Below are 57671 nucleotides of genomic sequence, written 5' to 3'. Positions count from 1 at the left end.
CATCGCAAAGCTGATCAGAGACAGCTTTAAACTGCATTGCCGGCTGAACCATTTAAATGAAAAGGTAATAAAACTGGACTCTGGATTATTTAAAGTTCCACAAGCCCAGTTTAGCTTATTTTAAGCGTTTTTAAGAAAGAAAATCATCCGACTCGCGATAAGCCTGAATTACACGTAGTTCTCCCTCCTTACCCCCTTTAGAATTCCCGTGTTCCATTCCCATCACGCCTTTATATCCTTTGTTATATAAGTGCTTGAATAAATTCTTATAATTGATCTCTCCGGTAGTTGGTTCTTTCCTTCCCGGATTGTCGCCGATCTGGATATAGGCAATCTCGTCCCAGCAACGGTCCATATTTACGATCAGCTGCCCTTCGGTCTTCTGCATGTGGTAAATATCGTACAGAATCTTGCAGGAAGGGCTGTTTACGGCTTTACATACATTAAAGGTTTCATGCGTCTGCTGCAGGAAAAGCTCTGGTGTATCGCTCAATGTTTCCAACACCATAATCAGGCCATGCGGTTCAAAGATCTCTGCTCCTGCCCTCATCGCATCCACTACATTTGCCATTTGGTTTCCATAAGGAAGTTTACGTTCATAAAATCCCGGAACAACGGTCAGCCATTTGGCATTACATCTTTTTGCTGCTTCTACAGAACGCTTGCAGGTCTCCACAAACTTATCTTTAAATTCTTTTTTCCCTGTAGTGAGAGACGTTTTCCAGTTGTCGCCACCATCGACCACAAAAACGCCCATCCTCATGCCCAGTTTGGCCAGCAAATCACCAATTTTCTTTTGTTCTTCTATAGGCCTGCCGAGATAGCCATTGTCTTCAATAGAGCGGAAGCCCTGATCATACATATACTGAATCTGATCCAGGAAACTCTTTCCTGCATGATTGGCAAACATGCCCTCATGTGGTGCGTAATCCAGGTTAAAGGTCTTGCCTGCAAGTCCTGTTGCTGCTGTTGCGCTGCCTGAAGCAGGTGCCGCCGTTGCATTCAGAGAAGATCCGGCCAATGCCGCACCTGTGGCAATAAAGCTATTTCTTAAAAATTCTATTCTTTTCATAAATTATGCTTTGGTTGGTCTGGTTGTAAATCAATTGTTTATTTTAAAATCATTTTTCTGAAACCACTCGTCAGGGTATCGGCCACGCTTCCATCTTTACGGCGGTAAATCAGGTAAGCTTCCATACCTTTTTTAGCGCCCACAAAGGCAAGTGCTTCTTCTACCCCCATACCCATGACTGCATTGTCATAACCATCTGCCGTGATGGCATCTTTGGCGTAGATCGTTGCACTGATCAGCTGATTGTCTAAAGGATAGCCTGTTTTTGGATTAATCAGGTGGGCAATCTTCCCTTTACCTCTTTGCAGGTATTTCCGATAATTTCCGGAAGTGGTCACGGCACCGTTGCTGAAGCTTAAGATGTGCCTCATTTCCGGCTCCGATTGTGCAGATAAAGCCGGCCCTTCAATTCCGATCCTCATCACCGAGCCATCTGGTTTTGGCCCTGCAACCCGCAATTCTCCTCCGATCTCTACCACAAAAGAGCGAATGCCTTTCTTTAGCAGGTAATCTGCAACCACATCTACGCTATAACCCTGGGCAATACCATTCAGGTCGATCTTTACACCTGGCTTACTCTTTTTGAGGTAATCCCCATCGAGTTCCAGGTAATTCATCCCTACATTTTGCAGCAATTGTTTCACCGTTGCACTATCAGGAAAGCTTTCCACCAGCTTCGGCCCAAAGCCCCAGGCCTGAACCAGGGGAGCGACAGTCACATCAAATTTCCCCTGAGTATCTTTATAGATCTCAAAAGACTTTCTCATTACCCTCGCAAAATGAGCATCCAGCAATATTCCTTTCTCTGCTCTGTTGAACTGACTGATCAGCGAATAGGGCTTATAAAGGGACATAGAAGAATCGATCTTTAACAAGATGCTGTCTACCGCCCCTTTGGTTACAATGCTGTCTTCCGCAAAATATTTAATGGAATAATCTGTTCCCTGGGCATAGCCATAAATACTATACTGCTGCTGATCTTTCTTTTGTACAAAAAGAGAGATCAGCAGCGGTAACAGCAGGATTGCCGACTTAGGAACAATGGCCACAAGCAGAATCCCTGTTTAAATTATTTTTGATTTTCCCGGAGTAGGGATTGGATATAAGCCATTTTCATCAGGCATTAGTTTCGGATTTGCCGTCCAGCTCAATTGCTCTGGCATCAGACTGTTGTCTGCTTTTAAGGCCTCATCCCATTTAATCGTTTGTCCGGAATAAGTGGCATACCTACCCACAATTGCGGTGAAGCAACTTTTTGCACCACGCTCTGCATCAGCAAATTTATATTCACCTTTAGCGATTGCCGCAAAGAGCTCATCATGCTCTGTCTGGTATGGATTCGCATTTCCCTTAGTCGGGTGACTAAACATTTCTTTTCCTTTATGGTCCCAAAGTACACCATTGTTACCCGCAGAAAGATATACGCGGCCTTTTGTACCCTGGAAAGTTTCATCTACACGGTTGGCAATCCCTTCAAAATGGCGACACTGGCTATAAATTACCGACCCATCTGCATAAGTTAATTCTACCGCATGGTTGTCGTAAATCTCTCCATAGTCTTTACCCGTTCTCCAGGCACGGCTTCCCGTTCCCTGGATAGAAACCGGATATGCATTTTTAACCCAGTTGGCAATGTCGATATTGTGAACATGCTGCTCTACGATATGATCTCCGCATAACCAGTTGAAGTAATACCAGTTTCTCATTTGATACTCCATCTCCGTTTGTCCCGGCTGACGTTTTTTTACCCATACCCCACCACTGTTCCAGTACACCTGTCCGCTCACTACATCACCGATTGCACCGTCCTGAATGCGTTTTAAGGTTTCTCTATAGTTGGCCTGGTATCTGCGTTGCAGACCAACCACTACATTTAGTTTCTTTTGTTTCGCCAATTCTGCCGCAGCAAGTACTTTACGGACTCCAGGCGCATCTACTGCAACCGGTTTTTCCATAAATACATGTTTTCCCTGCTTAATGGCTTCTTCGAAGTGCGTTGGTCTGAATCCCGGAGGCGTTACCAACAAAACCACATCCGCCAGGGCGATTGCTTTTTGATAACCATCAAAACCTACAAATCTGCGGTCCTGAGGAACATCTACTTTATCTTTAAATTTATCTGAAAGTACTTTATAGCTATTGTCCAGTCTGTCCTGGAAAGCATCAGCCATAGCGACTAATTTAATATTCTGCTTGGTGCTCAATGCCTGAAAAGCAGCCCCGGTTCCGCGGTCACCGCATCCGATCAGTGCAATTTTAATGGTATCATCTGTGGAGGAATGACCACCGGCAAAGGCAAATTGATTTAACATTACGCCACCTGCCACTAATGCAGATGTCTTTAAAAATTCACGGCGCTTATCACGCAATTCTTCCTTGTTCATAGTTTTGTGGGTTGGTTTATATTAGGTTGTTTTGTGGGTTCTTTTTTAGTAATCTTTGATGACCGGTTTATCGTAATAGGCATCTATCGCTTCTTTTGATGGAGGTGTAACTGGTCTTACGAGTCGCATTCCAATGAAAGGGGCTTCAGGAAACCACCAGTTGCTTTTTGGAATCTGTGGATCGAGCTGTTTCCATACCGGATCTGAGGCCAACCTCGTTGCAGAACGTAAATCTTTGGGCACATCATCATAGGAGCCACCACGGATCACATGGGAATACAATTTATCAGGAACCGAAACGGGATTCTTCGCTTTTTCTCCTGTCAGCCCTTTATAAAAATCAGGAACATATTGGTCATAGGTCCATTCGCCTACATTACCATACATGTCATATAATCCCCATTGATTTGGCTTTTTCTGTCCTACCACATGGGTTTTTCCTTCGCTGTTTTCTTTAAACCAGGCATATTCTCCAAGTTTAGCGGCGTCCTTGCCAAAAGCATATTCTTCCGTGCTTCCGGCTCTGCTCGCATATTCCCATTCTGCTTCTGTAGGTAAACGGTAAAAAACACCTGTCCGGGCATATAACCATTTACAATACTGGATGGCATTGTAATGAGTCATTGCCAATGCGGGATGGTTTTCTTTTCCCATACCGAAAGTCATGTCGAGATAGGGTTTTGTGGGCCTGGTCACGGCATCTACATTGGCAGGAACCGGTCCGGTACTGTGTGTGGTTTCGTAATCTTTATACAGGAAAGGTTCGTAGATGTCCCAGATCACTTCATAGGTACTCATCCAGAAAGGATCGATGGTTACTTTATGGACAGGCTGCTCATCTGCTTTTCCTTTTTTACTCCCCATCTGGAATTCTCCACCGGGAATGGCCTTCATTTCAAAGCTTAATTTTGTGCCATCAATTTGTTGTTTGTAAGCGCTGTTTTTTTCCTGAGCGGAGGCGCAAAAAGCAGAGATAAAGAGTGGGATTGTTAATAATACTTTAACTTTCATTGATAAGATTTTGATTCAACTGATATTTTTACCTGACCTATTTAAACTCTAAAATAGAAGCATTTAGCCGAAATCCAAAATCTACAGACGCATTAATTAACAAAATGTGTTAAAAACACACTAAGTTGTTACCAATATTCACATTAGCAGTCCGGCAGAAGCCTTTTTTTGAAAGTATTTTTTTTCCAGACATAAATTAATACCTTGTATAATTCATCGCTAAAACGAACCACAAATGAAAACAACAGACCGTAGAAACTTCATCAGGGACCTGGGCATTTTATCTGCCGCCGCAGGACTTTCTTCTCTCCTTCCACTGGAAGGTTTTGCCGCAGATAAAAAAGACTTTTTTCAGATCTCTCTTGCCCAGTGGTCATTTCACAAAGCACTCTTCGCCGGAAAGATGACGAACCTGGATTTCCCGTTAAAAGCAAAAAATGATTTTGACATTCATATCGTAGAATATGTGAGCCCTTTCTTCAAAAAGAAAGAAACAGATAAAGCTTATTTAAAGGAGCTTAAAGACAGAACAGATAGCGAAGGCATCCAAAACCACCTGATCATGATCGATGGGGAAGGTAATTTGGGTGATTTAGACGATAAAGCAAGATTGATTGCAGTGGAAAACCATTACAAATGGGTGGATGCCGCTAAATTTCTGGGTTGTAAAACCATTCGCGTAAATGCTGCGGGAAAAGGAACAGCCGAAGAAATTAAGGCTTCCGCGATTGACGGATTAGGAAAACTTACGGAATATGGTAAGAAAAACAAGATCAATATCATTGTAGAAAACCATGGCGGATATTCTTCAGATGGGAACTGGTTATCTTCGGTGATCAAGGGCGTAAATAGTTCCTATTGCGGCACGCTACCTGATTTCGGAAACTTCAGGATCAGTGCAGAGCAGGAATATGACAAATATCAGGGCGTGAAAGACCTGATGCCCTACGCAAAAGGTGTGAGTGCCAAAACCCATAATTTTAAAGAAGACGGAGAGGAAACGGACATCGATTATACCCGTATGTTTGAGATCATTAAAGCCGCGAAATGGACTGGAATTGTTGGAATAGAATACGAAGGATCAATTTTATCCGAAGAAGAAGGCATCAGAAAAACAAAGGAATTACTGGAACGCGTGAGAAATAAGTTTTAGTAAGTCTATATATACAAAAACGGCTGCTTCCATTTCGGAGCAGCCGTTTTCTGTTTAAGGTAATTTAAACCAGTTTTTTATATTTCAAACGGTGTGGCGTTACATCTCCAAGACGTTTTTTACGGTTTTCCTCGTAATCGCTGTAGTTTCCTTCGAAGAAGTAAACCTGTGAATCACCTTCAAAAGCAAGAATATGCGTACAGATACGGTCTAAGAACCAACGATCGTGACTGATGACTACTGCACATCCACCAAAGTTTTCCAGTGCTTCTTCCAATGCCCTTAACGTGTTTACGTCAATATCATTGGTTGGCTCATCCAGTAACAATACGTTAGCACCTTTTTTCAAGGTGATGGCCAGATGGACCCTATTGCGCTCTCCACCGGAAAGTACACCTACCTTTTTCTGCTGGTCGCCTCCGTTAAAGTTAAACTTAGATACATATGCCCTTCCGCTTACTGCTTTATTACCCAGCTGAATGTTATCTAAACCATCCGTAATGTTTTCATAAACAGTTTTATTAGGATCAAGGTCATTGTGCATTTGATCCACATAACCTAAAGCAACAGTTTCCCCTACACGGAATGTTCCGGTATCAGGTGTTTCCTGCTCTGTGATCAAACGGAATAAAGTCGTTTTACCCGCACCGTTTGGACCGATGATCCCTACGATACCTGCCGGAGGTAAAGAGAAACTCAGGTTTTCAAACAAGAGCTTATCGCCATAAGCTTTAGTAATGTTATTTGCTTCAATCACCACATTTCCTAATCTCGGTCCTGCAGGGATAAACAGCTCCAGTTTGTCTTCTCTTTCTTTTGAATCTTCTGAAGCCAGCTTATCATAGTTTGATAAACGTGCTTTAGATTTGGCGTGTCTGGCTTTTGGTGCCATACGTACCCATTCCAACTCACGTTCCAGTGTTTTCTGACGTTTGCTTTCTGTTTTTTCTTCCTGTGCCAGGCGTTTTGCTTTCTGATCTAACCAGGAAGAATAATTTCCTTTCCATGGAATACCTTCACCTCTGTCTAATTCCAGGATCCAGCCCGCTACATTGTCAAGGAAATACCTATCGTGGGTTACTGCAATTACAGTTCCTTTATAGTCTTTCAGGAATTGCTCTAACCAGTCGATACTTTCTGCATCCAGGTGATTCGTAGGCTCATCCAGCAACAACACATCCGGTTCCTGTAACAACAAACGGCACATCGCTACGCGGCGACGCTCACCACCCGATAAAACGCCGATTTTAGTATCCGGATCCGGGCAACGAAGCGCATCCATGGCGCGTTCCAGCTTATTGTCCAGCTCCCATGCATTTGAGGCATCAATTTTATCTTGTAATTCGCCTTGTTTGGCCATCAGTTTATCCATTGCATCTGCATCTTCATAAACTTCAGGTAAGCCAAACTGCTCATTGATGGATTCGTATTCTTTAAGGATAGCGGTAATTTCAGCTACACCTTCTTCCACGACCTCTCTAACTGTTTTATTTTCATCCAGTTCAGGCTCCTGTGCCAGGTAACCAACGGTATATCCGGGAGAGAAAACCACTTCACCCTGGAAGGATTTATCTAAACCTGCGATGATTTTTAAAAGGGATGATTTACCAGATCCGTTTAAACCGATGACACCAATTTTGGCACCATAGAAAAAGGAAAGGTAGATGTTTTTTAAAACTTGCTTTTGGGGTGGATAAATCTTATTTACCCCCGCCATTGAAAAGATTATTTTTTCGTCTGACATATCTGCTTATTATATTTTATGCCTTTAGCAGGCTTTATAGAATTAAAATTAATGAAATAAGGTTAGGGGCACAAAGATAAGGATGTAATCCCCATTAAAAAATTGTTTAGCAGATATCACAATAATATTAATGGTCTGGTTCTTCAATATAAGTTTTGAACCGGTTTTCGGGTCCCTGCTGCAGCAATATCCTTCCGCAATTCTCACAATTAAAGACATCAGAAGTACAGGTTAATAGCTCGCGGGTTAGCAGGTCATGAATCAGGTCGGAATTGCGCAATTGCAATGCCCAGGCTTCCTTTGAGTAATTTTGTTCAATCCATTCCTCTTTCTTCCCCAACCCAACCGCATCTATCAGTGTATCAACAGACTTACAAAGCACATCGCTCAACCGTTCTATCGCCGTATCCGGAATATAATAGCCTTTGTATGGAATTTGATCCGTTTGGTCATAAATCACATGTCCGCATTTACATAAAAACTTCGCCATGGGCTAAAATAGGGTATGGTTGTTTAAAATGATGAAAATTCTGACCAGTAAGGACTTAGCATTCTGCTACAAAATAGGTACTGTTGTATGACATATTTGCCTGCTGACTTGTAAATATCACCAATAAAGTCAGAACTTAGTAAGATTTCTGAAATATCGGCAGTCCCGACATCCGTTTCCGCCGCTATGGCGTAATTGTTGATAAAATAATAAAATCAGGGGTGCCTTTTTATAAAACAATTTTTATAGTTTAGAGCATTCCCGATTTAGAAAGGTATATATGGAAGCTAAATTTTCTCCACAAGTAAAAGACGTGATATCTTTTAGCAGGGAAGAAGCCCTGAGATTAGGTCACGATTATATAGGCGCAGAACATCTTTTGTTGGGCCTAATTCGCGAAGGCGACGGTATGGCCATCAAGATATTAAAATCACTGGGTGTTGATACTTCAAAACTTCGTCGTTCGATAGAGGACTCTGTTAGAGGTACGTCTAGTGTTACGGTTAATCTGGGGAATATCCCGTTGACCAAGCAAGCCGAAAAGGTTTTAAAGATCACGTATCTGGAGGCCAAGATCTTCAAAAGCGATTTGATTGGAACAGAACACCTGTTGCTGTCGATCTTACGCGATGATGATAACATTGCTTCTCAAATCTTACTGCAGTACAGTATCAATTACGAGATTTTCAAACAGGAAGTTGAAGTGAATAAAAACGGTTTCAGAGATGAGACTCAAAATAGCGCATCAACTGGCGGTGACGATGATTATCGTGAGGAGGAAAGCTTCAGCAGCCCTAAAAAAGTATCGGACATCAAATCAAAAACTCCGGTTTTGGATAATTTTGGAAGAGACTTAACGAAAGCCGCAGAGGAAAACCGCCTGGATCCTATTGTAGGTCGTGAGAAAGAAATTGAGCGTGTGTCTCAGATCTTATCACGTCGTAAAAAGAACAATCCGATTCTGATCGGTGAACCGGGTGTAGGTAAATCTGCGATTGCAGAAGGACTGGCATTACGTATTGTTCAGCGCAAGGTTTCCAGAGTATTGTTCAACAAACGCGTAGTGACCTTAGATCTTGCCTCTTTAGTGGCGGGTACTAAATACCGCGGTCAGTTTGAAGAACGTATGAAAGCGGTGATGAATGAGCTGGAAAAATCTACAGATGTGATCTTGTTTATTGATGAGATTCATACCATTGTAGGTGCCGGTGGTGCTTCAGGTTCACTGGATGCATCAAATATGTTCAAACCGGCTTTGGCAAGGGGTGAAATTCAATGTATCGGTGCGACTACTTTAGATGAGTACCGTCAGTACATTGAGAAAGACGGTGCATTAGACCGTCGTTTCCAAAAGGTAATGATCGAGCCTGCTACACCGGATGAAACCATTGAGATCTTAAACCGTATCAAAGAAAAATACGAAGATCACCATGGGGTAACGTATACCGACGAAGCAATCAATGCCTGTGTGGCTTTGACTTCGAGGTATATTACCGACAGGTTCTTACCGGATAAAGCGATCGATGCTTTAGATGAGGCGGGTTCAAGGGTGCATTTAACAAACATCCACGTTCCTGAGAACATCATTGAGATTGAAAACAAGATTGAAGAGATCAAGCTTGAAAAGAATAAAGTGGTAAAAAGCCAGAAATACGAAGAGGCTGCGAAATTGAGGGATACTGAAAAGAATCTTTTAGAGGAGCTGGATCGTGCAAAGGCGGCATGGGAAGCAGAAACTAAAACCAAACGTTATACCGTAACGGAAGATAACGTGGCAGAAGTGGTTTCCATGATGACTGGTATTCCATTGCAACGTGTTGGACAAACCGATAGTGCGAAACTATTGAACATGTACGATACCGTGGCAACGAAAATTATCGGACAGGATGATGCCATTAAAAAGTTAACAAAAGCAATTCAACGTACCAGAGCCGGATTAAAAGATCCTAAGAAACCAATTGGTTCCTTTATCTTCTTAGGCCCTACAGGTGTTGGCAAAACAGAGTTGGCAAAAGAATTGGCCCGCTTCATGTTTGACAGTGATGATTCATTGATCCAGATCGACATGAGTGAGTACATGGAGAAATTTGCAGTTTCCCGTTTAGTGGGAGCGCCTCCGGGATACGTAGGTTATGAAGAAGGTGGACAGCTGACAGAAAAAGTTCGTCGCAAGCCTTATGCTGTAATTCTTTTGGATGAGATCGAAAAAGCACACCCTGATGTATTCAATATCCTGTTACAGGTTTTGGATGAAGGACAGCTGACTGATAGCTTAGGCCGTAAAGTAGATTTTAGAAATACCATCATCATCATGACTTCAAACATTGGCGCACGTCAGTTGAAAGATTTCGGACAAGGCGTTGGTTTCTCTACCACAGCTAAGACAAATCAGGTGGATGCACATTCAAGAGGTGTGATTGAAAACGCGTTAAAACGTGCTTTCGCTCCGGAATTCCTGAATCGTGTAGATGATGTAGTCGTCTTCAATACTTTAGGTAAAGAAGAGATCTTCAAAATCATTGACATTGAGTTGAAATCTTTATTCGGTCGTGTACATAACTTAGGTTATGAAGTAAAACTGACTGAAAGAGCTAAAGATTTCATCGCAGAGAAAGGTTTCGACATCAACTTTGGGGCAAGACCACTTAAACGTGCCATTCAGAAATACCTGGAAGATCCAATTGCTGAAGAAATCTTAAAAGGCGAGATCAATGATGGCGATACGCTGGAAATTGATTACGACAAAGAGAACGATCAAATTGTGGTAGAAAACAAAAGCCCGGGCAAGAAAAAGAAAAAAGAAGAAGGAAGTGTAGAATAACAATTCCGGAATAAGGCTAAAATCCCCTTTCAGTATAGCTGGAAGGGGATTTTTTTATTGATTGTTATTTTAAGGCTCCTGCTCCTAAACTGATGCTGATGAGTTTATATCCATCTTCTGTTCTCAAAAAAGAAAAATGATCCTGAACAAGATCCTTTCCTTTCTTATAGGAAATGACAATATTTTTTAGCGGATAGATCCATTCCTTTGCTGCCCCACAGTTATCGAAAAAGCGCCGATATTCCTCTGATTCAAAGATATAATTGTTCAGCCCATCGTCAAAGACCTGATATTTGCAATCTGGATGGTTTAGCTTCAGCAATTTCGCTTTTATGAGCTCGAAATTCCTGTTTATAAAACTATGCTTATCCTCCGTTTTCCAGCCATCCTCCTCCTTCCACAAAGGCGGTTCTTTCCAGAAAGTCAGCTCTTTATAGGTAGCTTCCAATAAACGCTCCTTTGTGAAATTTCCAAGTAATGACGTTTTTAGCCAGGTATCGAATTCTCTTCCAAAATCTATAAACGAATAGTATTTACCCTGGGTAGTTTTAAAATTCTGTCTTACCGGATCCCCGTTGGGCTTGTCGGAAACCAGTAGGGAGAAGAAATTTAATTTGCCTTCGTCCTTAAAGTCGTCAACAAGCACACGGTTCCGGGTATCAATTAACACTTCTTTCCCACCAATCCAGCTGAAATGATAATCTCCGGACTCCTTTCCCGATTCGCTCTTTTTCGCTCCCTGTAATCCGATAACCATTCCATTTCTAACGCTCGTTAAGGCGTTATAATCAGCTGGGATTACGATATCCCCATCGCTGTTAAACATGCCTATTTTGTCGGTCTTTTTATCGCGGAAACGGATAAAACCTTCACTTTCGCAATCTACGCTGTTATCATATATAAGCAGGCTATCTCTGCCAACAATTCTTCCTGATTTGGTGAGGTAATAGTTTAACCACTTTTTTTCATTTACCGGCTCGCTTACTCCAATAATTCCATCAAACTTATTGGCAATGATAAACCCGGTAAATTTGGGTTCAATCTTTACGGTATTCTTACTGTCCTTAAAACCGATTAGGGTAGTATCCTTGTTATGGAATGCAATCCATGGTTCTTTGTCTTGCCCAAGTGAGCTGAAACCAATCATAGTGAAGAGGCCAGCAAAAATATAATGTTTCATAGGTAGTTAAAATAGTCAAATTCTGACTATATATAACGCAGATCCATCTAAAAAACTATTCTTTAATAAAAATAATTACCGAAAAGATCAATTGGATTTAAATCACCTTTCAATAAGCAGCGCCAGGATGGAAATTGCGCCTAAGACGAACTGAAAACTACCAAACAAAGCAGTAAAATACCGCTGCTTTTTAATTTGAACTATATAATGTATACTTGTGACTAAATTTTCATTAACGCTAAAGCACCACTCGATTTCTATGAAACTATACAGAAAAATTTCCCTGTTTGCCATTTTCTCGTCTACGATAGTCATTATTTGCAACTTGTTCTTACTTTCCCTTGACAGTTATGGAGGAATGCCGCTTGCCTTAAATATACTCAATTCCACCCTTTCAGTGACCAATCTCGATCTTTTTGGTCTTAAGTTTGATTTCGGCCGTTTTCTATGGACCGGTATTGCGTTTGAACTATTATTTCTACTCGGAGGCTTACTTTACTTGAATAAAGGTAAAAAAATGCGCATCCTCAGATTTGTATTTTCCGTTATCCTACTTTCTAAAACACTAAATCTCCTTACTTCTTTTGTCTATATACCGATAGATGCGGCAAATGAAAATCTGGTAACTGGCCTTTTATTTTTCCTATACTATCGTGTTGCAGATGCAGCCTGGATTTATCTTTCCTTCCGTGTGCTTAAATACATGAACGGAACCCGGGAATTGGAAGTAATATCCACTGAAGAACTTAGTGCCGCAGTTCCAGCTTCATATGTAGCGTCATCTAAGGGCACACGCATGCTCCATTTAGTAATAGACACCATAATGATGGTACTTATATTCTCCGGTCCGATGTCCACGTTATTACAAAGCAGCATTTTTGGCGAGTTATTCACCAGTTTAGTAGCCACCTTAGGACCAGATGCTTTTGCCACCATCCTGTTGTCTTTTGTTACCCCGGTCTACTATATCTTTTTTGAGGTTATTGTTCAGGCTTCTCCGGCTAAGTTTTTAACGGAAACAAGAGTGCTGACTATCAATGGTAAGCCGATAGACTTTCCGACAGCTATTGCACGGACCCTTTGCAGATGGATTCCATTTGACGCGTTTTCCTTTCTTTTTAGTGCGAATGGCTGGCATGACCGGTTTTCTGGAACAGCTGTTATACAGGAAAAAGAAAACTCAGAAGAAAAAGAAGAAATTACCATTTCTTAGTCGCAGGATCTAACTCATCGAATTTAACGAAGATCAATATCTGCAATATATCGGGTTGAAATACACACAAAAGGTTTTTGTATTTTTTATTGAGCTTTATTGAAAAAATGACTAAAAAACATCAGCTGAAAGCCGACTGCATTTTTCCAGTACTCCCAATTGTGGGCTCCCGGTCTGATGGTAAAATCATGAGGGATATTGTGGTACAATAATTCCTCATGAAGCTTATTGTTCACATTATAGAAGAAATCATCCTTCCCGCAATCAATAATCAGGGCCAGTTTATTGGGAACGAGCAAATGCGTCATATTCACCACACTATTTGCCTTCCAACGCTCCGGTTGCTGTTCATAACTACCTAATCTTTTTGCGATCTCCCAATTAAGAGGAAAAGGTGTCATGTCCACCCCACCACTCATGCTTCCCGCAGCACCATAAACATCCTGGTGTTTAAAAGAAAGGTATAACGCACCATGTCCGCCCATGCTCAGGCCGGTAATCGCCCTTCCTTTTCTGTCTTTGATTGTTTTGTATTGCTGATCGATCTGGCTCACCAGCTCGGTAGCGATATAGGTCTCATACTTCCATTCCGGATCTACCGGGCTATCCATGTACCAGCTGGAGATATTCCCGTCCGGACAAACCAGGATCAACTGAAAATCATCAGCATACTTTTTCAGCACGGTAACCTTATTGATCCAGCCATCATAGCTGTCCCCATAACCATGCAGCAGGTAAACTGTCGGAAAGCTTTTAACCTGCTGATAGTTGTCAGGAACCACAACTACCGCTTTTATTTTCTTTTTCATTGCAGCACTATAGGTCTGCACTGTATCTACTTTTGCCGCAAGGGCGTTTGAATGATTCAGCAGGAACAATAGTCCTGCAACAAAAAAGTATTTCTTCATTTATCCTGGTTTTAAGCCCATGCGCTCGCTGCACCTACCAGAGCTGCATCTTCCCACATTTCGCTTTGTCTGATGGCTACAGATTTATCGCTGATCTTATGCGTCAGGGCATCAATAAAGTGTTTCCATGTTTTGGCGATATTGCCACCAATCACGACTACTTGTGGCTGCTCCTGAGCGATTAAATCGTTCAGAAAGATACTCAGATTGTCTGAAAATTCTTCAAAAATTTCATCTTTCACAGAAGCCGTTGCTGTAGCCAGCATTTCTTCTACGTTTTTAACCTCGGCACCGGTAATTTCTTTATACCGTTTCATAAACCACCGGGTAGAGATGTACTCTTCCGCAATACTTTCTTTAAAAGGACGAAATGCCCAGTTCATATCTACAGTAATCCCACTGGCATTACTGGTAGAACCCAATCCGGTTCCGAGGGTCACCCCTATTGCTCTTTCCTTATCTGCCGCTGCACCTGAAGCCAGTTCGCCACGCAGAAAAGCTTCTGCATCATTGATGAACACAATATCCTCCTCAGGAATTTCCAGGCGTTTAGCGAGGATTTCCTTCACATTGATGTTGTATAGCGCATCGTATTTTTGCATGCCCTTCATCAAAGAGATGCCATGCTCGTAATCAAATGGCCCTGGCATCGCAATCCCTATTTTGGAATTTTCACCATTGGTTCTGATGATGAGGGAAGAAAGTACTTTTAACCAGGATTCGATAATTACTTCCGCGGAGTCCATTGACGCGACTCTTTCGCGTTTCATGGTACTGTCAATTACTTTATATGTGGTTGCATCTACATGAGCAGCAGTGATGTGAGAGCCACCTATATCTACTCCTATATAGGGAAGTTTAGAAGATGTTGAATTCATTTTAGCCGTTATCTATATTTAAAATCTCAGCAAATTAATTAATAACTTTTGTATATTCTAATAGTTGTTAAATAGTTTTAGCAATATTTTTAACAAGCTTATTTAATTTTGCTCCCGAATAAAACAAAGCTGCTTTTGGCCAAAGCCAAAAGCGCCCGGCTAACATAAAAAAAGCGGGATCTTTTTAAGAATCCCGCTTTACATTGTGTCATTTAAACACTATTGTTTGATGACCTTAAATTCTGTTCTTCTGTTGAGCTGATGTTCCGCATGACTACATTTTACTCCGTTTGCACATTTATTCAGCAACATCGTTTCTCCATAACCTCTGGCCTTGATGCGTTCCCTCTCAATTCCTCCGTCGATCAGGTATTGTACCGCAGAATTGGCCCTGCGTTGTGACAACCATTGGTTATACTGATCCGCACCTCTGCTATCTGTATGTGAACCTAATTCGATCCAGATCGTTGGATTTTCTTTCAGGATGGCCAATAACTTATCCAATTCCCTGGCAGCATCCGGCCTGATATTCGCTTTGTCAAAATCATAATAGATATTTCTCAGCACATAGGTTTTACCAGGTTCAAACTTATCCTTATTCAGGAAGGCTTCCATCGTTAAAGTATCAGATTTACTGATTCCCTTCGTGCTTACCGTTTTCAATACCGAAGTATAACCGAGCTTACTGATCTCCACCTTATAATCCTGATCTTTCGTTAAGCCGAAAAAGAACTTCCCATTCTGCTCCGTCACCTTACGATTAACAGCCAGTCCATTTCCGTCTGTTAAGGTCACTAATACTGAATCTAAGCTCGCTTTACTCTTCAAGTCATAAACTGTACCATCTAAAGCAAGAATCATCACAGCAGGCGTCTGATCGTTAAAATTATAAATGTCATCATCACCAGCTCCACCTTCCCTGTTAGAAGAGAAATAACCTGTCTTCCCATCATTACTGATGAAATAAAAATCATCACTGGTAGAATTTACCGGATATTTCAGATCCTGGGGCCTGCTCCATTGTGCCTTCTCTCCCCTGCTGCTGTAAATATCATATCCGCCCATCCCTATCTTCCCTTTAGAGGAATAATACAACTCGCCATAAGGACCGGTAGTTGGAAAAGCTTCTTCTTCTTTGGTATTGATCTCTGAACCGCAGTTGACGGGTTTCCCCCAGGTCCCATCGGTTTGTAATTCGCTATACCAGATGTCTGTTTTCCCAAGTCCGCCTGGCATATCTGAAGCAAAGTATAAGAGCTGTCCATTTTTAGAAAGTGCGGCATGCCCTAAAGAATATTCCTTCACATTGTTATAAGCGAAAGGTTTTAGTTCTCCCCATTTGCCCTCTTTTTTTAAGGCAATCATCAGTTCCAGTCGGCGGGTATACAACCGTTCTTTGAGCTTACCACTGCTTTTATCCAGCGGAAGGTCAGATGCAGAAGCCCTGGTGGCCACCGTTACATAAGCAACATCTCCTGCCCCATTCAGCTCCATCGGCCCGACATGATATTCTGTTTTTGCAGGCGAATTTTGCCTGGTTACCACAGGCAATTCCTCTTTCAACTGTGCATCCTGACTCGCTAAAAATAATTTCAGCCAGGGATTTCCTGTCCATTTATAAATGTCATTACTTTTTTCATTCGCTTCGGTATTGCGTTCTGAGGTAAACACAAAACCATCTTTCCCATAATAATTCAATCCCCAGTCTGCGGATTTGGTATTCAAAGCTGCTACATTCTTTATCCCTATATTTTTAGGATTATTGGTCCATAGGGCAGCGCTATCACAGGAAGCAATCCTTAGGTTTACCGCATCCTGACTAACAGGTTTACTTTCATTTGGCAGATAGCGGTCTCCACCCGAAGGTTTGATGCTCATGTCTTCCGGTTTAAGCAAACTGCCATAAGCGCGATATTGCTCCTTTGCGAGATCAAACTTTTTGTTTCGTTGCAAAGCTTCGGCATAATAGTAATGGCTCATGGACTGCGCTTTCTTGTTTTCCACTGCCTTCCCATACCACTTTTCTGCCTGCTCATAGTCGTTCATCATGCGGTAGCAATCTGCCAGTTTTTCCAGCAGCTTCACATCGGGATTTTTCCGTTCTGCCAGCGGAAGGTATAAACGGGCGGCACTGTAATATTCAAAGCGGTTAAAGAGCACATCCGCCTGTTGTTTACGGCTCAATTGTTCCTGGGCCATTGCGAAATTGCCAAAGAATAATGCCATCATGCTGATGATCATCATGCTGTTCATCAGTAGGTTTGGACTTTTGTATGCTGTTCTGTTCATATAATTCTGTTCAGCTTAAAAATAACGTGGACTCAATACTCTTGCTCTTTTTCCAGGAAAGCTGATGCTCAAAGAAAGCTCATGCGACCCGCTCTGATAGCTGGAAAGCTTGCTGGTGGTGTAATCAAAAGAATAGCCCAGGCGAAAACGATTGCTCATCTGAAGCTCTATGATCCCTGCAACCGCATCACTCTGATTCAAGCCTTTTTGGAGGTTCTTCTTATCCCATAAGGTCACCCCGGTACGGTACGAAGCGCCCAGCCAAACCACCTTACTGATCAGCAAATAGGCATTCAGGTCTAAGTTCGTTGGTCCTTTGAAATCTTCTTTCAACATAAAAGTAGGCTTCAGGTCCAGTGATTCCGACAAAGGGATCATCACGCCACCAGTTAAATAAATATGGCGAACCTGACGCAGCACTTTGTAATCCCCTTCTGTCTGAATGTCATCTTTTCTCATGCCCGACAGCAGGTCCATCACCGATGCACCAATGTAAAACTTAGGCGTATAAAAATAAACCCCAAAACGAACATCCGGCCTCAGCTTACTTTCATTTCCTATCGGAATCGCCCCATCTCCCGGATCGGTAGCGATAAACTTCGATCCATCCAGGTTGTACTGCGTAACGCCGGCACCAATACCAAAACTCAACCGCTTGGTATCTTCTGCATCCAATTGCAAACGGTATGCATAATTGGCATAAAAGGCAGAGGTATTCTGAGGGCCTAAGCGATCAGTTGTGGCAATAAAGCCTAATCCCATTTTCTTTGCCTGTGGATCGACTACCCCATCAAAAGAAGCTGTTGCGGTACGTGGAGCCCCTTCAATTCCCACCCATTGAGAGCGGAAACTGAAGTTGGCGGTCCAGTCTTCTTTATAACCGGCATAGGCTGGATTAACGGCAAGACCATTAAAAACATACTGACTGAACTGGATCGTCTGCTGCGCGTATCCACTGCTCAAACTGAAGATGAGCAGGGACAATAAACTATATTTCTTTAAATCTTTCATGTGTCTTCTGTCTTAATTTGTATTACCTTTTTATAAACATCCATCCTTTAAACGCCGTTGTACTTCCCGATTTCTCTTTCCTGAGGATCAGGTAATAATAAGTCCCTTCATTCAGCTGGCTACCATCCCAATCGTTCTGGTAATTGGCAGAACGGTAAACTTCATTACCCCATCTGTTGAAGATCGTCACCTGAGTTCCAGGGTAGTTTTCCAGTCCCTTGATTTTGAAGGTATCATTGCTGCCATCCCCATTTGGAGTGATGATATTAGGAATAATAAAGTCTGCATTGTCTACTGTTGTAGAAACGGTATTACTGCTAACTTCCACCGTACCTGCTCCCGAGAATGCCCTGGCCGTATTGTCTATCCTTCCGGTAAATGATTTGGAAATGTTACCGGTAATCGTCAGGATCACTTTATTTCCCGCACCTGCTGGAAGGTCAGCTGTGACGCTTACATTACTGCTGCTTCCGGTTCCTCCGGATATGATTTTCGCGGTTCCGGTAATCGCAGTTGTCCATTTTACATTCTGGATATCACTGCTGATCAAATCGGCGATCACCATATTATCTGCGTTGCTGAAAGAAGTATTGCTCACCTCAACCACATAAGTAATTAACTCACCTGATTTCAACTGCGCAGGGCCGGTTTTAGTGATGGCAAACGCCGGTGTTTTGCTGACTTCCGTCGTCACCGGAGGGGTAACCACTGGAGGAATGCCTGGTTCAGCAGGTGTACCTGTTGCTATATTACTCAGCTGACCGGTATAGCCAGGATCAACCGTACCTGTAATCGTGATGACCACTTTATTTGCTGCACCAGCGGCAATGTCTCCTTTTACAACCACTGCATTTCCTGATCCTGTAGCACCCGAGGTTACCGCAGCTGTTCCTGAAACTGCGGTTGTCCAGCTCACATTTTTGATTTGTGAAGGCACATTATCGGTGATCACCAGGTCTTTTGCATTGCTAAATCCGGTGTTCCCTGCCGTGATTACATAAGTAATCGGCGCACCTGCACTGATCTTGTCAGGACCTGTTTTAACAATGGTAATTCCTGGTTTCAGCGTAGTCTCAGTTTCTACCGGTGGCGTCACCACTGGTGGATTTCCTGGTTCTATTGGCGTAACCGTTGCCGTATTACTTAATTTACCTGCAAAAGAGGCATCAACCGTTCCGGTAATGTCTATCGTAATGACATCATTCGATCCCGATGGGACGGTTGCCGTTACACTCAGGTTATTTCCTGATCCGGTTTGTCCGCTGGAGATGGTCGCATTTCCAGCAGCTACAGCCGTCCAGGTTACTCCTGTTAATTTAACAGGGATGGCATCGGTGATGACCGCATTCTGTGCCGTACCAGGCCCGATATTGTTGACTTTAATCTGGTATTTCATCACCTGGCCTGCCGCAATTGTTGCCGGACCGGTTTTACTGATTTTTAAACCAGAGATATTGGTCACTGTAGTACTCACTTCCGAATTGATCACTGGTTTAGCAGGATCTGCCGGGGTAAGTGCCGCTTTATTGAGGATGACTCCTGCAAAAGTTGGATTTACCTTACCGGTGATCGTCACGAGGATACTACCGTTCGCTGGCAGATCTACAGTCAGGTCTACGTTATTCACTGCACCATTTGCACCGGAGCTAATGGTTGCGCCATTGGCAACTGTGCTGGTCCAGGTAACACCAGTTACCTGGGCCGGAACAACATCTTTAACTTTGACACCCATGGCGTCTGATGGTCCGGTATTGCTAACACTCAGCGTATAGCTGATTGTCTCTCCTGATTTTAGCGTAGCAGGGCCACTTTTAACCAGGCTTAAACTCGCATTGTTGACAATAGCTGTAGTCACCGTGTTGGAAGGGACTGCAGGATTTCCTGGTTCAACCGGAGTTGCTGTAGCGGTATTGCTGATGCTTCCGTTTGCAGCGTTCGCAGGAATCAATCCTGTAATATTTACCGTTACTGCACCAGTTCCGGCAGGAAGGTCAACTTTAAGGGCAACTGCATTTCCGGTACCTGTTGCACCCGACCTGATCACCGCGCCAGAATTGACCGTTGCCGTCCAGCTAACGCCGGTTAACAGTGCAGGAACCGCATCGGCGATATCCACATTCATTGCATTCCCAGGACCTGCATTGCTGATGGCAAGGGTATAATTGACGGTTTTACCCGCTTCAATACTTGTTGGTCCCGATTTCACAATGCGCACACTTGATTTATTGCTTACTGTGGTCGTCACATCTGCTGAGGTTACCGGAGGATTACCTGGTTCTGACGGGCTAACTGTTGCGTTATTTAACAGCTGGCCACTAAATCCTGGATCTATTGTTCCGTTAACTGTGATGTTGATTTCGTTGGCTGCACCTGCAGGAATATTTGCAGAAACAGCAACTGTATTTCCATTTCCGGCAGCTCCTGAATTGATCGTCGCAGTACCTGCTGCAGTCGCAGTCCAGCTAACAGCAGTCACCCCTGCCGGTACCACATCTTTAATCTGTGCCTGGTTGGCATTACTTGGCCCGCTGTTTTTCACTTTTATCGTATACGTAATCGCAGAGCCCGAAACTCCGCTTGGAGGTCCTGATTTGCTGATGCTCAATCCGGATACAGAACTGATCTGCGTATTTACCTGACTGGTATTGTTGGTCATGTTAAAATCGGCAACACCATTTGGCGGGGTTACACTGGCCACATTGCTGATATTGCCCGAAGGTGTATTGGCATTGACCACGCCATTCACATTGATCAGAATATAGTTGGCCGCACCTACCGGAACATTCGCCTGTGTCAATATCGCATTTGACGAGCCGGTTGTCGTACCGGTCAGTGTTGCTGCTCCAAAGGCCTGAGCTGTCCAGTTGGTCTGTCCGATTTCCACAGGCACATTGTCAGCAATGGTCAGTCCTGCAACAGCTATCGGACCCAGGTTACTCACCTTGATCGTGTAAGCAATACCAGCTCCTGAATTCACCGCCTGAGGTCCTGTTTTTTCTATTTTAAGATCGGTAGACTGATTTACGGCAGTCACCACTGAACTGGTTCTCACCCCATTCGCTGTAACGGTCACGGTGTTTGTAAACGTAGCGCTAGCGCTTGTTTTTACCGTTCCTGTCACATTAATCGTGATCGCTGTATTTGGATTGCCATCTGCCGGGATATCAGCTTTGGTCAGGATATTATTACCCGTACCGGAAAGCGCTCCGGTAATCGTTGCACCACCCGTTTGGGTCACTGTCCAGCTGCTTACCGCTACGTCATTTGGTACCGGATCAGAAATATCAGCATTGGTAATGTTACCAGCTCCACCATTTCTTACCACAATCGTATAATTGATTGGATCGCCGATATTGACCGTTGAAGGTCCGCCTTTTGATACCCGAAGTACCGGATCGTTGTTAATTATGGTCGGTACGGTACTGGTATTAGAGCTCAGATCAGGATCTGTAACCAGACTTCCCACAGGGAAGAAAGCCGTTGCTGTATTTGTAAACGTCGCTTTATCCGGATTGCTTGCTTTTACTTTTGCGCTGATACTGATATTGATGACACCTGTTCCGGCAGGGATACTACCTGTGATGTCCAGATCACCCGTTCCGTTGGCTGCACTCAGCGTTGCACCACCGGTCAGCGTTGCTGTCCAGGTTGCTCCCGCTTCGAGGTTACCAGGGATCGCATCTTTAATCATTACACCTGTTGCATCACTTGGCCCATCGTTTACAATGCGAAGGTTATAGGTCATCATTTCGCCTACTGCAATATCGGCAGGCCCTGATTTCGTGATCCTCACATTCGCTACCCTTGTAATTGCAGTGGTTACGGTGCTTGTTGCAGGTGTAGGGTCTGTAATTCCGGCTCCAGGTGTTGCGGTAGCCGTATTCACCAGACTTGTGCCTGTGTATGCTGCATCAACAGTTCCGGTTAGCAGGATCTGTACCTCAGCATTCCCTGCAGGAATCGATGCATTTACATTGATATTACCTGTACCGGTACTTGCTCCTGCAATAACGGCACCGTTCAACGCAGTAGCTGTCCAGTTTACATTGCTTACTCCCACAGGAATAACATCTGCAATATTTACAGTCCCTGCATTACTTGGGCCTGCATTTTTCACATTAATGGTATAACTGATGGCCGAACCTGCAACCAATGTCGAAGGTCCTGTTTTCTGAATCTGCAGGTCTGCAGTTTTAACCACATTGGTGACCACCTCATCGGAGGTTACCGGAGGATTACCAGGTTCAGACGGAGTCGCTGTAAAACTGTTTTTCAATGTTGTACCAGTATAACCAGGGTCTACTGTTCCTTTGATGAATACCGTCACGGAATTCCCGGCACCCGCAGGGATATTCACCCTCGGATTTATGGTGGTACCGCTACCGGTTCCATTTGCCACAATGCTGGCAGTACCCGACATGCCGGTTGTCCAGCTCACATTGAGGATTCCCGCAGGGATCGCATCGTTGATGGCCAGATTCGCCGCATCGGCAGGGCCATCATTAAATACTTCTAAGGTATAACTGATGCCTTCTCCGGCAGCAATAGCTGTCGGCGCAGACTTCACTGCCCTGATGTTTAATTTATGATCTATTGTAGTGGTTATGGTATTTGAAGGTACCACAGGGATACCTGGTTCTGAAGGTGTTGCAGTGGCCGTATTCGTCAGCACTCCCGCAGGTGCTGATCCCGGAACCTTTCCTGTAATGGTGATCAGGATACGGTTACCCGGGCCGGCATTAATGTCTCCTTTTACAGAAACGGCATTGCCTGAGCCCGTAGCACCACTGATGATCGTTGCCGATCCCTCAACAGTTGCAGCCCAGTTTACATCGGTTAATCCAGCTGGAACAGGGTCGGTGACCGATAAATTCCGTGCATCCGATGGTCCGTTATTTCCTGCGATTAACGTATAAGTTACCGTCTGACCTGCGGAGATCTGTGACGGCCCGCTTTTTACCAGGCTCACTGAAGGTTCCTGTTTTAAAGTCGTTGTTACCGAAGAACTCACCGGCACTGTACCTGGCTCTGCAGGCGTTACAGTTGCTTTATTCACCAGATCTGCCGTTGCAGATGGACTTACCTTTCCTTTCACTGTGATCAGAATCGTATTCGCTGCACCCGCAGGAACATTCACATTGACAGAAAGGTTATTGCCATTTCCTGCCGCACCACTCAGCACACTTACCGCTCCGTTTACAGTCGCAATCCAACTGACGCCGGTGATGTTTACAGGGATCTGATCAATCACCGAAGCGTTATCTGCATTTGCTGTTCCGGTATTGCTGACATTAATGGTATACGTAATGTCCTGACCGGCAGAAATCGTGGCAGGTCCGTTTTTAGCAATCGCTAAAACAGGTGTTTTACTTACCACTGCCGTACTGGTTGCTTCCACCGGAACAATACCAGGTTCTGATGGACTCGCGATTGCTTTGTTGGTTAAGTTTCCATTAAATGAAGGATCAATAGTTCCTTTAACCGTAATCACAATCGTATTGGCTATACCGGCAGGAATGTTACCGTTTAACTGAATGACATTTCCTGTTCCGCTTGCCCCGCTGTTTACAACGGCTGCTCCCGTGATGTTCGACGTCCAGCTGACATTACTTAGCTGAGTAGGAATACCATCTGAAATTAAAAGGTTCTGTGCATTACTTAATCCTGTATTTCCCGCTGTAATCGTATAGGTAATTTCCGATCCTGCAACCGCAGTGGAAGGCCCGTCTTTACGAAGGATAATTCCTGGTTTAGATCCTACCTCTGTTTCCACAGGAGGAGTCACCACATTCGGAATATTGATCCCAGGGACTGAGGCAGTGGCCACGTTATTGATCTTCCCTGAAAATCCTGGATTAACCGTTCCTTTTACCGTAATCGTAATTTTATTATTTGAATTTCCGGCAGGTAAATCTCCGGTTACACGAACCTGATTTCCTGAACCTGATGCTCCTGTAATTACTGTTGCATCATTAGACCTGACTGCAGTCCAGCTCACATTGATCAGTTCTGCAGGAACGTCATCTACAATAGCAGTACCTGATGCATTACTCAAACCATTGTTCACAACGACGATCGTATAGATCACCTCTCCTCCCGCTATGGCAGTCGACTGTCCGGTTTTGGTTACCACAATTACCGGTTCCTTATTTACATTAGTCTCCACCGGAGGACTAACCACTGGAGGATTACCAGGTTCTGATGGTGTTCCGGTAACAGTATTGATGATCTTACCTGCAAAATCAGGACTTATTTTTCCGTTAACTGTGATGCTGATCTTATTACCGGCACCTGCAGGGATGTTACCATTCAGCAGGACATTTCCTGATCCTGTGGCTGCGCCATTGATCGTACTACTTCCCGAAGTGCTGGCTGTCCAGCTGGCTCCGAAAATTGCCGGATCAAGTACATCTGAGATGGCAAGATTTTTAGCATCACTCAGGCCGGTATTACTTACTTCGATCACATAGCTGATCGTTCCACCGGCGACTGCTGTAGCAGGGCCGGTTTTATTGACCACAATTACCGGCGACTGTGTCACTGTCGTGGTCACAGGAGGTGTAATCACTGGCGGATTACCTGGCTCGGCAGGTGTAGCTGTAGCCGTATTGCTTAATGTTCCGGCAAAAGCAGGATCTACCGTTCCATTCACCGTAATTGCAATCTTATTATTCGCTCCTGCAGGGATATTGCCATTCAGACTGATGGCATTACCTGAACCCTGATTCAGTCCGTTAATTGAACTGTTACCAGAAATAGCAGCAGTCCAGCTTACATTTTTAATGTTTGCAGGCACTGCATCAGTAATTACCAGGTTAGTGGCATCACTCAGTCCGGTATTATTGGCTTCAATGGTGTAGCTGATCGCTCCACCAGCAGTGGCTGTAGCGGGACCGGTTTTACTCAGTACAATCACAGGACGCTGAACAACCACCGTTTCTACTGGTGGGGTAACCACTGGCGGATTGTCCGGATCAGCAGGTGTCACCGTCGCAATATTGCTGATTGTTCCTGCATAAGACGCAGCAACTTTAGCGCTCACATTAATCGTGATTTCATGTTGTTGCCCTGCCGGAATATTTGCTTTTACACTTAAAGCATTACCTGTTCCGACTGCACCTTCCGTGATCATCGATCCGCCGGTTACTTCCGTTGTCCAGCTAACTTCTTCCAGTTGAACCGGAATCGCATCTGTAATCAGGGCTGCAATTGCAGTACTTGGACCTGCATTAGAAACCTTGATCTGATAAGTCATCAGCTGACCGGCTACGGCATTTGCTGCCCCGGTTTTAGTAATCTGTAATTTCGTTAATTTTTTAACTGTTGTGGTAGCCACCGCATTAATTGGTGTCTCTCCGGCTTCAGTCGGTGTTAATGTCGCAGTATTGGTTAGTGTACCTGCAAACAATGGATCTACTGTACCTTTTACGTTAACCAGAAGCGTTCCGTTTGCAGGAATATCTGCAATTAAATCAAGGTTATTTCCTGTTCCGGTACTACCGCTGCTGATCACTGTACCCCCGGCCACTGTGCTCGTCCAGGATACCACCTTGATATCCGCAGGAACCACATCTGTAAGCCTTGCTGCCGTTGCATTCGAAGGACCTGTATTCTTAATCGCCAGCGTATAGGTAATCGCCTCTCCTGCGTTTAAAGTTGCAGGGCCGGACTTGGTTAAACTCAGGTTTACATTTTTAACAATCGCTGTAGTCACCTGATTGGAAGTCACCGGTGGATTACCCGGTTCTGCCGGGGTCACTACTGCTGAATTCAACAGGTTACCCACTGCACTGTTTGCCGGAACATCGCCGATGATGGTAATCGTTAATTTGCCAGTACCGGCAAGGAGATTAGCCGTTACCGAAACTGAGTTATTATTCGTTCCCGTTGCTCCGGCAGTAACTGTAACCCCTGGAGTTGTCGCTGTTGTCCAGCGAACATTGGTTAAGCCCGCAGGAACCTGGTCAGTGATGACCGAAGCAACCGCGTTACTAGGTCCCGCATTGTTCACATCAATACTGTATTGTACCGTTCCTCCCGCGTCAACGATTGAAGGTCCGGATTTTACAATCGTTAAGCTTGATTTGTTCAGTACATTGGTGGTTACATTTTCTGATGTTACCGGTGTATTACCAGCTTCTGCAGGTGTAGCTACCGCATTATTGATCAGTTGTCCGGCAAATCCCGGATCAATGGTTCCTTTTATAGTGATGGTCACCTCATTTCCTGCACCTGCAGGGATATCAACCATAAGGCTGACATTGTTATTGTTCGTTCCCGTTGCCCCAGCTGTAATGTTTGCGGTTCCGGTTTTAGCAGAAGTCCAGCTTACATTTTTAACGTTTGCAGGCACCACATCTGTAATCGCAGTCTGAACTACATTACTAGGCCCTGCATTGGCAACAATCACGGTATATGTAATTTCAGCACCTGATACCGCATCGGAAGGCCCCATCTTGCGAACAGACAATCCTGATTTTGAAATGATCTCAGTGATTACTGAACTGCTGTTGTTTGCCATGTTAAAATCCGACTTACCCGCAGGTAAAGTGGCCGTCACGGTATTGGTGATATTTTTACCGGCTGTTGCGGCATCTACTGTTCCTTTAACATCGATCAGGATGTAGTTACCAGTTCCCGCTTCTATATTTGCCGTAGTGGCGATATTGCCAGTTGTTCCCTGCGTTGCACCGGTAAGTGAAGCATTGCCAAAAATGGTACTTGTCCAGCTCACATTCTTAATATCTGCAGGAATATTGTCGGCAATTGCAAGCCCGGTAATGTTAACCGGTCCGTCATTTCCGATCTTCAGCTGATAAGTAATCGCCGATCCTGCAATCACAGATTGAGGCCCGCTTTTCTCTACATAGATATCGGTAGACTGATTTACCGCCGTAACCACCGCACTTCTTTCTTCTCCGTTTGCAACCACCACAACCTCGTTGGTAAACATGGCATCAGCAGTTGTTTTTACGGTACCTGTGATTCTGATCAGGATCAGGGCAGGTATCGTACCGGAAACAGTAGCCGGAATATCTCCTGTGGTGACAATCGAATTCCCTGTTCCGGATAACATATTGGCAGAACCCGCAACGGTAGCACCATTCGAAGGTGTAACCGTCCAATTCGTTACATCAACAGAATTCGGAACGATATCCGTGATAGATGCGTTGGTAATGTTACTGAGTCCTCCGTTTTTAATCTGGATGGTATAATCTATTCTATCGCCAATATTAATGGTAGAAGGGCCGCTTTTAGAAACCAATAAATCCGTTTGCTGTACTACTTTCGTAGGAACCGTACTTGTATTGGAAGAAAGATCCGGATCGGTAACCGGGCTTCCGGGAGGGAAATTCGCAGTTGCAGTATTGTTAAACGTAGTCTGAGGAGCTGCAGGATCCAATGTCCCTGTAATCACCACATTTACTTCTCCTGTTCCCGCGGGAATATCTGCTGTAAAGTTTACGTTTCCTGCTCCGTTCATCGTACTTACAGCGGCTCCGTTAAGGCCGGTAGCTGTCCAGGTCGCATCCTTTACCAGGGCATTAAGGGCATCTAAAACGACCACGCCTGGTGCATTACTTGGACCATCATTAAGAATTCTGAGGGTATAAACAATCGCATCACCCGCAACAACGTTTGCCGGACCGGTTTTGATGATCCTTACATTGGCCACACGGCTAACGGTAGTCGTTACCGTGCTTGTTGCCGGTGTAGGATCGGTAATCCCTGGCCCCGGTGTTGCAGTTGCTGTATTCACCAATGAGGTTCCCGTAAAGCTGGCCGCAACAGTTCCGGAGATACTGATCGTCACTGTGGATCCTGTAGCAAGCGTTGCCGGAATAGCAATCGCATTCCCTGATCCTGAAGCCGCACCATTGATATCAGCTCCGTTTTGTACAGATGCCGTCCAGGTTACGCCAGTAATTCCTGCCGGCACTGCATCCGCAATACTTACATTGGTTGCTCTTGATGGCCCCGCGTTGGTTACTGTAATGGTATAATTGATTGCACGACCTGCAATTATTGTTGCCGGGCCGGTTTTTTGAATCTGCAGGTCTGCTTTTCTGCTGATTAATGTGGTGGTGGTATTAGAAGTCACCGCTGGATTACCTGGCTCTGAAGGCGTTACCTGGAAGACATTCACCAGTTCAGTACCTGTAAATGAAGGATCTACTTTACCAGTTACCGTAACCAGGATCACATTACCCGTACCTGCAGGAATGTTGGCATTTAAGCTTAACGCAGCCCCGCTTCCGGTTCCTCCGGAAATTACTGAAGCTGTTCCTGTTGCACTGGTAGTCCAGCTGATATTCAGAATACCTGCAGGCAACTGATCTGTGATTGCCAGATTTAAGGCATCACTTGGCCCGCTGTTTTTCACTTCTAAAGTATAGGTAATGTTCTCTCCGGCAGAAAGTGCAGCCGTTGCAGATTTTACTGCCGAGATATTGACCTTTTTATTGATTGTCGTAGTAATCGTATTTGAATTCACAGGAGCTATACCAGGTTCTGAAGGTGTAGCTGTGGCAGTATTCGCGAATGACGTCGCTGTAGTGGCAGAAGGCACCTGTCCGCTGATCGTAATCAGGATCCGGTTCCCTGCTCCCGCAGCAATATTTCCTTTCACCAGAACATTATTGTTATTCGTTCCGCCGGCACCTGCCGTTACACTTGCTGTTCCCTCAGCCACTGCAGTCCAGCTGACATTGGTTAGCGGAGCAGGAGCGATATCACTGATGCTTAAATTGGTCGCATCAGATGGACCACTATTGCCGGCAATTACGGTATAAGTAACGGTTTGTCCCGCCGAAATTTGAGAAGGACCAGATTTAGTTAAGGTGATACCAGGAGTGGATTGCAAGGTTGTAGTCACAGTAGAACTGGCAGGCGTAGTACCTGCTTCAGCCGGGGTTACCGTACCGGTATTGCTTAGCGTTCCTGTGGCTGATGCGCTAACCGTTCCCTGAATATTGACCTTAACCACATTAGCTGTACCTGCCGGAATATTGGCATTTACGGTAATGTTGTTTCCAGTACCCGTGGCCGTACCTACAATGGCTGCTCCGGCTTCAGGAGTTGCAGTCCAGGTTACATTTGAAATTCCGGCCGGAACCACATCAGTAATCACGGCATTGTCCGCATTCGCTGTTCCTGTATTGTTAACCGTTAACGTATAGTTGATTTGCTGGCCTGCAGAAATCGTTGCAGGTCCTGTTTTCTGAATGCTTAATGTAGGTATTTTGCTGACAGTGGCCGTGCTTGTTGCTGTTTTAGCAACCGTTCCAGGTTCTGCAGGTGTTGCAGTTACCGTATTGGTAATGTTTCCGTTAAATCCAGGGGATACCGTTCCATTTACGGTGATGGTAATTGTATTGCCACTTCCCGCAGGCAAGTCTCCGGTAATGCTGATCGCATTGCCTGTTCCATTTGGTGTTCCGTTAACCACTGCTGTTCCGCTAACGACTGCTGACCAGGTTACTCCTGTAATTGAGGCAGGCACCTGATCGGCAATTACCAATGCTTTGGCATCTGAACTGCTGAAGTTATTCACAGTGATGGTATAGCTGATATTTTGACCTGAAATTCGTGTTGCAGGACCGGTTTTAGTAATACTTACTTCTGGAATACGGCTCGCAGTGGCGGTCGTTGTAGAGGTTACCGGGGTAGTTCCAGCCTCCGATGGAGTAGCCGTAGCCGTATTGGCGATGCTTCCGCTAAAGGCCGGATCAACCGTTCCTCTAATCGTTAAAGTCACCTTATTTGCTGCACCGGCCGGAATATCGGCGGAAACAGCAAGATTATTACCGGAGCCTGTTGCCCCCGTATTGACCAATGCCGAACCGGATACTGCTGAAGCCCAGCTTACTCCTTTAATACTGGCAGGAATCACATCTGTTATCGCAACAGCAACAGCATTCGAAGTTCCTGTATTGGAAACCGTCACTGTATAAGTAATCTGCTGACCAGCAGTAATCGTTACCGGGCCTGCTTTTACAATAGTTAATATTGGTTTTCTGCTGATCTGAGTTGTACTCGTAGCCGATTTAGGCGTTGTGCCTGGTTCTGCCGGTGTCGCTGTGGCTGTATTTGACAATGACCCGTTAAATGATGCGGCAAGTGTTCCTGTTACCGTAACCGTGATTTTATTCGCTGCTCCTGCAGGAAGGTTTCCGGTAATGCTGATTGCATTTTCTGTTCCGGTTCCTGTACCGATCAATCCTGCCGAACCTGCAGTACTTGCCGTCCAGCTTACATTTCCAATTTCTGCGGGAACCGCATCGGAAATCACCAATGCTTTCGCATCGGCAACACTGGTATTGGTTACTTCGATCGTATAGCTGATATTTTGTCCGGCATTTAATGTTGCTGGTCCTGTTTTGGTAATGGTCAATACCGGAGTCCGGCTCACCTGTGTGGTTACGGTAGAACTTGAAGAAGGGCTCCCCACTTCCGATGGATCTGCAGTACCAGTATTGCTGATACTACCACTAAAGGAAGGATTAACAGTTCCGTTGATCGTTACCAGAATTGCATTTGCAGCACCTGTCGGAATATTACCGTTCAGACTCACTGAATTTCCTGTTCCGGTACCGGTACCGATAAGTGTTGCCGTTCCCTGAACCGTTGAACTCCAGGTCACACCTGTAATTTCTGCAGGAACAATATCAGTAATGGATGCATTCATCGCATCGCTCAATCCGTTATTGGTAATTTTTAAAGTATAAGAAATGGCAGTTCCGGCTTGTGCGGTGGAAGGTCCGTTTTTCAACATCACCAATCCCGATTGATTGGAAATCGTAGTTACCACGGTATTCGAGTTCACCGAAGGTACCGGTTCTGTCGGGATGGCTATTGCCATATTACTAAAGTTCCCTGTTGCAGAAGGCAATACCGTTCCTGTAACATCGATGACAATGGTATTTCCTGCACCTGCAGGGATACTTCCTGTAAAGTTGATATTGTTACCCGTATTCGATGCATTACCCACGAAGCTCGCTGTACCTGTTTTGCTAACCACCCAGGTCACATTACCGATCTTAGCTGGAACAGCATCTCTAATCGTGGCACCGATCGCATCACCGGTCCCAGTATTGCTAACGACAATTTTATAAACAATTACATCTCCGGCAATTACATTGGAAGGACCGTTTTTCGTTGCCGATAACTCCGGTAACCTGCTCACCGTAGTCGTCGCTGTGGAGGTAGGTGAAAGACTACCTGGCTCTGTTGCCGTTACTGAGGCCGTATTCGCACTGTTTCCACTGAAAGCCGGACTGATGGTTCCGTTTATAGTCAACACCACCTTATTACCCGTACCAGCCGGAATATTTGCTACTGTTTGCAGATTATTACCGCTTCCGGCACCTCCGGAAGTGATGGTTGCATTCCCGGTAACAGAAGAGGTCCAGGTTATGCCCTGAATTTCTGCCGGAATCACATCTTTAATATTTGCAGCAATGGCATTACTTGGCCCGGTATTCCCCACAGTTATCGTATAGGAAATTGCCGTACCGGCATCTGCAGTTGCAGGCGCAGTTTTCAGAATCGTCAGGCCCGACTTCGCACTAAGCACGGTATTTACCGGTGTTGAAGTTGTTGGGGTCACACCCGCTTCTGCAGGTGTTGTTGTAGCACTATTTGTAATTGTACCGGTGGCGTTTGAATTTATCGTACCGGAAACTGAGATCTGTATGGTACTGTTTACGTTAAAGTTGGCATTCAGACTAAGGGTATTCCCGCTTCCGCTTGCACCTGAATTGATTACAGCGGTACCTCCTGTCACAGCAGAGGTCCAGCTGACATTGCTGATGCTGGCAGGAATGGCATCCGTAATCACCGTATTCAAACTGTTTGAAGGCCCTGTGTTTTTAACCGTGATGACATAGGCTATCGGATCTCCGGCATTCGCCGTAGCGGGACCGGTTTTGGTCACGGTAAATACCGGTTGTTTGGTCACCGCAGTAGTCACTTGCGAACTCACAGGTGTACTACCGCTTTCTTTAGGCGTTGCCGTGGCCACATTGGTGATGTTTCCGGCAAAAGCAGGGTTAATCGTTCCGGTCACTGTAATGGTGACTTTGTTGGCAGCTCCTGCAGCGATATTGGCCGTTACACTGACACTGGAACTGCTACCTGTACTTCCTGCAGTAATGGTTGCTGTACCTGCGATCTGGGTTGTCCAGCTCACATTGGTTAAATTCGCAGGAACCGGATCTGTAACGACAATTCCGGTTGCATTACTTGGCCCGTTATTGCTTACTTCAATCTGGTAGCTGATTACATTTCCTGCAATAGCCGTTGAAGGCCCTGTTTTCACAATGACCACCCCAGAGGTGCTGGTCACATTTGAACTTACAGTAGAACTGCTTCCTGTTCCATTTGGCTCGGCAGGTGTTGCCGTTCCTGTATTGCTAATTGTTCCTGTTGCTGCAGGATTTACCGTTCCGGTGATGGTCACCGTTACCGTATTTCCTGTTCCCGCAGGGATATTCGCTTTTAGGTTTACCGTATTTCCATTACCTGTTGCTCCCGTAGTTACGGCTGCAGTTCCGGCAACGGAACTGGTCCAGCTTACATTTGTTAAGGTGGCCGGTACCGCATCACTAATGTCGGCATTCACCGCATTACTTGTTCCGGTGTTGGTAACCGTTAAGGTATAAGTAGCCGTATTACCCGCGGTGACATTAGCAGCACCAAGTTTGGTGATCGCCAGCACAGGTTTAGCCTGAACAACATTGATATCTGTAGCAGTATTATTTCCCGGTACAGGGTCTGTAATTCCTGCTGGTGCAGTTACAGTGACGGTATTCGTCAATGAGCTGGTTACAGCAGCACCTACGGTACCAACAATGGTTAAAGTTGTACTTTGTCCACTGGCAAGGGTAAGCCCTGTCCAATTCCCGCTGGCACTGGTATAGCTGCCATTGGCTGCGGTGAAACTTGTAGCTGTAAAACCAGCAGGAAGGACATCCACCACCTTCACAATATCGGCAATCAATAAACTACTTGGCCCGTTATTTTTAAGGGTAACGGTATAAGTCAAAGTAGTGCCCGCCGCTACTGGATTTGGTGTTGAAATCTTTGTGACTTCAAAATCAATCACCCGATTCACATTGGTAACTACCGTTGCGGTATTGTTTCCCGGAACAAGATCAGTGATTCCCGGAGGATTGGTTACCGTTACCGTATTTGTCAAAGCACTGGTTACGTTTCCGGCTACTGTACCGGCTATGGTTAAAGTAGTACTTTGTCCGGTAGTCAGTGTCAGCCCGGTCCAATCGCCTGTACTGCTGGTATAAGTACCCTGCGCAGGCGTAAAGGTTGTAGCAGTAAATCCAGCAGGCAAGTTATCTATCACTTTAATCACATCTGCAGCGAGCATGGCGCTTGGTCCGTTGTTGGTCAATGTAATGGTATAAGTGAGCGCCTGCCCCGCATTAACTGTAGTTGGATTTGAAGTTTTGAGGAGTCCTAAATCATAGGTCCGCTCGATCATTACACTATAATCTTCCACTTCTCCATCAGTCATCGCCCCTCCCGTTGTCGCGGTAGATATCGCATCTGTAGTTAGCCTCAAACGGGCATAAGTTAGGCCAGCAATAAGGTTGGATACCCCCGTCCAGTTCAGGACAACTGAAGTGGCATTATTAGGAACGCTGACCAAAACTCCCTCTGAAGCCTCGAAAGTACCATTTTTATTAAAATCTACCCAGCCTACCATTCTTGCAGCTACCCCAGTGGTATTGCTAACCGGAACAGTCATACTGTAACTGGTTGCACCTTCTCTGAGCGCTGGTAATGTCGTAAAAGCATCTTCATCCAGACCATCGCCGTTTGTGCCGTTCGCATTTGCTCCGGCAGCCACTGGCTGCCCATCCAATTCTCCATCTGTAGTCGCCCCAATCCGGAGTCTGCTATCCAGTGCATGCCTGGGTCCGTCGTTAACCAGTCTCGTTCCATAACTATTTGGCGCATCGCCAAAATCAAGCGGTAAAATTTGTAAAGTATAATCCTCGACCTCCCCGTTACTGATCACAGATCCTGGGGTTCCGGTGGTTAGCACCGCCGCGATGGTATTCGAAATTCTGAAACGGGCGTAAGTTTGCCCTGCGACCAGTCCTGATAAACCTGTCCAGGTTAGCGTAGCTGTTGTGGCGCCATTTGCCACACTGACCTGTTGTCCTTCAGAAGCTTCAAAAGTTCCGTTTCGGTTAAAATCTATCCAGCCCACCAGGTTAACCGGAAGGCCCGTCGTGTTTCCTACCGCAGCAGTTACACTATAAGTTGTTGCATTTACCCTTAGCCTTGGAAAACTTGCGATTCCATCCTCATCATTTTCTCCGTTAAGGTTGTCAGCATCTGCATTTGTTCCCAAAGCTGTAAAAACCGCCGGGTCGAAATCTCCTGATATGGCGCCTAACCTTGGGGTTGCCGGTTTGGTTACTGTTCCAGGGGTAATTTGCTCCGGAGTTGAAAGAGATACCGTATTATTAATACCGGGTGTAGGATTTCCTCCACCAGTAATCGTAGGTGTAAGTGTATGAATTGGAGAACCATAGCTCAATGGCGCATCCGATGCCTCCGTATAGGTCATCAATCCCAGGGCCATCCCGGTAAGTCCGTCAGCCTGAACAGAGCAATTAATGGTTAAAGGGCTCAAAAGACTCGTCGAAGCCTTATCCGTATACAAAAGAGCGGCATTTTGGTTACAGTTTAACCGAACGGTTTTATCCGAATTACTAAACGTCATCGATCTGGACAAAGTGGTACTGGTAATAATTCTTTCCAGCAATTTCCAATTGGTCCCGTCGGTAGTACCTTGCGTAAACTCAGTAGGCGAATCATCCTCGCCATTTCCAAAAACCAAACCAATATCTGCCGGACTTGTCCCCGTAGTAGCATAAGCACGGATGCGAAAAGTTGCATCTGCGCCGTCCGGTACTGTTGTGATCGAATTTACCAACGTATTACTGGTACCTGTACCTCCGATATTATACAAACGGTCAAGGCGGTCACCCTGCCATCCTCCGGAACGATAAGGCCTCAACCTTGCCCCTGCTCCGCCAGAAGAAAAAGCAACGTTATCAACAATAGCCGTAATGACTGTACCGTTTACAGTAAACGTAAAGGTTTTACTTTGTCCTGCGGCAAGATCTAATCCTGTAAAATTCAACCAATAGATGTTGTTTTTATACAATCCAGTTCCTCCTGTGGCCTGAACCTGAGCAGAAACTGTACTGGAAAATGAAAACATAAAGAACAGGGCAAACAGGACAGAAAACACCTGCATTTGCTTTTTAGCAAATGAGCTTATTGCATCATATAAAGAAATAACTGAATTCAGGAATTGCTTTGAGTAGAAGTTTTTTTTCATAGGATACAATTAGAGGTTGAGGAACTGAGAAAGGGCCATGGATCGGGTATTGACCAGAGGGCAAACCGGGAAAATGTTCTCAAAAAAAGAAGATAGAAATGTTCTGGCAGCAGAATGTGCTGAGAGAGGAATAGATGTACTCATATTAGGTAGATATGGTATATAATAAATAAAGGTATTCAGCGTTATCCGCGATAACTCCTTCATTGCCTTTACAATCCACGTTCCACCTTTTCGGAACACCCACCCGCCAGTTTAAGGCAAAAGTATCCTCATCGTATTGTCAATATACAAATTTATGGGCATTTTATTTCCCATTATTACTTACGTAATCAAATTAGAAAAAGTTTTCAATAATTTTTTATCGTAAATACATTAAGTTAATTATCAGCAAATTATAGCCACATAGGTCAATTTAACATCGATATGCCGTATTTTAAATTTTCACCATAAAAAAACAGGCAAGAAAATAAATTATTTTCTTGCCTGTTTTTAGGAAATAAAAAAGTCTTATACTCCCGGTTCAGCGGCAGGCTTAGGTTCCCTTGGCCCTCTTTTATAGATCACCAATCCGTTTAAAAAATTTCTCAGGATCTGGTCGCCGCAAGGTTTAAAATTCGGATGGTCATCGCTCCTGAAAAAGGAACCAAGCTCACTTTTAGTGATCTTAAAGTTCACCAGTTCCATAATTTTTATAATGTCATCATTAGTCAATTCCAGCGCTACGCGCAATTTCTTAAAAATATCGTTATTGCTCATTTTTTTGAACTTTATGTATTAAATTCAGATCAGTATTTAATTTCAGCGATTTACATCGCGATTTCAATTTTAACCTTTTTATTTTTGATCTTTTCATTGCTTAAAGCACCAAGCACGCGACCTACCATGTTCCGCTTTATTGCGACATAAGAAGCCTGGTCTTTCACCTCAATCAAACCTACATCTTCTTTTTGCAAGCCTCCCTTTTTCAACAACAAACCGACGATATCAATCTTATTGACTTTATCCTTTTTACCTGCTGCAATGTACAAAGTCTGCCATTGGCTATCCTTAGGTAAAGCGAAATTTCCCTTTAGATTTTCTATTTCAATATCTCCTTTAAGGAAAGGATATTTCTCTTCATCAGCAATGACCAGATAAGCAGTTCCTTTTGCATTCATACGGGCAGTACGTCCGTTACGGTGCAGAAAAGCATCCTCAGTATAAGGTAATTGGTAATGAATGATGTATTCCACTTCAGGGATATCCAAACCACGTGAAGCAAGATCCGTAGTAATCAGTATCCTGATACTCCCATTCCTGAACTTCAGCAATGCACGTTCCCGTTCGTCCTGCTCCATACCACCATGAAAAATATCGTGTGCCAGGTCTTTATCGATCAACAGGTCACTGATTCTGTCTACCGTTTCCCGGTGATTACAGAAAATCAGGGTTGTTTTATTGCCAATCTTACAGATCAATTGAAACAGGGTATCCAGTTTATCTTCCGCTGTGGTGAATACTTTTTTAAGTTTCAGATCCGGTGCGACCTTCACATCCTTCAAAAAGTCGATCTCCACTGCTTTTTTTACCCCGGTAAATGCAGGAATCTCTTCCATAGCTGTAGCCGAAGTCAGGATTCTCTGTTTTAAAGAAAGTAATTTAGAAATGATATAGGACATATCTTCCTGGAAACCAAATTCCAGTGCTTTATCAAACTCATCCAGTACTAAAGTATGGATTGGTGATTCATCAAAATTCTCATGACGCAAATGATAAGCTATTCTTCCGGGTGTACCGATCAGCACGGCCGGCGGTTGCTCAAAGTTATTTCGTTCTGTTCTCACAGGGTGGCCTCCATAACAGCAGTTCACCTTAAAACCAGTTCCCATCTGTTTGAATACCTGTTCAATCTGCAAGGCAAGCTCACGCGAAGGAACAAGGATCAGGGCCTGAACACCCTTAACATCTGCATTGAGGTTCTTCAACAGCGGAAATAAAAAACCTAAAGTTTTTCCGGATCCTGTAGGTGCCAATAATACGACATCACTCCCCTTTCCGGTCGCTACAAGCGATGCCTGCTGCATCTCGTTCAAAGAAGTAATTTTTAATTTCTCCAGTATCTTTTCTACCATAATGGCACAAAGATAAGGCTTAAAATTTCAAATACTTCTTCCTCAAGTGTTTCATCGAGCTATTTAATTTCACATCCAGGCTCATCAGCATGCTTCCACGCTTAGAAATCCAGCTGCTCATTTTATGGTTCACCTTCTTTATAGGCATATAAACCTGCTCATCCAGCACCTCCCGGTAATCGTAAGGAGCCCTGCTTTGTTGCAATAAATAAAACTCGTTTAATAATTCGCTCTTCATAATGCTTATATTTAGGTTAACAAACTGATCCTTATATTATTGAACGGAAATCCGAAAAGAATTAGTATAACAAACAAAATCAGAAAAAGGTTTAGCACTCAAAAAAGGTCTTTTTGTGTAAACTCAGGACTACAGACACGCAATCTGTTGAAAATTAAGGATTTGTTAGCAATTAAACAATAAATAATTAACCGCTTTTTAATTTAATCAACTTATTTTTAGGAAACCTGAATACGGGTTGTTCACCATAACACCAATAACGTATGAACTGGAAGAAATTTAGCGGCGAGGTGATCCACTCGTCAATTTTAGAAGAAGTAGAACAAGCCATCATCAGGGAAACTGAAAAAGGGTTCCACCTCAAGGTCTGTATCGGTACAGACTCACAGGTAAAAGGTCCTGTAACTGATTTTGCCACCGTTATCGTTTTATTAAGAGAGCACCACGGCGGCTTCATGTACATTCATCAGGAAAAAACCCTTCAGAAGATGAGCATTAAGGAAAGAATGCTGGTAGAAGTACAGAAATCCATTGAGACCGCCTATTCTGTTTGCGATTTGCTGGATCTGTACGATGTAGACCTGGAAGTACATGCCGACATTAACACCAATCCGATGTTTAAATCTAACAAAGCTTTAAACGAGGCAATGGGTTATATCTTAAGCATGGGCTTTATCTTTAAAGCAAAACCTGAAGCTTTTGCCAGTTCTACCTGCGCAGATAAAATGGTACATTAACTACCATTTTTGATTTTTTGTATCGACAGAAGGAACAGCTTTAGCTGTAGGGGGATTTATTGCCTGCTCCGACATCCCTTTCTTAAAACGTGCTGCAAAAAGCCTTGCCTCCCTGGCTGTCGCTTTTGAATAGGCAGTCCATTCCCCGGCATTTAATTTCCCCGGCTTATTTTCCAGGGGAATCCCCACGGTTGTTTCCGGGACAAAATTACCATAACGATCTCTTTGATACGAAATAAAGCTAAAATCAGTCAGCCAAAAGCGATACTTACCCTCTTTAAAATCCAGATACAAATGGTAGCCTACTTCTCCTGAAGGGCGACTAAGCACAAAGGCTGTTTTATTGATCACCACCTTCCCTCTGGCCATCCAAAGCGTATCCTGAGGAACTGTTTTCAACTTCAATTCCTTTGAGCTACTGAAAAATTTTGTAGCACGCTCCATCAGCATTGCAGCAGGAACATCTTTCTGTGCTACCACTTCATAATAAATAAACTTTCCTCTTTCATCAAAAGGCAATTCCGCATCCTGTGCAAATCCGGCAACAGCACACAACAATAAAGCGACAAACAATCCTCTTTTCATAACAACATCTTTAATGAAGGAAAGCTGCCTGACGGGGTATCAAAATACACCTTCAGACAGCTCCTTCTTTATGAATTAACAGAGACTAAAAAGCATATACAACAGCCAATGCAAACTGAGATGCATTTTTTGAAGGGTTAAGGTTCTTTTTCTTAAACATATCCGAGGAAGAACCATTGTCAAACCTCACCTCCGGAATGAAAGTCAGGCCACCGGCTTTCACATTTCCGGAAAGGGTTACCGCAGCTACATGTTCATCAGATTCTTCTGCCACACCTTTCCAATTAAAATACTCACCTCTCAGTCCCAATGAGAAAGCAGAAGTAAAGGCGTTCTGAACATAAAGCGCCGCTCCACTATAACCGCCACCATCATTAGTAACGGAGTAATCCGCAGCATTTAAGCCCAGTTTCACCTTTTCGGTTACCTGATAGGAAGTTGTCAGGTCGAGTACCGTTCCAGTCCCAACCGCTCCGGCAGATTTTCCGGACAATACATTCAGATAAGCAGTCCAGCCTTCTACAGGGCTTACCGTAAGCTGCGCACCGATATGGGACACACCATTCAAATCTTTGTACACATTCCAATCATTAAACAAACCTACCATCAGGCTCACCTTATTGGAAAAGGCATAAGCACCTTTAATCCCGGCATTCTGAAAAGGCCCGTTTGTAAACAGATAAGAAGTAGAATAATTGAAATTTCCTGTTGGGGCAATCACTTCGTAACCGATAAAAGTCCCCATATATCCTGCAGTCATGGTAAACTTATCTGTAAAAGCATAGGAAGCATACAGATTTTGAATATGAAAAGAATTACCGTCGGTACCGTCTCCATTTAATAATGATCCATATTGTCCCCGTGGTCCAAAAGACAGTTCTCCCACAAATGAAGCCTTACCAGTTGTTTTCTTTAAAGCCAGATCAATCATCCCAAGGGAGATGGAATTCTGGTCGTTCGCAAAACTGGTTCCGATATTAGGCACTTTGGCAAAGTCATATTTATAATATGTATCTACAGAACCGGAGATCTGCAAAGGAGCGGCTTCCTGAGCATAAGAGAAAGAGGCAACAGATAAGGAGGCAGCGGTAAATATTGATTTTAATTTCATAATCTTGTTAGTTTGGTTGGTTTAGGTTGTGACTGGATTCAAATAAATGTGATCATAGGTATTCTCAGCATTTTAAGTGGTCGGCTCGTGCTCTATTTCCATTCCGGTAGCAGCAACGATCAAAGTACCCTGGAAATATTTTTCATTATGCTGACTGGCATCAAGACCTTCCTCTTCTTCTTCAGAAGTTACACGAATCGGCTGGATCACATTGATAAACTTGAAGATTAGAAACGAAACCACGAAGCTGAAAGCAACTACGATCAATACCCCTTTTAGCTGCGTAAAGAAGAATGCCGGATTGCCATAGAACAGACCATCCACACCTGCAGCATTCACTGTTTTAGTTGCAAATACTCCGGTAAGCAACATCCCTACAATACCGCCTACACCATGACAAGGGAACACATCTAAAGTATCATCTAAACTGGTTTTAGATTTCCAAACTACCGCAAGATTAGAAATCACTGCTGCAGCCGCTCCAATGAATATACTGGAAGGAATGCTCACGAAACCAGCACCTGGCGTTATTGCTACAAGACCTACTACTGCACCGATACAAAAACCAAGTACTGAAGGTTTCTTACCACGGGCAACATCAAAAAACATCCAGGATAAACCCGCAGCACCAGCAGCAATATTAGTCGTTGCAAAAGCGGATACCGCCAAACTGTTAGCCCCCAATGCAGAACCTGCATTAAACCCAAACCATCCGAACCACAATAAACCTGTACCGATTAATACGTAAGGAATGTTGGCAGGAGGAATTTCCTGATGGTCCTGATGACTTCTTCTTCTTTTCAACACCAATGCACCAGCTAAGGCAGCCATACCAGCAGAAATGTGTACAACCGTACCTCCGGCAAAATCAAGCACTCCCATTTTAAACAGAATGCCCTCCGGATGCCAGGTCCAGTGCGCCAACGGCGAATACACCAGCAAAGCAAACAACACAATAAATAAGATATAGGAAGTAAAACGGATACGTTCCGCAACAGCACCAACAACCAAACCCGGCGTAATGATGGCAAACATCAATTGAAATAACGCAAATAAGGTTAATGGAATGGTTGGCGCCAGACTCCATGCAGGACCTGAGTTTACCCCATGAAAGAACAAGAAAGTTAATGGATTTCCAATAAGTCCGTGAATGCTTTCACCGAAAGCAAGACTAAAACTCACTGTTACCCATAAAACGCTGATCACTCCGGCAGCTACCACGCTTTTAATCATGGTGGAGATCACATTTTTGCGATGAACCATGCCTCCGTAGAAAAAAGCAAGCCCTGGAGTCATCAAAAATACAAATGCAGTGGCGACAAGGATAAATGCAATGTCAGATGCATTGTATTTCCCTTCATCAAAGTTCGGAAGAAGGGGTGTAAATAGGGCTAAAATTGCAATTATTGATAAAACTACAAAAGGACCCACCTGTTTTAATAAAATTTTGGCCATAATTATTAGATTTCACTAGTTTATAATTGATTCTCGTTGATTATTTATATAAAATTAGCAAATAAATCTATTTTCATCAAATAAAAACACAACAAAATCACAAAATCATTATATTAATACCAATAAAACAACATTATAAATGAAAAACACAAAACAAAACACATGCATTTTATGAAAAAATCACAAAACACAAGACAAAACAGACATTCATAATGAAATATTAAAAATAAACAGGGCTTAAAACTAAAAAAGAGACAAAAATCACCTGAAATTCAAAAAAATGGGAAGATAAAATCAAAAAGCAGCAAATACTGTATCTTTATAAACGTCATGAAGCCTTATCATTTAAATTTTAGTCAGCAGCTACCTATTCCCTTAACAGAAGCATGGGATTTCTTCTCATCACCATTAAATCTGGCTAAGATTACTCCCGGGGACATGGCTTTTGAAGTCACCTCAGACCCGAAACAACTGGAAAAGATGTATCCAGGGATGATCATTACCTACAAGGTATCACCTATCGCGGGAATCAAGCTCAACTGGATGACCGAAATCACCCAGGTAAAACCACAGGAATATTTTATAGATGAGCAGCGCTTCGGTCCATATCAGTTCTGGCATCACCAACACCATTTTAAAACCATTGAAGGAGGCGTGGAAATGAACGACATTTTAACCTACGGCCTGCCCATGGGAATTTTTGGAAAAATTGCCAATCATATATATGTAGCAAACAAGCTCCAACATATATTTAACTACAGAAGAAAGAAAGTAATAGAATTATTTGGCGATTATCCGGCAACAGGAACATAAGCAGATCCCTGAACCACACCTCTTTTCTCAATTTCCTTATCGATATAGGTCTGAATGGCGGATTTATTCAATCCCCAGTTCGGCGCAATCAATAAGTCCCAATCTGAAATCCCGAATAAACGCTGAATCACAATATCAGGCCTCAACAAAGGAATTAACTTGCAAAGTAAATCGGTGTATTCTTCAAGAGAGAACAATTTAAAAGGTTCTTTTTTATATTTCACACCCATGATCGATCCTTCCACAATGTGAAGGTGGTGGAATTTTACAAATTTAATCTTGGGAAATCTATTGATCTCATGGATATAGCCCAGCATCATCTCTTCGGTTTCCCATGGAAAACCAAAAATAGTATGCACACACAAATCCAGTTTAGAGTTGTCCAGCAATTTTACAGCCTCCACAAATTCACCATGACTACAGCCACGGTTGATCTGATTCAACGTATCGTCGTAGATGGATTCCATCCCCATCTCCAGATCGACATCAAAACGATCCGTATAACTTTCCAGCAAGGCCACTTTTTCTGCATCAATACAATCCGGACGGGTACCTACTGAAAAACCTACCACATCTTCTGTATTGATAGAAAGCGCTTCGTCATACATCATCTTTAAATAATGTACCGGCGCATAGGTATTGGTATTGGGTTGAAAATAAACGATAAATTTATCTGCTTTATAAAAACCTTTTCCTCTCTCCATCCCTTGCTCCAATTGTTCACGAATGGTGGGTAACTTCCGGGAAAGCTCAGGTGTAAATGAATCTACGTTACAATAAGTACATCCGCCATAGCCTTTGCTGCCATCACGGTTAGGACAAGTGAAGCCACCATCAACGATTACTTTGAATACACGCTGCCCCTTATACTTCTCTTTCAAGTGCGTTCCGTAATTATTATATCCTTTTATACCTAAATCCAGTAGAGTTCCCAATTGCTTCTAATTTTTCACAAAAGTACGGCTTTTATTTTTGTTACACTTTATAGGTAATGAACTTCTCATAGCTTTTCCCGTTTAACAGGAAAATGAAAGTCACCTCATAACCTGCAAATCCGTTCGTTCGCAGGTAAATAGAAATGGGCTCATCGAGCCTGTCTATAAATTTTTCGCAGTAATGCTCAAAATTATGATCAATAAATTTATACTGATATTGGGGGTTAAAATAATTCAGATTAACCCGTAAGGTGGGACCATTCATGACAATAAGCCGACTATAATCCGACATCGCACGCATAATGTGGCGATTTGCCCGTACCCAATTCGCCATATTTTTATTAAAATGCGGCTGATCAATTTCTACAAATTCCTGCACATCCATAACAGCGCAATATTAATAGTATTCTTAGTAAGAAGAAAAGAAATTTTACATTTCTTTATTTATCGACGCGCATTGCTTCTATCTCACTCATATACTGAGAGAAAGCTTGCAGATAACTGAGCGACAAATGTTCCGGCCGACTGATAAAAGTCTTAAAATCCTCCAGATCATTGACAGTAAAGCCCATTCTTACAAACAATTCTTTGTCCTGCTCCCAATCTTTAAGGCTCACTTTCTTCCCGCCGAGTTTCCGATACATAGACAATCCATAGGAAAAGTCCTTATACTCTGCGGTTTTCCTGAAATCACGAAAGAAGTTGACAATAGTCCGGTAGGTAGCTGGTTTTCCAGCCCTCACTTCCTGTAACATCAATACACCCAACATCGGTCCTTTCAGAAAAGCGCTATCTACGGGATCAAAATTCCCACAGCGTTTTAAGATCTCGATATCCCGCTTTAAAGCCAAATCCTGTTCTCCTGATTTATGCTTTACAAAATAAGGTTCCTGATCAAGGATCTTTTCACAATCTGCCACTTCCTGCGCGAAAACGGAAAAACCAATGAAAACCAACGCTAAAAATATCCCTGTACTTTTCATCCTTTTTTTTGCAAAGGTAGGAAACAGTATTGCAACTTGCTTGCAATGAATTCGAATACCACACTTAAAGCTCCCGGCTTCCGCCCTTATGAAGCGACAACATTTCGTTATCGATCATATTCCCCAGCGACTCCAAAGGTAATTCCCGGCAATTCGGCAAATGGTACAACAACCTCCATTCTCCTGAACTGGATTTATAGACTTCATAGAAGCAACCGCTCACTTCAACCTTAAATAAATCTACCCCATCCACCAATTGCTGGACATCGTAAATTTTTGTATTCGTTTTTATACACCATCTTTTCATTAATATCCTTGCCTGATAAAGAACATTCATTAGTCTGTTAAATGCATTCGTTACATCATACCCTCAACTATATTGAAAGTTTATTAATAATTACTATGCAAACGTAAATATAAGCGGTCAATTCTAAACTTACAATTAATAACAAATAATTTACCGCTGCTCAATAACGGAATACCTGACACTCCTGAAAGAAATATATTTGTATGTGTTTTTTTTGCCACTTCAGGACATCAGGCAACCCTGATCAATCCTGTAGAAAAGCGCAAAAAAAATCAAAAAGAAGCTTTTGTCGTATGCTGATTAGATAAACTGCAATTGCGCTTCTGTTCCATTGACCCTCAATTCACCTTCAATAGGAGGTTGATTGATCCCTGATTGATCTACAGGACCTATTGAAGGTCTTCTGACAACCATTTGAGCACCTAATGATATCATCAGGATATGAGACTCATTTCAACAGGAATGTTAAGACAAATCAGCATTAATTTTTCATCCTGTTAGCCAGGACCAGAACCTTATTTTAAATTATTTTTCAATCACTATTGCGCAATCAAATGATTGCGCTTATATTTGCAACCATATAGTTGCATAATGAAAATAAGAAGAGATGTATTCCAGGCCATAGCAGATCCAACCCGCCGGCAAATTATCGAAAGAATTGCTCAGGAAGCGATGAACCTGAACACCATAGCAGAGACCTTCAACAGCAGTCGGCAGGCGATTTCCAAACACATCCAGATCCTTACAGAATGTGGCCTGGTGGTCATCACTCAAAAAGGAAGGGAACGTTATTGTGAAGCCCAGCTTGGAAAGCTAAATGAAGTATCCGACTGGCTGGAACAATCGAAAAAACAATGGATCAACAAGTTTGAAAAACTAGATAACTATTTAAATGAAATAAAAACCAAAGACCATGGAACAAAATAAGAAAGAAAAAGAACTGCTCATCAACCATCTTTTCAATGCTTCTCCAGAATTGGTATTCAAAGCATGGACAGATCCTGAGCAATTGAAACATTGGTACGCCCCGGATGGATGTACCATTGAATTTAAATCTATTACTGTAAAAGAAGGAGGCAGTTTTCACTCCTGTATTCATGACCCCATTCATGGAGACTGCTGGATTATGGGAACCTATCAGGAAGTTGTTGTTCCTGAAAAATTAGTTTTCTCCATGGTGCTTACAAATGAAGCAGGTGATTCACTCCGGTCTGTGGAGGCAGGAAAACCGGAAGACTGGCCGGAAGAAATCCTCACCACGGTTACTTTTAAACCTGTCGGAAATCAAACATCCGTTTCTTTACATCAAACTGTCGGGGAAGCGATAGCAAAACAAACCGGCGCGTACCAGAGCTGGATCAAAATGTTTAACAAACTGGATTCAATTTTCAAAGGTTAACACCATTCACAAAAAAACCGGGCTGGCTTTCGCCAGACCCGGTACAAGGAAAATTTAAAGCATTACTTATTTAAGAAAGATCTTTCTTATTGCATTGTTATTCGTATCGATGAAATAGATATCCCCCGCTTTATCTACGATCACATCGCCAATATTACCCACTTTAGCCTCAGTTAAGCTACCATCTACCGTCCCTCCTTTTGTGAATTTGGCAAGTGTTGTTACTTCCTTCGTTTTCAAATTCACCTTTCGGATAGCGAGGTTACCGCCATCCGCAACGAGGAGGTTTCCGTCATTATCAGCAGCCATACCACTGATACTCGCAAAAGCAACTGTTCTGCCAACGCCATCTACGTGGCCATAACTTCCACCAATAACCGAAATCAGATTCTGAGTCGTCGTTAAATTATAGGTATCAATATAAAAGTTCTCATTGTTTAACTTATAGATCATATTGCCAACGATTACAGGGCGACATCCATCAGCCATAGAATTGACGTTAATCGCAGTTCTCAATCCTTCAGAATTGATTCTCCATGCTCCGTTAAAAGATCCAAGAACATACAATATGCCACGATCGTCAAATGCCAGTTTATTGATATTTCCAAAGCCTATGGCAAAATTGCTGACCTCTCCCTGCGGACTGACTTTTCTTACACTCAGGTTACCATCACTAATGAAGAGATTATCATTTGCATCGATATCCATTCCCGGATTTGCACCGAAATTAAATAAGGCTTCAGTTCCTCTTCCATTCTTGTTTCCCCGCTCTCCGGTAGGACTTCCGGCAAATAAAGTAACCACTCCCTGAGGATTGATTTTCTTGATCCTGCTCTTTTCAACTTCCAATACAAAAATATTTCCCTGACGGTCTATTGCCATACTACCTGTCCGGAAAGAAGAGATATCGAGGTCTTTGTTTCCAGGCCCTCCTGCTATGGTCAGCACTCCAGCTCTGCTAAAGACAACCGGGGAGATGGCTTCCGCACCATTATTCACTACTTTGATAAGTCCCGTGCTTAAACCTATAGGTGCCTTTACTACGATTGTGGTTTCTGTTGCACTAATCACCGATGCAGGCAATCCATTAAAGGTCACGGTATTCTGAGCCGCATTTGCATTAAAGCCTGTACCCGTAATGGTAACATGAGTTCCGGCAAGGCCATTTTCAGGACTCAGGCTATTAATTCCCAGCGACTGGTCCTTAAATTCAGGTCCCTGTACCACCTGATCATTTACAGTTACAATTACTTTTCCGTTTCCGGTATTTCCGGGAAGCATCAAAGTCAGCTTTGTTGCCGAAGCAGTAGTTACCGGAATAATATGTCCGTTAATGCTTACCTTATTTTCTTCGGGAATCAAACTGAAAGTTGTTCCGACAATCGTCATCACCGAACCACCGGGACCGCTCAGGGGAGAAACGGTCTCGATTACAGGTGGGGGAACCACTGTAAATACGGGTCCGGTTACTTTCTGTTTATTAATCGTTATAGATAATGGCCCTGTCCCTACTTCCGCAGGGGCAACCACCAATAATGATGTTCCGCTCGCTTCTTTCACCAATGCCTGCTTCCCATTAAAATCTACATAATTACCCTCGGCCAGTTCTTCAAAACCTTCACCTATAACCCTCACCTGGGTACCTTTACCCCCGGTTAGCGGACTGATACTTGCAATTGCCTGATATTTAAAGATCTGCCCCGCAGCTTCCTTCCCATCCACCTTCACTTTTACCGGTCCGGTTCCTACTGCTACCGGAACTTCTACGACTAAAAGGGTATCCGAGGCACTCACCACCACACTCGCTTTTCCATTAATCAGTACTTCTGCAGGGCCTTTCAAACTACTGAAGCCTGCTCCGGAAATCCGGATGTGCGCACCTGCAGCACCATTTGCAGGGCTAATCCGCCGCACACTTAATTCCTGATAAGTATAACGGCCAATATTCAGCGTTTCTCCGTTTACTTTCATCACAATTTCTCCTGTGCTTCCTTTTTGAGGCGCTCTTAATACCACTGCATTGGGAGTTGCACTCACGACATCCGCAGGAGTACCTGAAAATGTAGCGGAAACAGCTGAAGGATTGCTGCTAAAACCAGTTCCCTCAACGGTTACCAATGTGCCCTCATTTCCGCTGTTCGGATAGTAATCCGTCACTTTCAGCGGTTCTTTGACAATTTCGGTTTTGTCCTTTTTACAGGCGCCCAGCACCAGCAAGACCAGGCCGAAACCGAACACTCCTTTTTTCATTATATTCTTTACATGTAGCTTCATCTTCATTGCTTAAAAAGTATATCTTAAACCAAATTGCACCTGACTTCTTGAACCGTAATAATCCACACTATAGGGCTTACCCGGCGCATTAAACTGGTACAAAGGATAGCCGCCTGCATTTTGTTGCGGTGGAAATAATTCCTGCGTTAATCCAACACTGGAAGTAGAGTTGAAGGTATTGGGTGAGAAATATTGTATGCCCCAGTTTTTGCTGATGAGGTTGGTCAGGTTCATTACATCCGCCGTGAGGGTGATGAATTGTTTACTATCTTTTGTTACAAACAAATCATGAGAAAGGTGCAGGTCGGCCTGCAGGTTCCATGGTGTTCTACCTTTGTTTCTTTCTGTGATCTGCCCTCTTCTGCTGCTCAGATACTCATCACCATCTATGTAAGTATTGAAAGCATCAGCTTGCTGCTGAGCAGTAATCAACTGTCCGTTAGCATTTCTATCCTGAAAATAGCGGATACTCTCTTCTCTATTGGGAATATAAGCCAGACTCACCTGTTGTGGCAACCCCTGAATGCTGTTGTTTACAATGCCATAGGTAAACGGACTGCCAGATTGCGCACTGAAGAATAAAGAGACATTCGTTTTTCCTGCTTTATTCCATATTTTATTGTAACTGATCGTACTTACAATACGGTGTCTGATGTCGAAATTGCTATTAGCCAATACCGGATTGTTAGGCACCAGCGCCTGATTCAATTGCCAGTTCGATTCCATAGAGTTACGCACACCATTCGACAGGTCTTTAGACTGCCCGTAGGTATAAGCAACTGAAGCCTGCAACACCCCATCGATATTTTTGCTGATGCTACTGGTAAGGCTATAGCGATATCCTTTACTGGTATTACTTAACAGATAAGTATTAGAAAAGCGCTGATCTACTGTTCCGCTATAAACCGGTTGCTGACGCGCTTTATCATATCCATAATACGTAGGATTATCCTGCACATTCAGTTGTTGGAAAAGCACATCTTTAATGTTTTTGGTATAGATCGCTTCCAGACCAAATTTCCATTCAGAAGGCGTGGTAAAATCTATACCTAGGCTTGTTCTGAGTACCTGAGGCATTACAAATCCATTGTCGACAAGGTCGATCTGTGTTTTTCCGCTATTTGGGTTATTGACAACTGCGCCATTCTGCTGAATGAAATCTGCGATTCCATTTGGCCCACCTTGTAAAGGGTTACTACCCGGAACGAAAGGCTTCTGATCGGCTTTCTGATCGAAACCACCATAGCTGTCTCCGGTATTGTAAAAAGCATAAGCCAGCCAGGCCATTGGAATACGTCCGGTAAACAGACCTGCACCACCTCTAAGGATCAGGCTCTGATCGCCCATCCAGTCGTACCGAAACCCTACTCTTGGTGAAACCTGTACTTTGTTCAGAAAATTATTGGTAATTCTTTTTAAGGGCGTATAGGTATAGGTACCTCCAAAGAAAGGATCTTCCTTAGCTGTACGTGTTTTATCGCTCAGGTGTGGCATTTCCGGTAAATGCGCCATGTCTGTCCTAAGTCCCGGGATCACTTTCAGCTTATCGGAAACACGGATTTCATCCTGAAAATAAAGACTATACAGGTTTACATTAAATTTTGCACCCGGGTTATTGAGGATATCATTTCTGCTGTTATTCTGATAATTATAAGCCCCACGTACACGGTATGGATTGTTGCTCAGGTAATCATCAATACTCAGATAGTCTACCCTTCCATTCCAGGCATTCACAAAGCCATAGGTAATGTTATAAAACTCATTATGGGTACCTAAAGTTAACGTATGTTTTCCCAGGTTCCAGTTCAGATTGGCGGTTAGTTCCAGTGTTCTTTGTTTCATATCAAAGATGCTGGCCTCGCGGTCTGTTCCTAAATAAATAGTGGTACCAGGTGTACGTCCGGCAATCTGTACCTGCGGTAAACTTGGGTCACTCATTGGATCCCTGGAATCATTTACCATTGTATAACCTGCCAGTAAATTTCCGGAGAGGTTGTTACTGAACCTGCTTTTTAACTCGGCCACCGTAGAACTTTGGTTATTTTTCTGTAAAAAGGCCATGCTGCTGAACCTGAAATCCTGCTGATCACGGTCCATATGTGTGGCTTCAGAAACGATGGTATTGTTCCTGATCGCCAGCTGGTGTTTATCGTTGATGTTCCAATCCAGGCGATTGAAGAACTTACGTGATTTTGAATAGGTATTAAATTCACCCGCAGCCCCTGCATTTAAGAAATTAGCGGCACTGATCGCCTTTGCATCATCCGCACTTAAGATATGACTCGTTTCTGCCCTTCCTGCCAGCAGCTGCAAAGGATCTCTTCTACGGGTGAATTCTTCATTGGTAAAGAAGAACAGTTTGTTTTTGATGATGGGAAAACCCAAACGAAAACCTGCCTGATAATCATAGAAATCGCTATTCATCTGACCAAGCGTTCCTACTTTATCCTTGCCTGTTAAATTCGCATTCCGGCCAAAACCATAGGCAGATCCGCTAAGGGTATTTGTTCCGCTTCTGGTTACGGCATTGACTGATCCCCCGGTAAAGTTTCCGATTTTCACATCGTAGGGAGCAAGGTAGACCTGCATGTCTTCAATTGCGTCAAGAGAAACCGGGTTGGTACGGGTAGAGCTTCCGGCCATGCCTGAGGTTCCCGACTGCCCGCCTAAAGAAGGACTAAAGCCAATTGCATCGTTATTGATGGCACCATCAATCGTGACGTTGTTGTAACGGAAGTTTGTACCGCCAAAACTATTGTCCTTACTCGCCTGTGGCACCTGACGCGTAATGTCGGTAATACTCCTGGAAACCGTAGGCATATTGCGAACCTGCTCAGCGCTAATGTTTCTCCCTGTCCCATAAGTACTGGCCTGCGCTCCTCTTTTAGTCGCCTTGATGACCACTTCTCCCAATTGTTGGGTCTGGTCTGTCAGGGCAAAGTTGAGCAAAATTGCAGCACCAAGACGAATGGTAATGCCTTCTTTTTTATCCGCTTTCATACTGATCATCGCGGCTTCTATGGAATAAGGGCCACCAATGCGAAGGTTGGGTAAATAATATCGTCCTTTACCATCGGCTGAGGTTGCATATTTGGTACCAGACGGCTGATGAATCGCAATGACCGAAGCACCAGGCAAAGGTTGTCCGCCAGCATCGTAGACCGTCCCGTTCAGGGTACCGCTGGTTTCCTGTGCTGATGCAGCAAAGGGCAGCAACAGCATCAGAAGGACACTTATTTTTTTGAGTATTTTATTTAAAATCATCTCTGAAATCTTAATTTTTTAATTACTGGGTGATTTTCAACATCCCTTTAATGGTATGAAGCACGCCATTTCCTGTCAGTACGTCTTGTTTTCCTAAGGTGGTAAATGCAGTATTTCCCGTTCCTTTCAATCGAATTCCTGTAAAAGCCCCCGGAACATTCGGGTTTGGAATGAGCTGAATCTGAATAGAATTTCCATCTATCATCGTCTGATCACTCTTTGCGGTTGTTCCTGTGCTGAGGATATAATCATGTACAAAGCGACGGTCGGTAATGATGTGGTAGCGCATCAAAGCCGCAAGTGTTGCCGGATTAGCAGTATTAATTGCCTCCAGACTCGACAATCCATAAACCGTCATCGCTGCATTTTCAGGCGCGAACACCGTAAAAGGGCCTTTACTATTGAGCGTTTCGATCAATCCCGCTCTTTGAATGGCCTGATAAAACAAGCTCAGGTTCCTATCCGATGCAATGGCTTCTGTTACCAGTTCATGCGTATAAGGTTCCAGCATTTGATCCACCACCTGGATGAGTCCATTGGAAGCACCGATATTTTGTGATAAAACCTTTGAACCATTAATCGTTAGCACCGTATCCTGCTCCTTTACCCAACGCGTGACAAACAGTTTTCCTCCATTTGCAGAACGGATTTCCTGGTTAAAAAGAAAGGGCAGCTTGTTCAGTTCATAAGTTCCATTGAGAACGTGGTAATTCATAATTGCCGAGATCCTGGAAGGTTCAGCACTGAGAATTGCTACAGAGTTGGCGAATCCGGCTTTCAGAAAAGCATCATCCGAAGGAGCGATGACCGTAAAAGGCCCTTGCTCCTGCATTTTTATTTTTAGACCACTCCGGTTAAGTCCGGTATTGAATACAGACAGGTTAAAATTATCCGCAACTACAGCGCTGATTTTATTACTGTCTTTTCCGGACGATTTTTTTTCCTCCTTTTTGCAACTGAACAGGCTTACAGTTAAAGCGAGCACAGGCATCAGGATATATTTAAAGTTATTCATTGCGTTCATGTTAAATCATTCGTGGATATCCGGGAATTACAATTTGAAGCCCTTTGGCAAAAGCAACCGGTCTACGACATGAACCGGCCCCATGATCGTATTGATGTCCGCTTCGATGACACTCGCTGCCGGATAGTCCGATCCTTTTACCTTAACCTTGACCACACCACCTTCGGTATTAAAATCCAATGGCATTTTGTATTCAGGAAATGGCGTTGGATACCCTGCAGTCACCACCGTATAATCCGATAACACCGTATTATTTAAATCATTGGAATAAAAATTAGTGGCATTGGTCGTGCCCCGGCCAACATTGGGTTCATCATGAGAAAAGTAGGCTCCCCATCTGTTATACCCGACCAAAGTATCTGTTACCAATCCTCCCTTTACGGAATAGGTATCCCAATCCACATAAGGCAGGGGATTCCGGTTATTCAGTTCCATCATTTCATCTACGCTATTGTAGCCCGCCTTGCGAAAAGCATCATCAGTGATGGCAAAAACGGAATGAAAAGTAACATTGATATAACCTAAATCCATCACCTTCAATCCGTATGTAAAATCATGAAGAAAAGAACCATAGGTCAGTTCTGCGAATAAAGCATCTGTACGGGCGTTTAGCTCCAGATACATTCCGAAACGGCCATCTTCCTCCAGGACCTGCAAAATTGTCTTAGTAGGCTTGTGTAAAACACGGTTAACAGGCCAAAGCACTCCATTTTTTGCCGGAATGGCGGCAATTGATCCTGCTTTTTTACCATTTATATAAAGCTCGTTGTTGGTTAATTTCAAGTATTGAAGGTAAAAATAAGGCTCAAACAAGGCAGAGCCTGTAACGGCTGGTTTCACCTTTAGATTTGGGTTTCCCAACAGGCTTTTCCCCTGGTAATTATCGGTCCGATCTTTCACATCTTCAGGATTGAAAGCTCCTGCAAGCGTATGGTAAAGCAGGATGCTATCCAATAAAGCCGGTTCCGTACTGTTTATTTTTTCCAGCGTTAGTCCATCTGCAATGAAGGCCTCATTTGTCGGCACCAGCATTGTATAATACCCTTTGTCGCCTCTTTCCATCATGATTTCGTCCATATTACTACGCTCCCAGGCGGCCTTAAACAGGGTATAAGGAGAAGCATTCAGGACCTCTTTCAGGCTAACGGTGATTTCCGGATGTGGAACAGGCTGCCCCTCCACTTCGGGCATAAACTCTTGTTTTCTACAGGATGCCAGTGTAAAAAACAGCAGGCAAAAAGTAAGTATATGAATTGGTTTCATCTGTTTTGTCTTTAGTTTTATTATTTTTTTAAGGCCTGTTCAGGTAACAACAACACCCCTTTCACTTCATGCAGCACGCCATTATCGAACAGGTGATCCGATAGCGCCGGTACCTCTGCGCCTGCAGATCCATAAACTTCATTAGGATAAGCAGGTGCCGTTCTCAGGTTTATACCGCCTGTAATGACCTTTGTGAAAAAGTTTTTCGTGGTAAATACAAATGAATACCAGGTATCGTTATCAATCTTTTTCGCCAGAAATTCCTGACCATTATTGGTTCTGAATACTTCGAAATCCGAAAGAAAGAAATGGGTTCTGGGCAGGATATAACTTCCAAATAAGCGTGTTCCCATGTATTTCTGTGCATCCATTTCAGCGATTGAAGCTTCCGTAATACCTGCTGCCTTCAAACCTTCGTTATCCGGTGCGAATACCGTGAACGATCCTGTAGCGGCCAGCTGATCCCATAATCCGAATCTCTTCAAACCGGCGATAAAAATGCTGTATTTAGGACGGGCCAACAACCAGGTCTGGATGGTCATTTGAGGCGTGTACTTCATCACTTTATTGAGCATATGCAGGGTTCCGTTTGCCAGTGTCACATCTTTACGCGTTACGGGAGAGCCATTGAAATAAAGCTCATTAGCGGCAAAAGCTTCATTACCGGGAGCATAACCTGCCATAGAAGCGTATACTTCTGTCCCCGCCATCGTTTTATAGCGCACATCCACGCCGTTGTGAGGCATATCACTAAACAAAAGACGTCTGGTCAGGATGTGTCTTTGCACAAGAGCCTTAAGACTATCCTGGTTCATTTTGCTAAAATCTGAGGGGCGGTTAATGCCCAGTTCCCTGAATGCAGCATCATTGGGTACCAATAAAGTAAAGGGTCCATTTTCTCTCAGTTTATCCGCCAGCCCGACCTTTTCTATGGCGGCGTAAAAAAGAGTCATGTCGTAATTGTTTTTTATAAAGTCTGTCGCCAGTCTGAAGTTTTCATTTTCTTTTTCAATTTCCAGATCATTGTGCTTGCAGGAGGGAAGAACCAGCAGCAGAAATACGGGAATCAGGAGCAATGCCTGAGTTATTGATTTTCTAGTGTTCATTAGCATATTTTTAGAATCTGGTCTGCACTGTTAATAGATGGGTGGAGCATATTTTCGCTGAACTGTAGTCAGGTAAACATTACCGTTTACAATCTCTATCGTGTTCACTGTAGCAAAGGACCGCGGGTTATATTGCCCTGAATGGATGTTTACAATCATATTTGGCAACTGTGCCCCATTATCGTTTCCCTGGAGTTGTGATTTACCATCCAACATACAGTTGATCGGAGCCCAGTTCCCTTCGGTTTTCATATTGTAAGATTCATAAGGATTATTTGCAGGATCCATACCGATCGCCATGAGGTCAAAACGTTGCCAGATATTGGTATATATCCCATTTGATTTGGGGTCTGCAAACAAAGGAAAGCTATAGTATTTACTCACTTCCAGCACTTCAGAATTTCTCTTCAGTTGTCCCATGAACTTATAGGTATTGGAATATACCGGGCTCAACATCGTTTTCTCGCTTGTAAAGAGCGACTGAAAAATATTCATATTCTCCTTGATCCCATACCTCAATGAACCTGATTTCCTGTTCGCTTCTTTTGCGTCGTCATCAGATTCCTGAAAGCCTTTAGCACTCATGTTATAGAAATTCACGTAAACCAGTGAATCCGATAAAGAGAGCTTATGAAAATTTTCTTTTCTCAGGTAGACTCCGTTCTTCTTGGTCAGAAAGTTTTTCTGCAGGACATGCAGGGTATACACCTCTTTTGAATCCAGCGTAATTGTGGTATCAATGAGCACCTTTTGCTTCAACCGGGATTCCAGATTAAAAAAAGGCACATTATTTACCGGCCGGAACATGAATACAATACGGTGTGTTCCGGAAGGGATTTGCGCCCAGCTACTCAGGTCAAAACCATTCAGCACAGGACCTACCAGCACATTTGCCTTTCCCGGATATTCCGGATTTTTATAAGAAACGCTGCTGCCTACATGGGAAGGAAATGGAGGTGCATATGGCTCCCGCTGATCCAGAAAATCTCCTTTAATCCCCGCTTTAACCGGCATTCCATCTTTATCCATTTCCGGATCAATCAACATCGTCAGGAAAGGGACTTCTTCATCTTTATTCTCCAGTCCGACAACATAATTCAGGTTATTGAAGACCCTTAAATAAGCAGGGTCATCTATTTTCGCATAATCGACTTTACTGCATCCGCTGGCAAAAAGCAGCAGAACCGCAGCGCAGAACAGTATATTTTGTAATCTTAATTGTGGCATAACGCTTCTATTTACTGTGTTTCACAATGATCATTTTAGCTTTCTCGCTGGCTGCAGCTTTGGTACTGCCTACCAAGGCAATCGTATAAAAACCAGGCTCATGATTCGGCAATTCTCCCCTCACATACAGTTCAGGTTTTGCAATCAGGCTCCTGCCCGTCAACACCGGAATATCACTTGCCCATGTTCCCGGAACCACTGAAGGTGAGGAACGGAAAGCCATAATCTGGTACGCTCTTGCATCCTGATAAGGTCTGATATAAGGTGAGGTCGTTGGTGCAATACCCGGCCTTAGGTTATTTACTGCAATGGTATTAAACCCGTATACGCTGGAAAATGCCAGTGCATTATCTGTAGTCAGCGTGAGGTAAGGAACATCCGGACAAAGGTTCAGGAAACGGATACCGAAGGGAAATTCCTGTGTAAACCGTGAAGATGAGGCATCATCTCCTGCTTCTCCAACAAATGTTCCGCTCAAATCATTGGCAATTGCGCTGATCGTTGTTTTGCCGTTCGCATCGGGATGAACCCAGAAAGAGAAATTGGTATTCGCATCCAGCTGAAAGGTTTTGGCTGCCAGAACAGTACCTGAAGCATCTGTCGCTTCGATAGTATAGCCACCAACAATCAGACTTTGATAATTGGTATGCGCCGTATAATTCATAGGGCCATCCAGCATTTTACCGTTGATCAGGACCTTCATTCCTGAAGCACCGGGAACTGCATTTACCGCCTGAACTCTTCCATAAGTCAGGTTCAAAGGTTCGGAAATGTCATTCATGATACGGAACGAGTTCTGATAGCCTTTTACTGTTTCTCCGGGATTGCCACTTCTGTAGGGGATATCAAATTCCCTTGCTGCCACCACAATGGTATAAACTCCTCCTGGTGCATAAGTTTTTACCGGGGCATAGGTTAGTGTGGTACCAAAGATTGTTGAGGTTGTTGCATCCAATACATCTGGTCCGCCACCAGGAATCTGAATGCCATTTTGCGTCAGTACCTTCAATTGAGCAGTACCATAAGGAAGCTCAACGTATTCTGAATATTGTCCGGGCAGGATATTATTGGTTTTATCGCTTACTGCTGTTCCATCGGCCCAGGTCAGACTCATTGGGCCTAACAGGTCTTCCATTCCCTGATCAGGAAGAACCTTAGCAGACAGGTTTAAAATCCTGACCTTAAAATTGGCAGGGTTTGCAGGGGAAGCTACCGATCTTGGGACTTTGACAAAGGGAGGTTGTCCGGTTACCCCAAATAGCGGCGTAGGCAAGAGGTAATAATCCATGGCCTGCCCGGCATCTT

General features: G+C 43.7%; 37 protein-coding genes (2 of these 37 only partly in view). 8 read left to right on the top strand and 29 right to left on the bottom strand.

Going from position 1 to position 57671, the window contains the following annotated elements:
- Nucleotides 1-124: the 3' end of a PA0069 family radical SAM protein gene (locus BLQ87_RS28955; RefSeq protein ID WP_074612382.1), read on the top strand. 950 nt of this gene lie to the left of the window's left edge; the window shows 124 of its 1074 coding nt (coding positions 951-1074); its start codon lies off the left edge, out of view; the stop codon is at nucleotides 122-124.
- Nucleotides 125-130: 6 nt separating this feature from the next.
- Here the strand turns inward: BLQ87_RS28955 and BLQ87_RS28950 are convergent, their stop codons facing one another.
- Genes BLQ87_RS28950 through BLQ87_RS28935 form a run of 4 tightly spaced genes read right to left on the bottom strand, consistent with a single transcriptional unit; the run spans nucleotide 131 to nucleotide 4467 of the window.
- Nucleotides 131-1072 (bottom strand): hydroxypyruvate isomerase family protein, encoded by a 942-nt coding sequence (locus BLQ87_RS28950; protein WP_074612381.1) that lies wholly within the window; start codon nucleotides 1070-1072, stop codon nucleotides 131-133.
- A gap of 38 nt (nucleotides 1073-1110) precedes the next feature.
- The gene (locus BLQ87_RS28945; protein WP_074612380.1) at nucleotides 1111-2121 is read right to left on the bottom strand and encodes an FAD:protein FMN transferase; all 1011 of its coding nucleotides are present in this window, start codon (nucleotides 2119-2121) and stop codon (nucleotides 1111-1113) included.
- Between the two features lie 15 nt (nucleotides 2122-2136).
- Nucleotides 2137-3456 carry a Gfo/Idh/MocA family protein gene (locus tag BLQ87_RS28940; RefSeq protein WP_074612379.1) on the bottom strand — a complete coding sequence of 440 codons (1320 nt, stop codon included), beginning with the start codon at nucleotides 3454-3456 and terminating at the stop codon, nucleotides 2137-2139.
- A gap of 45 nt (nucleotides 3457-3501) precedes the next feature.
- Nucleotides 3502-4467: a formylglycine-generating enzyme family protein gene (locus BLQ87_RS28935; protein WP_074612378.1), complete on the bottom strand. Its 966-nt coding sequence runs from the start codon at nucleotides 4465-4467 to the stop codon at nucleotides 3502-3504.
- 235 nt (nucleotides 4468-4702) lie between these two features.
- On the opposite strand from BLQ87_RS28935, the gene BLQ87_RS28930 reads away from it, so the two are divergent.
- Nucleotides 4703-5620 carry a sugar phosphate isomerase/epimerase family protein gene (locus BLQ87_RS28930; RefSeq protein WP_074612377.1) on the top strand — a complete coding sequence of 306 codons (918 nt, stop codon included), beginning with the start codon at nucleotides 4703-4705 and terminating at the stop codon, nucleotides 5618-5620.
- A gap of 64 nt (nucleotides 5621-5684) precedes the next feature.
- Here the strand turns inward: BLQ87_RS28930 and ettA are convergent, their stop codons facing one another.
- Nucleotides 5685-7364 (bottom strand): energy-dependent translational throttle protein EttA, encoded by a 1680-nt coding sequence (ettA, locus tag BLQ87_RS28925; RefSeq protein ID WP_073239117.1) that lies wholly within the window; start codon nucleotides 7362-7364, stop codon nucleotides 5685-5687.
- A 127-nt stretch (nucleotides 7365-7491) separates the two neighbouring features.
- The gene (locus tag BLQ87_RS28920) at nucleotides 7492-7854 is read right to left on the bottom strand and encodes a hypothetical protein (protein ID WP_074612376.1); all 363 of its coding nucleotides are present in this window, start codon (nucleotides 7852-7854) and stop codon (nucleotides 7492-7494) included.
- Between the two features lie 280 nt (nucleotides 7855-8134).
- Here BLQ87_RS28920 and BLQ87_RS28915 point away from each other — a divergent pair, with 280 nt between their 5' ends.
- The gene (locus BLQ87_RS28915) at nucleotides 8135-10675 is read left to right on the top strand and encodes an ATP-dependent Clp protease ATP-binding subunit (RefSeq protein WP_074612375.1); all 2541 of its coding nucleotides are present in this window, start codon (nucleotides 8135-8137) and stop codon (nucleotides 10673-10675) included.
- 64 nt (nucleotides 10676-10739) lie between these two features.
- On the opposite strand, the gene BLQ87_RS28910 is transcribed toward BLQ87_RS28915, so the two are convergent.
- The gene (locus tag BLQ87_RS28910; RefSeq protein ID WP_216857875.1) at nucleotides 10740-11855 is read right to left on the bottom strand and encodes a hypothetical protein; all 1116 of its coding nucleotides are present in this window, start codon (nucleotides 11853-11855) and stop codon (nucleotides 10740-10742) included.
- Nucleotides 11856-12114: 259 nt separating this feature from the next.
- Between BLQ87_RS28910 and BLQ87_RS28900 the strand changes: the two genes are divergently transcribed.
- A complete protein-coding gene (locus tag BLQ87_RS28900; protein WP_083362109.1) occupies nucleotides 12115-13068 on the top strand; it encodes an RDD family protein in 954 nt (317 codons plus the stop codon).
- An 86-nt stretch (nucleotides 13069-13154) separates the two neighbouring features.
- On the opposite strand, the gene BLQ87_RS28895 is transcribed toward BLQ87_RS28900, so the two are convergent.
- From BLQ87_RS28895 to BLQ87_RS28860, 8 genes are all read right to left on the bottom strand, one after another.
- Nucleotides 13155-13976, bottom strand: a complete 822-nt coding sequence (locus BLQ87_RS28895; RefSeq protein WP_074612372.1) for an alpha/beta hydrolase — start codon at nucleotides 13974-13976, stop codon at nucleotides 13155-13157.
- 11 nt (nucleotides 13977-13987) lie between these two features.
- The gene (locus BLQ87_RS28890) at nucleotides 13988-14854 is read right to left on the bottom strand and encodes an ROK family protein (RefSeq protein ID WP_074612371.1); all 867 of its coding nucleotides are present in this window, start codon (nucleotides 14852-14854) and stop codon (nucleotides 13988-13990) included.
- Between the two features lie 219 nt (nucleotides 14855-15073).
- Nucleotides 15074-17143 carry an OmpA family protein gene (locus tag BLQ87_RS28885; RefSeq protein WP_083362108.1) on the bottom strand — a complete coding sequence of 690 codons (2070 nt, stop codon included), beginning with the start codon at nucleotides 17141-17143 and terminating at the stop codon, nucleotides 15074-15076.
- A 15-nt stretch (nucleotides 17144-17158) separates the two neighbouring features.
- Nucleotides 17159-18154, bottom strand: coding sequence for a PorP/SprF family type IX secretion system membrane protein (locus BLQ87_RS28880; protein ID WP_074612370.1), 996 nt, complete (start codon nucleotides 18152-18154; stop codon nucleotides 17159-17161).
- Nucleotides 18155-18176: 22 nt separating this feature from the next.
- A complete protein-coding gene (locus BLQ87_RS33615; RefSeq protein ID WP_074612369.1) occupies nucleotides 18177-35531 on the bottom strand; it encodes a T9SS type B sorting domain-containing protein in 17355 nt (5784 codons plus the stop codon).
- A 510-nt stretch (nucleotides 35532-36041) separates the two neighbouring features.
- Complete coding sequence (locus tag BLQ87_RS28870) at nucleotides 36042-36290, bottom strand: DUF1456 family protein (RefSeq protein ID WP_074612368.1); 249 nt, start codon at nucleotides 36288-36290, stop codon at nucleotides 36042-36044.
- A gap of 50 nt (nucleotides 36291-36340) precedes the next feature.
- Nucleotides 36341-37648 (bottom strand): DEAD/DEAH box helicase, encoded by a 1308-nt coding sequence (locus BLQ87_RS28865; RefSeq protein WP_074612367.1) that lies wholly within the window; start codon nucleotides 37646-37648, stop codon nucleotides 36341-36343.
- Nucleotides 37649-37664: 16 nt separating this feature from the next.
- On the bottom strand, nucleotides 37665-37883 hold the full coding sequence (locus BLQ87_RS28860; protein ID WP_074612366.1) for a hypothetical protein: 219 nt from the start codon (nucleotides 37881-37883) through the stop codon (nucleotides 37665-37667).
- A 263-nt stretch (nucleotides 37884-38146) separates the two neighbouring features.
- Here BLQ87_RS28860 and BLQ87_RS28855 point away from each other — a divergent pair, with 263 nt between their 5' ends.
- Nucleotides 38147-38620 carry a ribonuclease H-like YkuK family protein gene (locus BLQ87_RS28855; RefSeq protein WP_074612365.1) on the top strand — a complete coding sequence of 158 codons (474 nt, stop codon included), beginning with the start codon at nucleotides 38147-38149 and terminating at the stop codon, nucleotides 38618-38620.
- Here the strand turns inward: BLQ87_RS28855 and BLQ87_RS28850 are convergent, their stop codons facing one another.
- The 3 genes from BLQ87_RS28850 to BLQ87_RS28840 form a co-directional block, all read right to left on the bottom strand.
- On the bottom strand, nucleotides 38621-39205 hold the full coding sequence (locus BLQ87_RS28850) for a DUF4468 domain-containing protein (protein ID WP_074612364.1): 585 nt from the start codon (nucleotides 39203-39205) through the stop codon (nucleotides 38621-38623).
- An 85-nt stretch (nucleotides 39206-39290) separates the two neighbouring features.
- Nucleotides 39291-40316 (bottom strand): outer membrane beta-barrel protein, encoded by a 1026-nt coding sequence (locus BLQ87_RS28845; protein WP_074612363.1) that lies wholly within the window; start codon nucleotides 40314-40316, stop codon nucleotides 39291-39293.
- A 72-nt stretch (nucleotides 40317-40388) separates the two neighbouring features.
- The gene (locus BLQ87_RS28840; protein WP_074612362.1) at nucleotides 40389-41771 is read right to left on the bottom strand and encodes an ammonium transporter; all 1383 of its coding nucleotides are present in this window, start codon (nucleotides 41769-41771) and stop codon (nucleotides 40389-40391) included.
- A gap of 330 nt (nucleotides 41772-42101) precedes the next feature.
- Here BLQ87_RS28840 and BLQ87_RS28835 point away from each other — a divergent pair, with 330 nt between their 5' ends.
- A complete protein-coding gene (locus BLQ87_RS28835; RefSeq protein ID WP_074612361.1) occupies nucleotides 42102-42584 on the top strand; it encodes an SRPBCC family protein in 483 nt (160 codons plus the stop codon).
- On the opposite strand, the gene BLQ87_RS28830 is transcribed toward BLQ87_RS28835, so the two are convergent.
- The 4 genes from BLQ87_RS28830 to BLQ87_RS28815 form a co-directional block, all read right to left on the bottom strand.
- A complete protein-coding gene (locus tag BLQ87_RS28830; protein ID WP_074612360.1) occupies nucleotides 42563-43519 on the bottom strand; it encodes a tRNA modification radical SAM protein MnmL/YtqA in 957 nt (318 codons plus the stop codon). The genes BLQ87_RS28835 and BLQ87_RS28830 overlap by 22 nt on opposite strands.
- Before the next feature lie 40 nt (nucleotides 43520-43559).
- Nucleotides 43560-43904: a hypothetical protein gene (locus BLQ87_RS28825; RefSeq protein ID WP_074612359.1), complete on the bottom strand. Its 345-nt coding sequence runs from the start codon at nucleotides 43902-43904 to the stop codon at nucleotides 43560-43562.
- Nucleotides 43905-43959: 55 nt separating this feature from the next.
- Nucleotides 43960-44502 carry a hypothetical protein gene (locus BLQ87_RS28820; RefSeq protein WP_074612358.1) on the bottom strand — a complete coding sequence of 181 codons (543 nt, stop codon included), beginning with the start codon at nucleotides 44500-44502 and terminating at the stop codon, nucleotides 43960-43962.
- A gap of 64 nt (nucleotides 44503-44566) precedes the next feature.
- Entirely contained in the window at nucleotides 44567-44809 is a 243-nt protein-coding gene (locus BLQ87_RS28815) for a hypothetical protein (RefSeq protein ID WP_143010570.1), read from the bottom strand.
- A gap of 591 nt (nucleotides 44810-45400) precedes the next feature.
- On the opposite strand from BLQ87_RS28815, the gene BLQ87_RS28810 reads away from it, so the two are divergent.
- The gene (locus tag BLQ87_RS28810) at nucleotides 45401-45736 is read left to right on the top strand and encodes an ArsR/SmtB family transcription factor (RefSeq protein WP_074612356.1); all 336 of its coding nucleotides are present in this window, start codon (nucleotides 45401-45403) and stop codon (nucleotides 45734-45736) included.
- Nucleotides 45723-46208, top strand: coding sequence for an SRPBCC family protein (locus tag BLQ87_RS28805; RefSeq protein ID WP_074612355.1), 486 nt, complete (start codon nucleotides 45723-45725; stop codon nucleotides 46206-46208). The genes BLQ87_RS28810 and BLQ87_RS28805 overlap by 14 nt, the downstream gene beginning before the upstream one ends.
- Nucleotides 46209-46274: 66 nt before the next feature.
- Here the strand turns inward: BLQ87_RS28805 and BLQ87_RS28800 are convergent, their stop codons facing one another.
- The 7 genes in view from BLQ87_RS28800 to BLQ87_RS28770 are tightly spaced (at most 36 nt apart) and all read right to left on the bottom strand, a layout consistent with a single transcriptional unit that may run on beyond the window.
- On the bottom strand, nucleotides 46275-48488 hold the full coding sequence (locus tag BLQ87_RS28800; protein ID WP_083362107.1) for an IPT/TIG domain-containing protein: 2214 nt from the start codon (nucleotides 48486-48488) through the stop codon (nucleotides 46275-46277).
- Between the two features lie 3 nt (nucleotides 48489-48491).
- Entirely contained in the window at nucleotides 48492-51746 is a 3255-nt protein-coding gene (locus BLQ87_RS28795) for a TonB-dependent receptor (RefSeq protein ID WP_074612353.1), read from the bottom strand.
- A 22-nt stretch (nucleotides 51747-51768) separates the two neighbouring features.
- The gene (locus BLQ87_RS28790; protein WP_074612410.1) at nucleotides 51769-52761 is read right to left on the bottom strand and encodes a fasciclin domain-containing protein; all 993 of its coding nucleotides are present in this window, start codon (nucleotides 52759-52761) and stop codon (nucleotides 51769-51771) included.
- Between the two features lie 36 nt (nucleotides 52762-52797).
- Nucleotides 52798-54033, bottom strand: coding sequence for a fasciclin domain-containing protein (locus BLQ87_RS28785; RefSeq protein WP_083362106.1), 1236 nt, complete (start codon nucleotides 54031-54033; stop codon nucleotides 52798-52800).
- Nucleotides 54034-54053: 20 nt separating this feature from the next.
- Nucleotides 54054-55139, bottom strand: a complete 1086-nt coding sequence (locus BLQ87_RS28780) for a fasciclin domain-containing protein (RefSeq protein ID WP_074612351.1) — start codon at nucleotides 55137-55139, stop codon at nucleotides 54054-54056.
- 30 nt (nucleotides 55140-55169) lie between these two features.
- On the bottom strand, nucleotides 55170-56366 hold the full coding sequence (locus BLQ87_RS28775) for a hypothetical protein (protein WP_074612350.1): 1197 nt from the start codon (nucleotides 56364-56366) through the stop codon (nucleotides 55170-55172).
- A gap of 7 nt (nucleotides 56367-56373) precedes the next feature.
- On the bottom strand, nucleotides 56374-57671 hold the 3' portion of the coding sequence (locus BLQ87_RS28770) for a DUF4397 domain-containing protein (protein WP_245723950.1). The gene runs 379 nt beyond the window's last position; only the last 1298 of its 1677 coding nucleotides appear in the window; its start codon lies beyond the right edge, outside the window — the gene reads right to left on this strand; the stop codon is at nucleotides 56374-56376.

It is taken from the genome of Pedobacter steynii (assembly GCF_900103665.1).
Taxonomy (GTDB): Bacteria; Bacteroidota; Bacteroidia; order Sphingobacteriales; family Sphingobacteriaceae; genus Pedobacter; species Pedobacter steynii.
Note: the sequence above shows the minus strand (reverse complement) of the source record. Positions and strands in the feature narration are given on the sequence as shown.

What these genes read in the sequence shown, in the direction of transcription:
- BLQ87_RS28950 (WP_074612381.1), bottom strand. Translation starts at nt 1,072, where the DNA reads ATGAAAAGAATAGAATTTTTAAGAAATAGCTTTATTGCCACAGGTGCG.
- BLQ87_RS28940 (WP_074612379.1), bottom strand. Translation starts at nt 3,456, where the DNA reads ATGAACAAGGAAGAATTGCGTGATAAGCGCCGTGAATTTTTAAAGACA.
- BLQ87_RS28935 (WP_074612378.1), bottom strand. Translation starts at nt 4,467, where the DNA reads ATGAAAGTTAAAGTATTATTAACAATCCCACTCTTTATCTCTGCTTTT.
- BLQ87_RS28930 (WP_074612377.1), top strand. Translation starts at nt 4,703, where the DNA reads ATGAAAACAACAGACCGTAGAAACTTCATCAGGGACCTGGGCATTTTA.
- ettA (WP_073239117.1), bottom strand. Translation starts at nt 7,364, where the DNA reads ATGTCAGACGAAAAAATAATCTTTTCAATGGCGGGGGTAAATAAGATT.
- BLQ87_RS28920 (WP_074612376.1), bottom strand. Translation starts at nt 7,854, where the DNA reads ATGGCGAAGTTTTTATGTAAATGCGGACATGTGATTTATGACCAAACG.
- BLQ87_RS28915 (WP_074612375.1), top strand. Translation starts at nt 8,135, where the DNA reads ATGGAAGCTAAATTTTCTCCACAAGTAAAAGACGTGATATCTTTTAGC.
- BLQ87_RS28910 (WP_216857875.1), bottom strand. Translation starts at nt 11,855, where the DNA reads ATGAAACATTATATTTTTGCTGGCCTCTTCACTATGATTGGTTTCAGC.
- BLQ87_RS28900 (WP_083362109.1), top strand. Translation starts at nt 12,115, where the DNA reads ATGAAACTATACAGAAAAATTTCCCTGTTTGCCATTTTCTCGTCTACG.
- BLQ87_RS28895 (WP_074612372.1), bottom strand. Translation starts at nt 13,976, where the DNA reads ATGAAGAAATACTTTTTTGTTGCAGGACTATTGTTCCTGCTGAATCAT.
- BLQ87_RS28890 (WP_074612371.1), bottom strand. Translation starts at nt 14,854, where the DNA reads ATGAATTCAACATCTTCTAAACTTCCCTATATAGGAGTAGATATAGGT.
- BLQ87_RS28885 (WP_083362108.1), bottom strand. Translation starts at nt 17,143, where the DNA reads ATGAACAGAACAGCATACAAAAGTCCAAACCTACTGATGAACAGCATG.
- BLQ87_RS28880 (WP_074612370.1), bottom strand. Translation starts at nt 18,154, where the DNA reads ATGAAAGATTTAAAGAAATATAGTTTATTGTCCCTGCTCATCTTCAGT.
- BLQ87_RS33615 (WP_074612369.1), bottom strand. Translation starts at nt 35,531, where the DNA reads ATGAAAAAAAACTTCTACTCAAAGCAATTCCTGAATTCAGTTATTTCT.
- BLQ87_RS28870 (WP_074612368.1), bottom strand. Translation starts at nt 36,290, where the DNA reads ATGAGCAATAACGATATTTTTAAGAAATTGCGCGTAGCGCTGGAATTG.
- BLQ87_RS28860 (WP_074612366.1), bottom strand. Translation starts at nt 37,883, where the DNA reads ATGAAGAGCGAATTATTAAACGAGTTTTATTTATTGCAACAAAGCAGG.
- BLQ87_RS28855 (WP_074612365.1), top strand. Translation starts at nt 38,147, where the DNA reads ATGAACTGGAAGAAATTTAGCGGCGAGGTGATCCACTCGTCAATTTTA.
- BLQ87_RS28850 (WP_074612364.1), bottom strand. Translation starts at nt 39,205, where the DNA reads ATGAAAAGAGGATTGTTTGTCGCTTTATTGTTGTGTGCTGTTGCCGGA.
- BLQ87_RS28845 (WP_074612363.1), bottom strand. Translation starts at nt 40,316, where the DNA reads ATGAAATTAAAATCAATATTTACCGCTGCCTCCTTATCTGTTGCCTCT.
- BLQ87_RS28840 (WP_074612362.1), bottom strand. Translation starts at nt 41,771, where the DNA reads ATGGCCAAAATTTTATTAAAACAGGTGGGTCCTTTTGTAGTTTTATCA.
- BLQ87_RS28835 (WP_074612361.1), top strand. Translation starts at nt 42,102, where the DNA reads ATGAAGCCTTATCATTTAAATTTTAGTCAGCAGCTACCTATTCCCTTA.
- BLQ87_RS28825 (WP_074612359.1), bottom strand. Translation starts at nt 43,904, where the DNA reads ATGGATGTGCAGGAATTTGTAGAAATTGATCAGCCGCATTTTAATAAA.
- BLQ87_RS28820 (WP_074612358.1), bottom strand. Translation starts at nt 44,502, where the DNA reads ATGAAAAGTACAGGGATATTTTTAGCGTTGGTTTTCATTGGTTTTTCC.
- BLQ87_RS28815 (WP_143010570.1), bottom strand. Translation starts at nt 44,809, where the DNA reads ATGAAAAGATGGTGTATAAAAACGAATACAAAAATTTACGATGTCCAG.
- BLQ87_RS28810 (WP_074612356.1), top strand. Translation starts at nt 45,401, where the DNA reads ATGAAAATAAGAAGAGATGTATTCCAGGCCATAGCAGATCCAACCCGC.
- BLQ87_RS28805 (WP_074612355.1), top strand. Translation starts at nt 45,723, where the DNA reads ATGGAACAAAATAAGAAAGAAAAAGAACTGCTCATCAACCATCTTTTC.
- BLQ87_RS28800 (WP_083362107.1), bottom strand. Translation starts at nt 48,488, where the DNA reads ATGAAGATGAAGCTACATGTAAAGAATATAATGAAAAAAGGAGTGTTC.
- BLQ87_RS28795 (WP_074612353.1), bottom strand. Translation starts at nt 51,746, where the DNA reads ATGATTTTAAATAAAATACTCAAAAAAATAAGTGTCCTTCTGATGCTG.
- BLQ87_RS28790 (WP_074612410.1), bottom strand. Translation starts at nt 52,761, where the DNA reads ATGAATAACTTTAAATATATCCTGATGCCTGTGCTCGCTTTAACTGTA.
- BLQ87_RS28785 (WP_083362106.1), bottom strand. Translation starts at nt 54,033, where the DNA reads ATGAAACCAATTCATATACTTACTTTTTGCCTGCTGTTTTTTACACTG.
- BLQ87_RS28780 (WP_074612351.1), bottom strand. Translation starts at nt 55,139, where the DNA reads ATGAACACTAGAAAATCAATAACTCAGGCATTGCTCCTGATTCCCGTA.
- BLQ87_RS28775 (WP_074612350.1), bottom strand. Translation starts at nt 56,366, where the DNA reads ATGCCACAATTAAGATTACAAAATATACTGTTCTGCGCTGCGGTTCTG.